Annotated in this window: 46 protein-coding genes and 2 tRNA genes (1 of these 48 running past the window's edge); 38 read left to right on the top strand and 10 right to left on the bottom strand. The window is 69.5% G+C overall.

All coding sequences use genetic code 11. The features are described from left to right. Positions 1-444, top strand: a 444-nt coding sequence (locus ABFC67_RS02310; RefSeq protein ID WP_346736415.1) for a peptidoglycan DD-metalloendopeptidase family protein, incomplete at its 5' end; no start/stop codon positions are given. Between the two features lie 62 nt (positions 445-506). Here ABFC67_RS02310 and ABFC67_RS02305 read toward each other — a convergent pair. Both ABFC67_RS02305 and yhbY read right to left on the bottom strand, forming a co-directional pair. After that, positions 507-878 (bottom strand): Mth938-like domain-containing protein, encoded by a 372-nt coding sequence (locus tag ABFC67_RS02305; protein WP_346736414.1) that lies wholly within the window; start codon positions 876-878, stop codon positions 507-509. 13 nt (positions 879-891) lie between these two features. Next, positions 892-1,188, bottom strand: coding sequence for a ribosome assembly RNA-binding protein YhbY (gene yhbY, locus ABFC67_RS02300; protein ID WP_346736413.1), 297 nt, complete (start codon positions 1,186-1,188; stop codon positions 892-894). A 91-nt stretch (positions 1,189-1,279) separates the two neighbouring features. Between yhbY and rlmE the strand changes: the two genes are divergently transcribed. The 5 genes from rlmE (at position 1,280) to ABFC67_RS02275 (ending at position 7,273) form a co-directional block, all read left to right on the top strand. Then, positions 1,280-1,900, top strand: a complete 621-nt coding sequence (gene rlmE / locus ABFC67_RS02295; RefSeq protein ID WP_346736412.1) for a 23S rRNA (uridine(2552)-2'-O)-methyltransferase RlmE — start codon at positions 1,280-1,282, stop codon at positions 1,898-1,900. 27 nt (positions 1,901-1,927) lie between these two features. Continuing rightward, a complete protein-coding gene (ftsH, locus tag ABFC67_RS02290; protein ID WP_346736411.1) occupies positions 1,928-3,859 on the top strand; it encodes an ATP-dependent zinc metalloprotease FtsH in 1,932 nt (643 codons plus the stop codon). 59 nt (positions 3,860-3,918) lie between these two features. Then, positions 3,919-4,821 (top strand): dihydropteroate synthase, encoded by a 903-nt coding sequence (folP, locus tag ABFC67_RS02285; RefSeq protein WP_346736410.1) that lies wholly within the window; start codon positions 3,919-3,921, stop codon positions 4,819-4,821. A 128-nt stretch (positions 4,822-4,949) separates the two neighbouring features. After that, complete coding sequence (gene glmM, locus ABFC67_RS02280; RefSeq protein WP_346736422.1) at positions 4,950-6,335, top strand: phosphoglucosamine mutase; 1,386 nt, start codon at positions 4,950-4,952, stop codon at positions 6,333-6,335. Next, entirely contained in the window at positions 6,332-7,273 is a 942-nt protein-coding gene (locus ABFC67_RS02275) for a 2-oxoglutarate and iron-dependent oxygenase domain-containing protein (RefSeq protein ID WP_346736409.1), read from the top strand. Before glmM ends, ABFC67_RS02275 begins: the two co-directional genes overlap by 4 nt. Before the next feature lie 102 nt (positions 7,274-7,375). On the opposite strand, the gene ABFC67_RS02270 is transcribed toward ABFC67_RS02275, so the two are convergent. Continuing rightward, complete coding sequence (locus ABFC67_RS02270) at positions 7,376-8,188, bottom strand: SDR family oxidoreductase (RefSeq protein WP_346736408.1); 813 nt, start codon at positions 8,186-8,188, stop codon at positions 7,376-7,378. A gap of 83 nt (positions 8,189-8,271) precedes the next feature. Here ABFC67_RS02270 and tpiA point away from each other — a divergent pair, with 83 nt between their 5' ends. The 30 genes from tpiA to gyrA all read left to right on the top strand — a co-directional run bounded on the left by tpiA (position 8,272) and on the right by gyrA (position 39,822). Further along, on the top strand, positions 8,272-9,021 hold the full coding sequence (tpiA, locus tag ABFC67_RS02265; protein ID WP_346736407.1) for a triose-phosphate isomerase: 750 nt from the start codon (positions 8,272-8,274) through the stop codon (positions 9,019-9,021). 22 nt (positions 9,022-9,043) lie between these two features. Further along, a complete protein-coding gene (secG, locus tag ABFC67_RS02260; RefSeq protein WP_346736406.1) occupies positions 9,044-9,457 on the top strand; it encodes a preprotein translocase subunit SecG in 414 nt (137 codons plus the stop codon). A gap of 12 nt (positions 9,458-9,469) precedes the next feature. Further along, positions 9,470-9,554, top strand: a tRNA-Leu gene (locus ABFC67_RS02255). A gap of 63 nt (positions 9,555-9,617) precedes the next feature. Beyond that, positions 9,618-9,974 (top strand): NADH-quinone oxidoreductase subunit A, encoded by a 357-nt coding sequence (locus tag ABFC67_RS02250; protein WP_346736405.1) that lies wholly within the window; start codon positions 9,618-9,620, stop codon positions 9,972-9,974. Then, a complete protein-coding gene (locus ABFC67_RS02245; RefSeq protein ID WP_346736404.1) occupies positions 9,965-10,522 on the top strand; it encodes an NADH-quinone oxidoreductase subunit B family protein in 558 nt (185 codons plus the stop codon). The genes ABFC67_RS02250 and ABFC67_RS02245 overlap by 10 nt, the downstream gene beginning before the upstream one ends. 10 nt (positions 10,523-10,532) lie before the next feature. Continuing rightward, positions 10,533-11,282, top strand: coding sequence for an NADH-quinone oxidoreductase subunit C (locus tag ABFC67_RS02240; RefSeq protein WP_346736403.1), 750 nt, complete (start codon positions 10,533-10,535; stop codon positions 11,280-11,282). Between the two features lie 2 nt (positions 11,283-11,284). Further along, complete coding sequence (locus ABFC67_RS02235) at positions 11,285-12,544, top strand: NADH-quinone oxidoreductase subunit D (RefSeq protein ID WP_346736402.1); 1,260 nt, start codon at positions 11,285-11,287, stop codon at positions 12,542-12,544. Continuing rightward, a complete protein-coding gene (gene nuoE, locus ABFC67_RS02230) occupies positions 12,541-13,068 on the top strand; it encodes an NADH-quinone oxidoreductase subunit NuoE (protein WP_346736401.1) in 528 nt (175 codons plus the stop codon). The genes ABFC67_RS02235 and nuoE overlap by 4 nt, the downstream gene beginning before the upstream one ends. Positions 13,069-13,161: 93 nt before the next feature. After that, positions 13,162-14,475 carry an NADH-quinone oxidoreductase subunit NuoF gene (gene nuoF / locus ABFC67_RS02225; RefSeq protein WP_346736400.1) on the top strand — a complete coding sequence of 438 codons (1,314 nt, stop codon included), beginning with the start codon at positions 13,162-13,164 and terminating at the stop codon, positions 14,473-14,475. After that, positions 14,472-16,808 (top strand): NADH-quinone oxidoreductase subunit NuoG, encoded by a 2,337-nt coding sequence (gene nuoG, locus ABFC67_RS02220; RefSeq protein WP_346736399.1) that lies wholly within the window; start codon positions 14,472-14,474, stop codon positions 16,806-16,808. The genes nuoF and nuoG overlap by 4 nt, the downstream gene beginning before the upstream one ends. Before the next feature lie 3 nt (positions 16,809-16,811). After that, a complete protein-coding gene (gene nuoH / locus ABFC67_RS02215) occupies positions 16,812-17,831 on the top strand; it encodes an NADH-quinone oxidoreductase subunit NuoH (protein ID WP_346736398.1) in 1,020 nt (339 codons plus the stop codon). 9 nt (positions 17,832-17,840) lie between these two features. Further along, entirely contained in the window at positions 17,841-18,332 is a 492-nt protein-coding gene (nuoI, locus tag ABFC67_RS02210; RefSeq protein ID WP_346736397.1) for an NADH-quinone oxidoreductase subunit NuoI, read from the top strand. A 19-nt stretch (positions 18,333-18,351) separates the two neighbouring features. Continuing rightward, complete coding sequence (locus ABFC67_RS02205) at positions 18,352-18,960, top strand: NADH-quinone oxidoreductase subunit J (RefSeq protein ID WP_346736396.1); 609 nt, start codon at positions 18,352-18,354, stop codon at positions 18,958-18,960. Further along, positions 18,957-19,262, top strand: coding sequence for an NADH-quinone oxidoreductase subunit NuoK (nuoK, locus tag ABFC67_RS02200; protein WP_346736395.1), 306 nt, complete (start codon positions 18,957-18,959; stop codon positions 19,260-19,262). Before ABFC67_RS02205 ends, nuoK begins: the two co-directional genes overlap by 4 nt. 13 nt (positions 19,263-19,275) lie before the next feature. Next, positions 19,276-21,297 (top strand): NADH-quinone oxidoreductase subunit L, encoded by a 2,022-nt coding sequence (nuoL, locus tag ABFC67_RS02195; RefSeq protein ID WP_346736394.1) that lies wholly within the window; start codon positions 19,276-19,278, stop codon positions 21,295-21,297. A gap of 25 nt (positions 21,298-21,322) precedes the next feature. Continuing rightward, the gene (locus tag ABFC67_RS02190) at positions 21,323-22,834 is read left to right on the top strand and encodes an NADH-quinone oxidoreductase subunit M (RefSeq protein WP_346736393.1); all 1,512 of its coding nucleotides are present in this window, start codon (positions 21,323-21,325) and stop codon (positions 22,832-22,834) included. A gap of 9 nt (positions 22,835-22,843) precedes the next feature. Then, positions 22,844-24,280: an NADH-quinone oxidoreductase subunit NuoN gene (nuoN, locus tag ABFC67_RS02185; protein ID WP_346736392.1), complete on the top strand. Its 1,437-nt coding sequence runs from the start codon at positions 22,844-22,846 to the stop codon at positions 24,278-24,280. Positions 24,281-24,328: 48 nt separating this feature from the next. Further along, a tRNA-Met gene (locus tag ABFC67_RS02180) sits at positions 24,329-24,405 on the top strand. A gap of 146 nt (positions 24,406-24,551) precedes the next feature. Beyond that, positions 24,552-25,079 (top strand): ribosome maturation factor RimP, encoded by a 528-nt coding sequence (gene rimP, locus ABFC67_RS02175; protein WP_346736391.1) that lies wholly within the window; start codon positions 24,552-24,554, stop codon positions 25,077-25,079. Between the two features lie 44 nt (positions 25,080-25,123). Next, the gene (gene nusA, locus ABFC67_RS02170; protein WP_346736390.1) at positions 25,124-26,629 is read left to right on the top strand and encodes a transcription termination factor NusA; all 1,506 of its coding nucleotides are present in this window, start codon (positions 25,124-25,126) and stop codon (positions 26,627-26,629) included. Between the two features lie 139 nt (positions 26,630-26,768). Further along, complete coding sequence (gene infB, locus ABFC67_RS02165; RefSeq protein WP_346736389.1) at positions 26,769-29,393, top strand: translation initiation factor IF-2; 2,625 nt, start codon at positions 26,769-26,771, stop codon at positions 29,391-29,393. A 19-nt stretch (positions 29,394-29,412) separates the two neighbouring features. Then, positions 29,413-29,772: a 30S ribosome-binding factor RbfA gene (rbfA, locus tag ABFC67_RS02160; RefSeq protein WP_346736388.1), complete on the top strand. Its 360-nt coding sequence runs from the start codon at positions 29,413-29,415 to the stop codon at positions 29,770-29,772. Positions 29,773-29,915: 143 nt separating this feature from the next. Then, positions 29,916-30,833 carry a tRNA pseudouridine(55) synthase TruB gene (gene truB / locus ABFC67_RS02155; RefSeq protein ID WP_346736387.1) on the top strand — a complete coding sequence of 306 codons (918 nt, stop codon included), beginning with the start codon at positions 29,916-29,918 and terminating at the stop codon, positions 30,831-30,833. Positions 30,834-30,975: 142 nt separating this feature from the next. Next, positions 30,976-31,245, top strand: coding sequence for a 30S ribosomal protein S15 (gene rpsO / locus ABFC67_RS02150; protein ID WP_346736386.1), 270 nt, complete (start codon positions 30,976-30,978; stop codon positions 31,243-31,245). A gap of 20 nt (positions 31,246-31,265) precedes the next feature. After that, positions 31,266-33,365, top strand: coding sequence for a polyribonucleotide nucleotidyltransferase (gene pnp, locus ABFC67_RS02145; RefSeq protein WP_346736385.1), 2,100 nt, complete (start codon positions 31,266-31,268; stop codon positions 33,363-33,365). Positions 33,366-33,484: 119 nt separating this feature from the next. Continuing rightward, a complete protein-coding gene (gene phaE, locus ABFC67_RS02140) occupies positions 33,485-34,480 on the top strand; it encodes a class III poly(R)-hydroxyalkanoic acid synthase subunit PhaE (RefSeq protein WP_346736384.1) in 996 nt (331 codons plus the stop codon). 11 nt (positions 34,481-34,491) lie between these two features. Continuing rightward, positions 34,492-35,562, top strand: a complete 1,071-nt coding sequence (locus tag ABFC67_RS02135) for a class III poly(R)-hydroxyalkanoic acid synthase subunit PhaC (protein WP_346736383.1) — start codon at positions 34,492-34,494, stop codon at positions 35,560-35,562. Between the two features lie 97 nt (positions 35,563-35,659). Further along, positions 35,660-36,670, top strand: a complete 1,011-nt coding sequence (gene mtnA / locus ABFC67_RS02130) for an S-methyl-5-thioribose-1-phosphate isomerase (RefSeq protein WP_346736421.1) — start codon at positions 35,660-35,662, stop codon at positions 36,668-36,670. Between the two features lie 4 nt (positions 36,671-36,674). Next, positions 36,675-37,088 carry a GtrA family protein gene (locus ABFC67_RS02125; protein WP_346736382.1) on the top strand — a complete coding sequence of 138 codons (414 nt, stop codon included), beginning with the start codon at positions 36,675-36,677 and terminating at the stop codon, positions 37,086-37,088. A 136-nt stretch (positions 37,089-37,224) separates the two neighbouring features. Continuing rightward, positions 37,225-39,822, top strand: coding sequence for a DNA gyrase subunit A (gene gyrA / locus ABFC67_RS02120; RefSeq protein ID WP_346736381.1), 2,598 nt, complete (start codon positions 37,225-37,227; stop codon positions 39,820-39,822). A 64-nt stretch (positions 39,823-39,886) separates the two neighbouring features. Here gyrA and ABFC67_RS02115 read toward each other — a convergent pair whose 3' ends face one another. Continuing rightward, the gene (locus ABFC67_RS02115) at positions 39,887-40,366 is read right to left on the bottom strand and encodes a peroxiredoxin (protein ID WP_346736380.1); all 480 of its coding nucleotides are present in this window, start codon (positions 40,364-40,366) and stop codon (positions 39,887-39,889) included. Positions 40,367-40,498: 132 nt separating this feature from the next. On the opposite strand from ABFC67_RS02115, the gene ABFC67_RS02110 reads away from it, so the two are divergent. Both ABFC67_RS02110 and ABFC67_RS02105 read left to right on the top strand, forming a co-directional pair. Further along, on the top strand, positions 40,499-40,951 hold the full coding sequence (locus ABFC67_RS02110; protein WP_346736379.1) for an Hsp20/alpha crystallin family protein: 453 nt from the start codon (positions 40,499-40,501) through the stop codon (positions 40,949-40,951). An 85-nt stretch (positions 40,952-41,036) separates the two neighbouring features. Beyond that, complete coding sequence (locus ABFC67_RS02105; RefSeq protein ID WP_346736378.1) at positions 41,037-41,936, top strand: DnaJ C-terminal domain-containing protein; 900 nt, start codon at positions 41,037-41,039, stop codon at positions 41,934-41,936. A 48-nt stretch (positions 41,937-41,984) separates the two neighbouring features. Here ABFC67_RS02105 and pilH read toward each other — a convergent pair whose 3' ends face one another. The 6 genes from pilH to ABFC67_RS02075 all read right to left on the bottom strand — a co-directional run. Further along, positions 41,985-42,350, bottom strand: a complete 366-nt coding sequence (pilH, locus tag ABFC67_RS02100) for a twitching motility response regulator PilH (protein WP_346736377.1) — start codon at positions 42,348-42,350, stop codon at positions 41,985-41,987. Positions 42,351-42,486: 136 nt separating this feature from the next. Beyond that, positions 42,487-43,494: a YhdH/YhfP family quinone oxidoreductase gene (locus ABFC67_RS02095; protein WP_346736376.1), complete on the bottom strand. Its 1,008-nt coding sequence runs from the start codon at positions 43,492-43,494 to the stop codon at positions 42,487-42,489. 23 nt (positions 43,495-43,517) lie between these two features. Then, entirely contained in the window at positions 43,518-44,375 is an 858-nt protein-coding gene (locus ABFC67_RS02090) for an SAM-dependent methyltransferase (RefSeq protein WP_346736375.1), read from the bottom strand. Between the two features lie 21 nt (positions 44,376-44,396). Further along, complete coding sequence (lpdA, locus tag ABFC67_RS02085) at positions 44,397-45,821, bottom strand: dihydrolipoyl dehydrogenase (protein WP_346736374.1); 1,425 nt, start codon at positions 45,819-45,821, stop codon at positions 44,397-44,399. A gap of 99 nt (positions 45,822-45,920) precedes the next feature. Further along, positions 45,921-47,132: a 2-oxoglutarate dehydrogenase complex dihydrolipoyllysine-residue succinyltransferase gene (gene odhB / locus ABFC67_RS02080; RefSeq protein WP_346736373.1), complete on the bottom strand. Its 1,212-nt coding sequence runs from the start codon at positions 47,130-47,132 to the stop codon at positions 45,921-45,923. Between the two features lie 42 nt (positions 47,133-47,174). Next, on the bottom strand, positions 47,175-49,709 hold the 3' portion of the coding sequence (locus tag ABFC67_RS02075) for a 2-oxoglutarate dehydrogenase E1 component (RefSeq protein WP_346736372.1). It continues 291 nt past the right edge of the window; 2,535 of the gene's 2,826 nt are visible here — the last part of the coding sequence; the start codon falls outside the window, past its right edge — the gene reads right to left on this strand; the stop codon is at positions 47,175-47,177.

Here is a 49,709-nt window from a genome sequence, read left to right as displayed (position 1 = left end):
GCTGAGCAGAGTGCGGCGGTCGCGGCGCCGACCGCGGCGGCGCCGGTGCCGGCCGGCGCGCGCAGCGTCGACGGCGTCGCCTGGCGCTGGCCCGCCGACGGTGCGCTGCTGTCCCGTTTCCAGGGCGGCGATCCGACGCGCCAGGGCATCGACATCGCCGGCAAGTCCGGCGATCCGGTGCGCTCGGCCGCCGATGGCACCGTGGTCTACAGCGGCAACGGCCTGATCGGCTACGGCGAGCTGATCATCGTCAAGCACTCGGACAGCTACCTGTCGGCCTACGGCCACAATCGGCGGCGCCTGGTCAAGGAAGGCGACCGCGTCGCCGCCGGCCAGCAGATCGCCGAGATGGGCGCCAGCGGTGCGCCGCGCGACGAGCTGCATTTCGAGGTGCGCCGCGACGGCAAGCCGGTCGATCCGCTGGATTACCTGCCGCCGCGCTGAGCGGCGCCAGGGTGGCTGAGCCGTGTTCCCCGTCCTGCGGCGCCCGCCGCGCGCCTCCCGGCCTATTCGAGGATGAACGCCGCGACCACGTGCCGCCCCTCGCTGGCGAGGACGTTGTAGGTGCGGCTGGCGGCGGCGTTGTCCATCACCTCGACGCCGACGCGGCGCTGCAGGAACGCGGCCACGATCGCCTGCGCGGGAAAGCGCTGGCGCGCGCCGGTGCCGAGCAGCACGACCTCGGGCTGCAGCGCGAAGATCGGCGCAAGCTGCGCCTCGTCGATCGCCTGCACGTCCGCCACCGGCCAGTCCTCGATCAGCGTCTCGCGTGCCAGCACGAAGCTGCGCGTGAGCACGTGGTCGACGACGGTGACGCTGTGCGCGTCGCCGCGGCGCACGAACAGGTATTCGCCGGGTCGTTCGAGGTTGAGTTCCACGGCAGCGACTCCCTCAGCGCGGCAGCGCCAGTTTCGGCTCGTCGGCGTTGCGGCGGTACAGGCAGGCGATATGGCCGATCTGCTGCACCAGCTCGGCGCCGCTGCCGTCGAGCAGCGCCTGCACCTGCGCCTGGCGCGCCGGGCGGTCTTCGCCGGCCAGCTTGACCTTGATCAGCTCGTGGTGGTCGAGCGCGAGCGAGAGTTCCTTCAGCACGGCGTCGCTGACGCCCTTGGCGCCGAGCAGGATCACCGGCTTGAGCGGATGGGCGAGGCCGCGCAGGTAGCGGCGCTGGGTCGGAGAGAGCGGCATCGTTCAGGTTCGCGATCGCGGCGGTGAAGACGAAAAGGTTATCATGCGGCCATCCTCCCCTGTGCGCGCGCCTGCGCCCGTCGATTCCATCATGCCGCGCAGCAAGAGCAGCGCCCGCTGGCTGCGGGAGCATTTCGACGACGTCTACGTCAAGCGCGCGCAGGCGCAGGGCCTGCGTTCGCGCGCGGCGTTCAAGCTCGAGGAACTGATCGAGCGCGACCGCCTGCTGAAGCCGGGCATCGCCGTGGTCGACCTCGGCGCCGCGCCGGGCGGCTGGTCGCAGGTCGTGCGCGAGCGCCTCGGCGACAGCGGCCGCGTGATCGCGCTGGACGTCCTGCCGATGCAGGGCATCGCCGGGGTCGGGTTCCTGCAGGGCGACTTCCGCGAAGAAGCCGTGCTGAAACAGTTGGAAAGCCTGCTGGGCGGGCAGAAGGTCGACCTTGTCCTGTCCGACATGGCCCCCAATATGACCGGTGTGGCCGTGGCCGATCAGGCGCGGGCGATGGAACTGGCTGAACTGGCCCTGGAGTTCGCCTGCGCCTGGCTGAAGCCGGGCGGAGCGTTCCTGGTGAAACTGTTCCAGGGAACGGGTTTCGACGAGTACCTGCGCAGGTTGCGCGCGGAGTTCGAGCGCGTGACCATGCGTAAACCGAAGGCCTCGCGCGCCCGTTCGCGCGAGGTCTACGCGCTGGCGACCGGCCGCCGCGGCTGAGCGGCGGCCCGAAGAGTGAGAGTCCGAATGAACGACATGGCCAAGAACGTGCTGCTCTGGCTGGTGATCGCGGTCGTGCTGTTGACCGTGTTCCAGAGCTTCAATCCGCGCAGCAGCTCGGCGCAGGACATGCCGTATTCGGACTTCAAGCAGCAGGTCCAGAACAACAACGTGCAGAGCATCACGCTGAGCGCCAACCTGCCGACCACGGTGACCGGCAAGCTCAAGGACGGCACGCCGTTGCGCAGCGTGATCCCGGTGTCCGGCGACGATGCGCTGCAGCCGCTGCTCGAAAAGCACAGCGTGCAGGTGCGCCAGGAACCGTCCGACAACGGCGTCTCGCTGCTGCGCATCCTGCTCGACTGGGTGCCGTTCCTGATCTTCATCGGCCTGCTGATCTGGTTCATGCGGCAGATGCAGTCCGGCGCCGGCGGCCGCGGCGCAATGGCGTTCGGACGCTCGCGCGCGCGCCTGCAGGGCGAGGACCAGGTCAAGGTCACCTTCGCCGACGTGGCCGGTTGCGAGGAGGCCAAGGAGGACGTCAAGGAGCTGGTCGACTTCCTGCGCGACCCCGGCAAGTTCCAGAAGCTCGGCGGCAAGATCCCGCGCGGCGTGCTGATGGTCGGCCCGCCGGGCACCGGCAAGACGCTGCTGGCCAAGGCCATCGCCGGCGAGGCCAAGGTGCCGTTCTTCACCATTTCCGGTTCCGATTTCGTCGAGATGTTCGTCGGCGTCGGCGCCGCGCGCGTGCGCGACATGTTCGAGCAGGCGAAGAAGCACGCGCCGTGCATCATCTTCATCGACGAGATCGACGCGGTCGGCCGCCACCGTGGCGCCGGCCTGGGCGGCGGTCACGACGAGCGCGAGCAGACGCTGAACCAGCTGCTGGTCGAGATGGACGGCTTCGAGGGCAGCGAGGGCATCATCGTGATCGCCGCCACCAACCGCCCGGACGTGCTCGACCCGGCGCTGCTGCGCCCGGGCCGCTTCGACCGCCAGGTGGTGGTCGGCCTGCCCGACGTGCGCGGCCGCGAGCAGATCCTCAAGGTGCACATGCGCAAGGTACCGGTCGCGACCGACGTCGAGCCGATGGTGATCGCGCGCGGCACGCCGGGCTTCTCCGGCGCGGACCTCGCCAACCTGGTCAACGAGGCGGCGCTGTTCGCCGCGCGCGAGAACGCGCGCGAGGTCGGCATGGCCCACTTCGAGCGCGCCAAGGACAAGATCATGATGGGCGCCGAGCGGCGCTCGCTGGCGATGAGCGAGGACGAGAAGCGCCTGACCGCCTACCACGAGGCCGGCCACGCCATCGTCGGCCTGTCGGTGCCCGACCACGATCCGGTGCACAAGGTCACGATCATCCCGCGCGGCCGCGCGCTGGGCGTGACCATGTTCCTGCCGGAGAACGACCGCTACAGCCTCAGCAAGACCGCGATCGAGAGCCAGTTGTGCTCGCTGTACGGCGGCCGCGTCGCCGAGGAGCTGATCTTCGGCGAGGAGAAGGTCACCACCGGCGCCTCCAACGACATCGAGCGCGCCACGCGCATGGCGCGCAACATGGTCACCAAGTGGGGCCTGTCCACGGTGATGGGCCCGGTGACCTACGGCGAGCAGGACGAGGAGGTGTTCCTCGGCCGCTCGGTGACCCAGCACAAGAACGTCGCCGACGAGACCGCGCGCAAGATCGACGAGGTCGTGCGCGAGATCCTCGACGGCGCCTACCAGCGCACCAAGGCCATCCTCACCCGCGACATGGACAAGCTGCACGCGATGGCGCAGGCGCTGCTGCAGTACGAGACCATCGACCGCGAGCAGATCGACGCGATCATGGCCGGCCGCGAGCCCGGCCCGCCGCGCGACTGGCGCGCGCCGAGCGGCGGCTCCGGCAACGGCGGCAGCGGCAGCGCCGCCGGCCGCGAGGCCGGCAGCACGGTCGGCGCGCCCGCCGGTCAGCACTGAGAAGACGCGGCGCCGGCCGGTCGGGCCGGCGCCGCTCTCCTGCGCGAGCGGCACGCCGCATGTTCGACACCACGCCGACCCTCGATTGCGCCGGCCGCGCGCTGGCGCTGGATCGCCCGCGCGTCTGCGGCATCCTCAACGTCACCCCCGACTCGTTCTCCGACGGCGGTCGCTATCTCGACCCTGCGCGCGCGGTCGAGCATGCGCTGCGCATGGTCGAGGAGGGCGCCGACCTGCTCGACGTCGGCGGCGAGTCCACGCGCCCCGGGGCGGAGGCGGTGGACGCCGCCGCCGAAATCGCGCGCGTGGTGCCGGTGATCGAGGCGGTCGCCGCGCGCGTGTCGGTGCCGATCGCGGTCGACACTTCCAAGCCGGAAGTGATGCGCGCGGCGGTCGCCGCCGGCGCCGGCCTGATCAACGACGTGTACGCGCTGCGCCGCGAAGGCGCGCTCGACGCCGCGGCGGAACTGAAGGTGCCGGTGTGCGTGATGCACATGCAGGGCGAGCCGCGCAGCATGCAGGAGGCGCCGCATTACGACGACGTGGCCGCCGAGGTGCACCGTTTCCTGACCGAGCGCCTGTTCGCCTGCGAGATGGCCGGCATCGAGCGCAAGCGCGTGCTGGTCGATCCCGGCTTCGGCTTCGGCAAGACCCTCGAGCACAACCTGGCGCTGCTGCGCGCGCTGGAGCGCTTCCGCGATCTCGGCGCCGGGCTGCTGGTCGGGCTGTCGCGCAAGTCGATGATCGGCGCGCTGACCGGGCGCAAGGCACCGGACGAACGCGCCACGGGTTCGGTCGCGGCGGCGCTGATCGCCGTACAGCGCGGCGCGCGCATCGTGCGCGTGCACGATGTCGCCGCCACCCGCGACGCGCTGGCGGTATGGCAGGCGGTGGCGGCGGGCGCGGGCGCGCCCGCGCGTGCGCCCGCAGCGGCGAAGCCGCGCTGGGGCGACGACGACTGAGCGCCTGGCTTCGGCTGCGGGCGGGGCTTCGGCCCCGACCGGACTTGCGCCGCCACGGCCGAGGCCGCCCCCACAAGCGGTATGCTGTCGCGCCGGCCCCAGCACCCGAGCCTCAAGTTAGCGACCCCCTGCCCGAGTCCCGAGTCCCGAGTCCCGAGTCCCGCAAATACTTCGGCACCGACGGCATCCGCGGCCGCGTCGGCGAGTGGCCGATCACCGCGGAGTTCATGCTCAAGCTGGGCCGCGCCGCCGGCGCCGTGCTGGGCGGAGCCGACGGCCGCGCCAGCGTACTGATCGGCAAGGACACGCGCGTGTCCGGCTACATGTTCGAGTCCGCGCTGGAGGCCGGCCTGGTCGCCGCCGGCGCCGACGTGCGCCTGCTCGGGCCGATGCCGACGCCGGCGGTCGCCTACCTGACCCGCTCGCTGCGCGCCAGCGCCGGCATCGTGATCAGCGCCTCGCACAATCCGCACCAGGACAACGGCGTCAAGTTCTTCTCGGCGCAGGGCGAGAAGCTGGACGACGCGGTCGAGGTGGCGATCGAACGCGAGGTCGACGCGCCGTTCCTCACCGTGCCGCCCGAGCGCCTCGGCAAGGCGCTGCGGGTGGCGGACGCCTCGGCGCGCTACGCCGAGTACTGCAAGGCCACGCTGCCGGCCGGGTTCAGCCTGCGCGGCATGAAGCTGGTGGTCGACTGCGCGCACGGCGCCACCTACCAGGTCGCGCCGCACGTGTTCGCCGAGCTGGGCGCCGAGGTCGTCACGATCGGCTGCGCGCCGGACGGCTTCAACATCAACCGCGACGTCGGCTCGACCAGGCCGGGTGCGCTGATGCGGGCGGTGCGCGAGCAGGGCGCCGACCTCGGCATCGCCTTCGACGGCGATGGCGACCGCGTGCAGATGGTCGATCACGCCGGCGCGCTCGCCGACGGCGACGACCTGCTCTACGTGCTGGCCTGCGACTGGCGCGCGCGCGGCCTGCTGCGCGGTCCGGTGGTCGGCACGCTGATGAGCAACTACGGCCTGGAGCGCGCGCTGGCGCGGATGGACGTGCCGTTCCTGCGTGCCAGGGTCGGCGACCGCTACGTGTTGCAGCAGTTGCGCGAGCACGGCGGCGTGCTGGGCGGCGAGACCTCGGGCCACATCCTGTGCCTCGACCGCGCCAGCACCGGCGACGGCCTCGTCTGCGCGCTGGCCGTGCTCGACGCGCTGATGCGCGCCGGCTGCACGCTGGCGCAGGCGCGCGAAGGCCTGCACAAGCTGCCGCAGACCACGGTCAACGTCGCCGCGGCGGGCGGCGCCGCGCTGGTTGCGGCCGCCACCGTGCAGCAGGCGCTCGGCGCGGCGCAGCGCGCGCTGGAAGGGCGCGGCCGGGTCGTGCTCCGGCCGTCCGGCACCGAGCCGGTGGTGCGCGTTACCGTCGAGGCGGCGGACGCGGACGAGGTGCGGCAATTGGTCGCACAACTCGCCGACGCGGTGCGCAGCGCGGCGCGCACGCAGGCGCAGACGGCATGAGCGTGCGGCAGGTTCCGACCCTCGACATCCGCCGCTACGACGGCGACCGCACCGCCTTCGTGGCGGAGCTCGGCGCCGCCTATCGCGAATTCGGCTTCTGCTGCATCGGCGGCCACGGCATCCCCGTGGCGTTGATCGACGGCGCCTACGACGCGTTCAGGCGTTTCTTCGCGCTGCCGACGGACGTGAAGATGAAGTATCACGTGCCGGGCGGCGGCGGCGCGCGCGGCTACACGCCGTTCGGCGTGGAGACCGCCAGGGACAGCCGCCACCCCGACCTCAAGGAGTTCTGGCACATCGGCCGCGAGATCCCGCGCGACGCGAAGCACGCCGCGGTCATGGCGCCCAACCTGTGGCCGGCGGAGGTGCCCGGCTTCCGCGAGCGCGGCTACGCGCTGTACCAGGCGCTGGACCAGCTCGGCACGCGCGTGCTGCGCGCGCTGGCCCTGCACATCGGCCTGCCGGAGCGCTGGTTCGACGACAAGACCGACTGCGGCAATTCGATCCTGCGCCCGATCCACTACCCGCCGATCGAACGGGGCGACGTCCCCAACGTGCGCTCCGGTGCGCACGAGGACATCAACCTGATCACCCTGCTGGTCGGCGCCAGCGCGGAAGGCCTGGAGGTGCTGACCCGCGAGGGCGCGTGGCTGCCGATCACCACGCAGGGCGACGCCATCGTGGTCAACATCGGCGACATGCTGCAGCGCCTGACCAACCACGCGTACCCTTCGACCACGCACCGCGTGGTCAACCCGCCCGGCGCCAACGCGCGCAGGCCACGCTACTCGGTGCCGTTCTTCCTGCACCCGAATCCGGATTTCCTGATCGACGTGCTGCCGTCCTGCGTCAGCGCCGACAACCCCAGCCGCTATCCCGAGCCGATCACCGCGCACGGCTACCTGCAGCAGCGTTTGCGCGAGATCCGCCTGATCTAGCCCGGGTGGGCTTCAGCTCCCCGTCGTTCGCAGCCGACGCACCCGAAGGGTGGGCTTGAGCCCACCCTACGGTTGCCATGCGCCTGCCGGCGGCTCGCCGCGTCAATCGAGCACGCGGAAATCGCGCGAGCGGCGCGCGATCAGTTTCAGCGCGAGGCCGTCCGGCAGCAGCCCGAACAGTGCCTTGATCGCGCGGTTGACGCGGCCGTTGACGTACACGACGTCGCCGCGCTCGACCGCATCCAGACCCTGCGCCGCCACGGTGTCGGCGTCCATCCACATGTAGCGCGGCATCTTCGACACCAGCGCGCGGGCGCCGGTGACGTCGTGGAATTCGCTGTAGGTGAAGCCGGGACACAACGCGCAGACGTGCACGCCGTGCGCGCGGTTCTCCAGCGCCAGCGACTGCGAAAACCTGATCAGGTAGGCCTTGGACGCGGCGTACAGCGTATGCCCGGTGGAGCCGGGCAGGTGGCCGGCCAGCGAGGCGACGTTGACGATGCGCCCGTGGCCGCGCGCGCGCATGCCGGGCAGCAGGCGGTGCGCCAGTTCGGTCGGCGCGGTCATCAGCACCTGGATGAAGTCGGCGTGGCGCTGCCAGGGGCTGGCTTCGAACGTGCCGGGCACGCCGTAGCCGGCGTTGTTGATCAGCGTGTCGACGTGCAGGCCGCGCAGCGCCAGCGCGTCGGCGAGATGCGCCGGCGCCTGCGGATCGGCGAGATCGGCCGGCATCGCGGCGACCTCGACGCCGTGCCGCTGGCGCAGCTCGGCGGCCAGCGCGTCGAGCCGTTCGGCGCGTCGCGCCGTCAGCACCAACGCGTGGCCGCGTGCGGCCAGCGCACGCGCGAATGCCGCGCCGATGCCGGACGATGCGCCGGTGACGAGGGCGCGGCGCGGGTGCGGTGTCGTCTGCATGGTCTCTCCGTGGACGGGTTGCGTTGCATGCTGCGGCGGCGGGCCGGTATCCTTCGCGGCCTTTGCCTAGCCGGGTGCCCCCGATGCGCAGGAAATTCGTCGCCGGTAACTGGAAGATGCACGGCTCGCGCAAGCAGGCTGCCGGATTGGTCGCGGAAATCGCGGCGAACATGCCGGCCGGTCCCGAGATCGCCGTCTTCCCGCCGTTTCCGTATCTTGCGGAGCTTGCCGCGACCTGCGCAAGCCGCGGCCTGGGCGTCGGCGGCCAGGACGTCAGCGAGCACGCGGAACAGGGCGCCTACACCGGCGAGGTCGCGGCGACGATGCTGGCCGACGTCGGCTGCCGCTACGCCCTGGCCGGGCATTCCGAGCGCCGCCAGTATCACGGCGAAAGCGATGCGCGGGTGGCGGCGAAGGTCGCGGCGGCGCTGGGCGCCGGCCTGGTGCCCGTGCTGTGCGTGGGCGAGACGCTCGCCGAACGCGAGGCGGACCGCACCGAAGCGGTGATCGGGCGCCAGCTCGGCGCCGTGCTGGAGCGCTGCGGCATCGGCGCGTTCGAGCGCATCGTCGTCGCCTACGAGCCGGTGTGGGCGATCGGTACCGGACGCACCGCGAGCCCGGCGCAGGCGCAGGACGTGCATGCCTTCGTCCGTAGCCAACTGGCGAAGGCCGATGCTAGAATTTCAATGCTGACCCGCATCCTCTACGGCGGCAGCGTCAAGCCCGCGAATGCCGCGGACCTTTTCGCGCAACCCGACGTCGATGGCGGCCTGATTGGCGGCGCCGCGCTGGCGGCGGCCGATTTTCTCGCGATCTGCCAGGCCGCGCGCTGAACACGCAGCCGGACGGAAGGACATGATCACCATCTTCAGCGTCTTCTACATCCTGATCGCCGCGGCGATGATCGTGCTGATCCTGATCCAGCGCGGCGCCGGCGCGGATGCGGGCTCGGGCTTCGGCGGCGGCGCTTCCGCCACCGTGTTCGGTGCGCGCGGCTCCAGCAACTTCCTCACCCGCACGACGTGGGTGCTCTCGGGCTTGTTCTTGCTGCTCAGCCTCGGCATGGGCATCTACGTGAGCCACGGTGGCGCCAAGAAGCCGGGTGACGATCTCGGCGTGATGGCCGGTACGGCGGTGCCTGCCGCCCCGGCGAAGTCGGGTGCGCCGGCGGCGGGCAGCGAGGTGCCGCGCGCTACCGCACCGCCGGCCGCTGCGGCCACGTCGGCGGACGGCAAGCCCGGTCCAGGCGAGCCAGCGAAGAAAGATTGATCGAGTGTCAATGCCCAGGTGGCGGAATTGGTAGACGCACTACCTTGAGGTGGTAGCGACGCAAGTCGTGGAGGTTCGAGTCCTCTCCTGGGCACCACCGTAACGATCGGCCGCGCGAGCGGCCACTGATGCGCCCCGCGGCGCGGAGGTTCGCTGAGCCGTGCTAGCCGAATACTGGCCTGTCCTGCTGTTCCTTGTGGTCGCCACCGGCATCGGCGTCGCGCTGCTGCTGCTCGGCACGCTGCTCGGGCCGAAGCGCCCGAGTGCCGAGAAGCTCGCGCCCTACGAGTGCGGTTTCGAGGCGTTCGAGGACGCGCGCATGAAGTTCGACGTGCGCTACTACCTGATCGCGATCCTGTTCATCATCTTCGATCTCGAAATCGCGTTCCTGTTCCCGTGGGCGGTCGTGTTCGCCAAGATCGGCGTGACCGCGCTGGTCGAGATGGCCCTGTTCCTCGCCCTGCTGGTGGTCGGCTTCGTGTACGTCTGGAAGAAAGGGGCGCTCGAATGGGAGTGATCTCGAAACTCGACGAGGTGATGCACAACCCCTCGCCGCTGGGGCAGGTGGACGACATCTTGCGTCCGGCGACCGACGAGAATCCGGTCGTGGATCGCGGTTTCGTGACCACCTCGCTCGACGCGCTGGTGAACTGGGCGCGTACCGGCTCGATGTGGCCGGTGACGTTCGGCCTGGCCTGCTGCGCTGTCGAGATGATGCACGCCAGCGCGGCGCGCCTCGACCTCGACCGCTACGGCGTGATCTACCGCCCTTCGCCGCGCCAGTCCGACGTGATGATCGTGGCCGGCACCCTGGTCAACAAGATGGCGCCGGCGCTGCGCAAGGTCTACGACCAGATGCCCGAGCCGAAGTGGGTGATCTCGATGGGCTCGTGCGCGAACGGCGGCGGCTACTACCACTATTCCTATTCCGTGGTGCGCGGCTGCGACCGCATCGTGCCGGTGGACGTCTATGTGCCGGGTTGTCCACCCACGGCCGAGGCGCTGATCCACGGCATCCTGCAGCTGCAGAAGAAGATCCGCCGCACCAACACCTTTGCGCGCTGAGTGAATCGCCATGAGTGAAGCCACGCCTGCCCCCGCAGCGCCGAGCACCTTGGCCGAGCGCCTTGCCGCGCGCTTCGGCGAGCGCATCGCCGGCGTCGCCACCCGCCTCGGCGAAACCACCATCGAGGTGGCCGCCGACGACCTGGTCGGCATCGCCACCGCGCTGCGCGACGATCCTGAGCTGCGCTTCGAGCAACTGATCGACCTGTGCGGCGTCGACTACCTCGGCTACGGCGAGGACGAGTGGCGTACTTCGCAGGAGACCACCGGCACCGGATTCTCGCGCGGCGTCGAGGGGCTGGGACCGGGCCGCTTCAACTGGGTCGAGCGCCCGCGCGAAACCGCCGTGCCGCGGCGCTTTGCGGTGGTCGTGCACCTGCTGTCGATCAGCCACAACCGGCGCCTGCGCGTACGCTGCTTCTGCGCGGACGACGCGCTGCCGGTGGTGCCCTCGCTGACCGGCGTGTGGACTGGCGCCAACTGGTTCGAGCGCGAGGCGTTCGACCTGTTCGGCATCGTCTTCGAGGGCCACCCGGACCTGCGCCGCATCCTCACCGACTACGGCTTCGTCGGCCATCCGTTCCGCAAGGACTTCCCGCTGATCGGCAACGTCGAGGTGCGCTACGACCCCGAGCAGAAGCGCGTCATCTACCAGCCGGTGTCGATCGAGCCGCGCGTCACCGTGGCGCGCGTGATCCGCGAGGACGCGCGCTACGCGCAGGCGGGCGCCGAGGCGGCCGACCGTTGGCAGGAGAACTAAGCATGGCCGGCGCGGAAATCCGCAACTACACGATGAACTTCGGCCCGCAGCATCCGGCCGCGCACGGCGTGCTGCGCTTGGTGCTGGAGCTGGACGGCGAGGTGGTGGTGCGCGCCGACCCGCACGTCGGCCTGCTGCACCGCGCCACCGAGAAGCTGGCCGAGTCGAAGCCGTTCAACCAGTCGATCGGCTACATGGACCGCCTCGACTACGTTTCGATGATGTGCAACGAGCACGGCTACGTGCGCGCCATCGAGAAGCTGACCCGGATCGAGGCGCCCATCCGTGCGCAGTACATCCGCACGATGTTCGACGAGATCACGCGCATCCTGAACCACCTGATGTGGATCGGCTCGAACGCGCTCGACCTCGGTGCGATGGCGGTGTTCCTGTACGCGTTCCGCGAACGCGAGGAGCTGATGGACTGCTACGAGGCGGTTTCCGGCGCGCGCATGCACGCGACCTACTACCGCCCGGGCGGCGTCTACCGCGACCTGCCGGACCGCATGCCGCAGTACCGCGAGTCGCCGTGGCACAAGGGCAAGGACCTGAAGCGGCTGAACGCCTGGCGCGAAGGCTCGATGCTCGACTTCCTCGACGCCTTCACCGACGACTTCCCGCGTCGCGTCGCCGAGTACGAGGAACTGCTCACCACCAACCGCATCTGGAAGCAGCGCACCGTCGGCATCGGCGTGGTCAGCCCGGAACAGGCGCTGGCCTGGAGCATGTCCGGGCCGATGCTGCGCGGTTCCGGCATCGAATGGGACCTGCGCAAGAAGCAGCCGTACGCGGCCTACGCCGATGTCGACTTCGACATCCCGGTCGGCGCCAACGGTGACTGCTACGACCGCTACCTGGTGCGCGTCGAGGAGATGCGCCAGTCCAACCGCATCATCAAGCAGTGCGTCGCCTGGCTGCGGCAGAACCCCGGCCCGGTGATCGTCGACAACTTCAAGGTGGCGCCGCCGGCGCGCGCCGAGATGAAGCGCGACATGGAAGCGCTGATCCACCACTTCAAGCTGTTCACCGAAGGCTACTGCGTGCCCGCCGGCGAGGCCTACGCCGCCGTCGAGGCGCCCAAGGGCGAGTTCGGCGTGTACCTGGTCTCGGACGGCGCCAACAAGCCGTTCCGCCTGAAGGTGCGCGCACCCGGCTTCCCGCACCTGTCGTCGATGGACGAGATCGTGAAGGGGCACATGCTGCCCGACGTCGTGGCGATGATCGGCACCTACGACATCGTGTTCGGAGAGATCGACCGATGAAGGCCACCGGCAATTTCGAGAAGGTGAAGGACGTCGACCCGCAGGTCGTCCTCACCGAGGCAACGCGCAAGCACATCGAGCACTGGCTGGCCAAGTTCCCGCCCGAACGGCGGCGCTCGGCGGTGATCCAGGGGCTGATGGCCGCGCAGGAACAGAACGGCGGCTCGCTGACCGACGAGCTGATCGCCGCGGTGGCGAAATACCTCGGCATCCCGCCGCTGTGGGCGTACGAGGTGGCGACGTTCTACTCGATGTTCGAGCTGGCGCCGGTCGGCCGCCACAACGTTGCCATCTGTACCAACATCTCGTGCTGGCTGAACGGCGCCGACGGCATCGTCCGCCATTGCGAGAAGAAGTACGGCATCAAGCTCGGCGAATCCACCGCCGACGGCCGCATCTACCTCAAGAAGGAGGAGGAGTGCCTGGCCGCCTGCTGCGGTGCGCCGATGATGGTGGTGGACGGGCATTACCACGAGAAGCTGACCCCCGAGCAGGTGGACCGGATTCTCGACGAACTGGAATAGGCGTCCGCCGCGGCGATCCCGCCGCGCTGGCTCTGCTCCGTTGCAACGATGCGGTCGCGGCCGAGGCCGCTCCGGCGAAGAGTGACTACGGTTATGGCATACGGCCCCGCGCCCAAGGAACACCAGGTCGTCTACACCACGCTGCACTTCGACGTGCCGTGGTCGTTCGACAACTACGTGAAGACCGGCGGCTACGCGGCGTGGAGGAAGATCCTCGCCGAGAAGCCGGATCCGGCGTCGATCATCGACGAGCTGAAGAAGAGCGCGCTGCGCGGCCGCGGCGGCGCCGGCTTCCCCACCGGCCTGAAGTGGTCGTTCATGCCGCGCAACGCGCCGGGGCAGAAGTACATCCTGTGCAATTCGGACGAGTCCGAGCCGGGCACCTGCAAGGATCGCGACATCCTGCGCTTCAATCCGCACGCGGTGGTCGAGGGCATGGCGATCGCCTGCTACGCGACCGGCTCGACGGTCGGCTACAACTACCTGCGCGGCGAGTTCCACCACGAGCCGTTCGAGCATTTCGAGCAGGCGCTGAAGGACGCCTACGCCGCCGGCCTGCTGGGCAAGAACATCCAGGGTTCGGGCATCGACGTGGACATCCACGCCGCGCTCGGCGCCGGCGCCTACATCTGCGGCGAGGAAACCGCGCTGATGGAGTCGCTGGAGGGCAAGAAGGGCTGGCCGCGCTACAAGCCGCCGTTCCCGGCCAACGTCGGCCTGTTCGGTCGCCCGACCACGATCAACAACACCGAAACCTACGCCTCCACGCCGGCGATCCTGCGCAACGGCGCCGACTGGTTCCTCAACATCGGCAAACCCAACAACGGCGGGCCGAAGGTGTTTTCCGTCTCCGGCCACGTCAACCGGCCCGGCAACTACGAGATTCCGCTCGGTACGCCGTTCACCGCGTTGCTGGAGATGGCCGGCGGCGTGCGCAGCGGGCACCAGCTGAAGGCGGTGATCCCCGGCGGCTCGTCGATGCCGGTGCTGCCGGGCGAGACGATGCTGGGCTGCACGATGGACTACGACTCCATCCAGAAGGCCGGCTCCGGCCTCGGCTCGGGCGCGGTCATCGTGATGGACGAAACCGTCTGCATGGTGCGCGCCTGCGAGCGCATCAGCCGCTTCTACCACATGGAGTCCTGCGGCCAGTGCACGCCGTGCCGCGAGGGCACCGGCTGGATGCGCCGCGTGCTGGCGCGCATCGTCGCCGGCGAGGGCGTCGTGGACGACCTGCACCGCCTGAAGGCGATCGCCGGACAGATCGAGGGCCACACCATCTGCGCCTTCGGCGAGGCCGCGTCCTGGCCGGTGCAGGGCTTCCTGCGCCATTACTGGCATGAGTTCGAGTATTACGTCGAGCACAAGCGCTCGATGGTCGAAGACAAGCTCGGAGTCGCAGCATGAGCGCGCAGCCGACCCAGAACGCCGCGCCGGACCTCGTCAACATCGAGGTCGACGGCAAGCCGATCCAGGTGCCGAAGGGCTCGATGATCATCGAGGCCACCGACAAGGCCGGCATCCCGATCCCGCGCTTCTGCTACCACCGCAAGCTGCCGGTCGCGGCGAGCTGCCGCCAGTGCCTGGTCGAAGTCGAGCGGATGCCGAAGCCGGCGCCGGCCTGCGCCACGCCGGTAATGGAGGGCATGAAGGTCTTCACGCGCTCGGAGAAGGCGCTGAAGGCGCAGCGCAACGTGATGGAGTTCCTGCTGATCAACCATCCGCTCGACTGCCCGGTCTGCGACCAGGGCGGCGAGTGCGAGCTGCAGGACCTGGCGATGGGCTACGGCCGCTCGGTCAGCCGCTTCACCGAGCGCAAGCGCGTGATCGCCGACGAGGACATCGGCCCGCTGGTCGCGACCGAGATGACGCGCTGCATCCACTGCACGCGCTGCGTCCGCTTCGTCGGCGAGATCGCCGGCACCTACGAGCTCGGCAGCATGGACCGCGGCGACCGCCACGTGATCGGCACCTACATCGGCAAGAACGTCGAGAGCGAGCTGAGCGGCAACATCATCGACGTCTGCCCGGTCGGCGCGCTGACCGACAAGGTGTTCCGCTTCAAGGCGCGTGCGTGGGAGATGATCGCGCGGCCGTCCGGCGCCTACCACGACGCGCTCGGCTCCAACCTGTGGCTGCACACGCGCCGCGGCGAGGTGCTGCGCGTGGTGCCGCGCGACAACGAGGCGGTCAACGAGTGCTGGCTGTCCGACCGCGACCGCTACAGCCACCAGGGGCTCGGCGCCGCCGATCGCGCGGCGAAGCCCGCGATCAAGCGCGACGGACGCTGGGTCGAGACCGATTGGGACGACGCGCTGGGCGCGGTCGCGCAGCGGCTGCAGGGCTTTTCCGGCGGCGATATCGGCGCGCTGGTGCAGCCGTCGACCTCCAGCGAGGAGGGCGCGCTGATCGCGCGGCTGATGCGCGCGCTGGGCAGCGCGCACGTCGACCACCGCCTGCGCACGCTGGACTTCGCCGGCGCCGCGGACGGCGCCACGTTCGAGCTGCCGGTCGCGCAGATGGAGCAGGTCGGCGCGGCACTGCTGATCGGCTCCGACCTGCGCCACGAGGTGCCGCTGCTGAACCACCGCGTGCGCCAGGCGTGGAAGCGTGGCGCCAAGGTTTACGCGGTCAACCCCGCGCGCTTCGACTTCAACTACGACCTCGCCGGCGAATTCATCGCGCCGCCGCAGCGCCTGGTCGACGAGCTGCTGGTGCTGGCCAAGGCCGCCGCCGAGCTCGGCGCCGCGCCGGCCGAGGCTGCGCTCGCCGGCGCGCTGGCCGCGGTGCAGGCCAGCGACGCCGCGCGTGCCGCGGTGAAGGCATTGCAGGAAGCCCCCGCCGCGCTGGTGCTGCTCGGCGACGCCGCCGTGCGCCATCCCGAGGCGTCCTGGCTGCGCGCGCTGGCGCGCTACATCGCCACCGCCACCGGCAGCGCGCTGAATGCGCTGCCCGACGGCGCCAACGGCATCGGCCTGGCCCGCGCCGGCGTGTTGCCGGGGCAGGGCGGGCTGGACGCACAGGCGATGCTGGCGCAGCCGCGCAAGGCTTATGTCCTGTACGGCGCCGAGCCGCCGCACGACTTCGCGGATGGCGTGGCCGCCATGCAGGCGCTGCAGCAGGCGGAATTCGTGGTGGCGTTCGCGGCGTACGCCGACGAGACGCTGCGGCGCATCGCCCACGTGATCCTGCCGATCGGGCTGACGCCCGAGATCGACGCGACGCTGGTCAACGTCGACGCCACCGCACAGGCCTTCGCTGCCGGCGCCAAGCTGCCGGGCGAGGCGCGTCCGGGCTGGAAGGCGCTGCGCGCACTGGGCGGCATGCTGAAGGCGCCGGGCTTCGAGTTCACCGAGCTGGCCGAGCTGCGCGCCGAGATCGCCGCGCCGCTGGCACAGGCGCCGCAGGCCGCGGCGTCCGCGCCGGGGCCGCGCCGCGCCGCCGCGCCGCTGGCCCGGCTCGCCACCGTGCCGATCTACCGCGGCGACGCGGTGCTGCGCCGCTGCGCGGCGCTCGGCGCGCATCCGCTGTCGCGCCCCGCCGCGGTGCGCCTGAACGCCGCCGACGCGGCCGCGCGCGGCCTGGCCGACGGCGATCGCGCACGACTCTCCGACGGCAGCGCGCTGCCGGTCGTCATCGATGCGGCGGTGCCGCCGGGCGCGGCCTGGATCGAGGCCACGCACGCCGAAACCGCCGCGCTGCCGCCGTACGGCGCCGCCATCGAACTGACCAAGGCCTAAGTCATGCACGCCGATCTGATGCTGGTCGTTTGGCCCCTTGCCAAGATCCTGGCCATCGTCCTGCCGCTGGTCGTCACGGTGGCGATGTACTCCTACTGGGAGCGCAAGGTCATCGGCTGGATGCACGTGCGCATGGGGCCGAACAAGATCGGTCCGTGGGGCCTGCTGCAGGCCTTCGCCGACGTGTTCAAGCTGCTGTTCAAGGAGATCGTCGTCCCGACCAACGCCGACAAGCCGCTGTTCTTCCTCGCGCCGCTGCTGGCGGTGGTGCCGGCGTTCGCGGCCTGGGCGGTGATCCCGTTCGACCAGGGCGTGGTGCTGGCCAACCTCAACATTGGCCTGCTGTACCTGCTGGCGATGACCTCGATGGGCGTGTACGGGATCATCCTCGCCGGCTGGGCGTCGAACTCGCGCTATGCGCTGCTCGGGGCGATGCGCTCGGCGGCGCAGGTGGTGTCCTACGAGATCGCCATGGGCATGGCGCTGGTCTGCGTGCTGGTGCTGGCCGGTACGCTCAACCTGACCGACATCGTCAACGCGCAGGCCGGCAGCAAGGGCCTGCTCGACTGGTTCTGGCTGCCGTTGCTGCCGATGTTCGTCGTCTACTTCGTGTCCGGCGTGGCCGAGACCAACCGTGCGCCGTTCGACGTCGCCGAAGGCGAGTCGGAGATCGTCGCCGGCTTCCACGTCGAGTATTCGGGGGCCGCGTTCGCGGTGTTCTTCCTCGCCGAATACGCGAACATGATCCTGATCAGCTTCCTCGCGTCGGTGATGTTCCTCGGCGGCTGGCTGTCGCCGTTCCCGGCGTCTTGGGGCGTGCTCGGCGCGGGCGGGTGGTGGTGGCTGTTCGTGAAGGCGTTCCTGTTCGCCTTCATGTACCTGTGGTTCCGCGCCACCTTCCCGCGCTACCGCTACGACCAGATCATGCGCCTGGGCTGGAAGGTGTTCATTCCGATCACGATCGTGTGGGTGCTGGTGGCCGGGTGCATGAAGTACTTCGGCTGGGTCACCGTGGGTGCCTGAGGCAAAGCCATGACTCGCGTCGTCAACTATTTCCGCAGCCTGCTGCTGGGCGAACTGCTGGAAGGCATGTGGCTGACCCTGCGCTACATGTTCCGGCCGAAGTACACCATGCGCTACCCGATGGAGCACATCCCGAAGTCGAACCGCTTCCGCGGCCTGCACGCGCTGCGCCGCTACGCCAACGGCGAGGAGCGCTGCATCGCCTGCAAGCTGTGCGAGGCGGTGTGCCCGGCACTGGCGATCACCATCGACTCGGCGCCGCGCGAGAGCGACGGCCAGCGCCGCACCACGCGCTACGACATCGACCTGTTCAAGTGCATCTACTGCGGTTTCTGCGAGGAGAGCTGCCCGGTCGACTCGATCGTGGAGACGCACATCCACGAGTATCACTTCGAGCAGCGCGGCGAGAACGTGGTGACCAAGCCGCAGTTGCTTGCGATCGGCGACCGCTTCGAGCCGGAGATCGCCGCCGCGCGCGCCCAGGACGCGCCCTACCGCTGAGCGCCGAGGACACGCCGCAATGACCTTCCAACTGCTCTGTTTCTACGTGTTTGCGACGGCGGCGACGCTGGCCGCGCTCGGCGTGATCACGTTGCGCAACCCGGTGCACGCGGTGCTGTGCCTGGTGCTGACGTTCTTCAGCACCGCCGCGATCTGGCTGCTCGCCGAGGCCGAGTTCCTCGCCGTGGCGCTGGTCGTGGTGTATGTCGGCGCGGTGATGGTGCTGTTCCTGTTCGTCGTGATGATGCTCGACATCAAGCTCGAACCGTTGCGCGAGGGCTTCATCCGCTACCTGCCGGTCGGCGTCGTGGTGGCGGCGGTGATGCTGGTCGAGATGCTGGCGCTGATCGGCGTGCGCGCGATGGCGCAGGCGCAGGCGCCGGCCAACCCCGCCGGCGACTCCAACATCGCCTGGCTGGGCGAGGCGCTGTTCACGCGCTTCCTGCTGCCGTTCGAGATCGCCGCGCTGATCCTGACCGTCGGCATCGTCGCCGCGGTGGCGCTGACCCTGCGCCGCCGGACCGGCGTGCGCCACCAGGATCCGGCGCGCCAGGTGGCGGTCGATCCGCGCACCCGCGTGCGCCTCGTCAAGATGGCCGCAGAGCGCGGCCAGGAGCAGGCACCATGATCACGCTCTCGCACTACATCGTGCTCGGCACGATCCTGTTCTGCCTGTCGGTCGCCGGCGTCTTCATCAACCGCAAGAACGTGATCGTGCTGTTGATGGCGATCGAGCTGATGCTGCTCGCCGTCAACATGAACTTCGTGGCCTTCTCGCGCTTCCTCGGCGACGCGTCGGGACAGGTGTTCGTGTTCTTCATCCTCACCGTGGCGGCCGCCGAATCCGCCATCGGCCTGGCGATCCTGACCCTGCTGTTCCGCAACCGCAGCACGATCAACGTCGCCGAAATCGACTCGATGAAAGGCTGAGGAGCGCGCCTCGATGACGCTTTCGCAAGGAATCCTGCTCGCCATCGTGCTGGCGCCGCTGGCCGGCTCGCTGCTGGCCGGGCTGCTCGGGCGCCAGATCGGCCGCGTCGGCGCGCACACCGTCACCATTCTCGGCGTGGCGCTGTCGTGCGTGCTGTCCTGCTACGTGCTGTACCAGCTGGTGTGGGGCGGGGCGCAGACCTACGACCACAACGTCTACACCTGGTTCGAGGTCGGCCGCCTCAGCGCCAGCGTCGGCTTCCTGGTCGACCGCCTGACCGCGATGATGATGGTGGTGGTCACCTTCGTCTCGCTGATGGTGCACGTCTACACGATCGGCTACATGGCCGACGACGACGGCTACCAGCGCTTCTTCAGCTACATCGCGCTGTTCACCTTCTCGATGCTCATGCTGGTCATGAGCAACAACTTCCTGCAGTTGTTCTTCGGCTGGGAGGCGGTCGGCCTGGTGTCGTACCTGTTGATCGGCTTCTGGTACAAGCGCCCGACCGCGATCTACGCCAACCTGAAGGCGTTCATGGTCAACCGCGTCGGCGACTTCGGCTTCCTGCTCGGCATCGCCGCGGTGCTGTTCTGGTTCGGCACGCTCGACTACGCGCAGGTGTTCCAGCAGGCCGGCAAGCTCGAGGACCTCTCGCTCGAGGTAATCGCCGGGCATCCCTGGCACGCGGCGACGGTGATCGGCATCCTGCTGTTCATCGGCGCGATGGGCAAGTCGGCGCAGGTGCCTCTGCACGTGTGGCTGCCCGACTCGATGGAAGGCCCGACGCCGATCTCCGCGCTGATCCACGCCGCGACCATGGTCACCGCCGGCATCTTCATGGTCGCGCGCATGTCGCCGCTGTACGAGCTCAGCGAGACCGCGCTCAGCGTGGTGCTGGTGATCGGCGCCACCACGGCGCTGTTCACCGGCCTGATCGGCATCGTGCAGAACGACATCAAGCGCGTGGTGGCGTACTCGACGCTGTCGCAGCTCGGCTACATGACCGTGGCGCTGGGCGTGTCCGCCTATTCGGGCGCGGTGTTCCACCTGATGACCCACGCCTTCTTCAAGGCGCTGCTGTTCCTCGGTGCCGGCTCGGTGATCATCGCCATGCACCACGAGCAGGACATGCGCTACATGGGCGGCCTGCGCAAGTACATGCCGGTCACCTACATCACCATGTGGATCGGCTCGCTGGCGCTGGCCGGCATGCCGGGCTTCGCCGGCTTCTTCTCCAAGGACGCGATCATCGAGGCGGTGGGCGCGTCGCACCGCTGGGGCTCCGGCTACGCGTACTTCTGCGTGCTGGCGGGCGTGTTCGTCACCGCGCTGTACAGCTTCCGCCTGCTGTACCTGACCTTCCACGGCAAGGAGCGCTTCACCGTCAAGGCCGGCCACGGCCACGATGCGCACCACGACGACCACCACCACAAGCCCGGCGAACTGGCGCATCCGCCGCACGAGTCGCCGTGGGTGGTGACGCTGCCGCTGGTGATGCTGGCGATCCCGTCGCTGCTGATCGGCTGGCCGACGATCGGGCCGATGCTGTTCGGCGACTACTTCGGCCGCTCGATCGTGGTCGGCGAGGCCAACGACGTGCTGGGCGAGCTGGGCGCCGAATTCCACGGCCCGCTGGCGATGGTGCTGCACGGCTTCACCCAGTGGCCGTTCTGGATCGCATTCGCCGGCTTCGCCACGGCGACCTACGTGTACCTGTTCAACCCGGCCGTCGCCGATCGCGTCAAGCGCGCGCTGAAGCCGCTGTACGAACTGCTCGCGCACAAGTACTGGATCGACGAGATCTACTACGCGCTGTTCGCCAAGGGCGGCGTGCGGCTGGGCCGGGCGTTCTGGCGCGGCGGCGACGCGGCGGTGATCGACGGCGCCATCGACGGCAGCGCCGCGCTGGTCGTGCGCACCGCGGCGGCGTTGCGCGGCCTGCAGTCCGGGTTCCTCTACCACTACGCCTTCGCGATGATCTTCGGCCTGGTCCTGCTGCTGGCCGGGTTCTGGCTGTTCGGCCACGTCTGAGTCCCAGGGAAGCGAGCCAACAACGATGTCGAATCTGCCCTTGCTGAGCCTGCTGATCTGGGTGCCCATCGTCGGCGCCGTGCCGGTGCTGCTGGCCGGAGCGGGAAGGCCGAACGCCGCGCGCTGGCTGGCGCTGCTGGTGTCGGTCGCGGCCTTCGTGCTGAGCCTGCTCGCGCTGCCGGCGTACGACGCCTCCAGCGCGGCGATGCAGCTGGTCGAGAACCATCCGTGGATCGAGACGCTGCGGGTGAACTACCACCTCGGCGCCGACGGCATCTCGCTGGCGCTGATCCTGCTGACCACCTTCACCACGATCCTGGTGATCGTCGGCGCGTGGGAGGTGATCCAGGACAAGGTGCACCAGTACATGGCCGCGATGCTGGTGCTGGAAGGCCTGATGATCGGCGTGTTCTGCGCGATGGACGCGCTGCTGTTCTATGTGTTCTTCGAGGGCATGCTGATCCCGATGTTCATCATCATCGGCGTGTGGGGCGGCCCGCGGCGCGTGTACGCCACCCTCAAGTTCTTCATCTACACCTTCCTCGGCTCGATCTTCATGCTGATCGGCCTGATCTACCTGTACTTCAAGGCCGGCACCTTCGACCTGGCCACGCTGGCGGCGCTGCCGTTGGGCATGCGCGAGCAGACCTGGCTGTTCTTCGCCTTCCTGATCGCGTTCGCGATCAAGGTGCCGATGGTGCCGGTGCACACCTGGCTTCCGGACGCCCACGTCGAGGCGCCGACCGGCGGCTCGGTGGTGCTGGCCGCGGTGATGCTGAAGGTCGGCGGGTACGGCTTCCTGCGCTTCTCGCTGCCGATCGTGCCGGACGCCTCGCACGCCTACGCCTGGGTGGTGATCGCGCTGTCGCTGATCGCGATCGTCTACATCGGCTACGTCGCGCTGGTGCAGGAGGACATGAAGAAGCTGATCGCGTACTCGTCGGTCGCGCACATGGGCTTCGTCACGCTCGGCACCTTCATCGCGTTCATGCTGGTGCGCGACGCCAACGACGTGCAGATGGCGCGGCTCGGCATGCAGGGCGCGATGGTGCAGATGATCTCGCACGGCTTCGTCTCCGGCGCGATGTTCACCTGCATCGGCGTGATGTACGACCGCCTGCACACGCGCATGATCAAGGACTACGGCGGACTGGTGAACGTGATGCCGTGGTTCGCCGCGTTCATGGTGCTGTTCGCGATGGCCAACTGCGGCCTGCCCGGCACTTCCGGCTTCGTCGGCGAGTTCATGGTGATCCTGGCCAGCTTCGCGGCGAGCCCGTGGATCGCGCTGTTCGCCGCGTTCACCCTGATCATCGGCGCGGGCTACACGCTGTGGCTGGTCAAGCGCGTGGTCTGGGGCGAGGTGGCCAACCCGCACGTCGCCGAGATGAAGGACATCAATGCGCGCGAGGCCTTCGTGCTGGGCGCGTTCGCGCTCGGTGTGCTGGTGCTGGGCGTGTGGCCGTGGCCGCTGACCCACCTGATGGACGCGTCCATCGGGCAGCTGGTCGAGAAGCTGGTGCTGACCAAGGTCTGAGGAACGCGCATGCTGAGCCTGAACGACATCCTGACCCTGCTGCCGGAGCTGTACCTGACCGGCGCGGTGTGCATGCTGCTGCTGATCGACGTGTTCCTGAAGCAGGATCAGCGCTGGGTCACCCACTGGCTGGCGATCCTGGTGCTGGCGGTGACCGGTTGGCTGGTGGTCAGCGGGCAGCCGGCCACCCCGGCGACCGCCTTCGGCGGCATGTTCGTGCGCGACGGCGTCGCCGAGGTGCTGAAGGTATTCGCGCTGCTCTGCAGCGGCATCGTGCTGGTGCTGTCGCGACCCTACATGCGCGACCGCGAGCTGCACATCGGCGAGTTCTACACGCTGATCCTGTTCGCCACGCTCGGCATCATGCTGCTGGTCTCGGCCGGCAGCCTGCTGATGGTCTACCTCGGGCTCGAACTGCTGACGCTGTCGTCCTACGCGCTGGTCGCGCTGAACCGCGACTCGAGCCTGTCCTCGGAGGCGGCGATCAAGTACTTCGTGCTGGGCGCGCTGGCCTCGGGCATGCTGCTGTACGGCATGTCGATGATCTATGGCGCCACCGGCACGCTCGACCTCGGTGCGATCCGCGCCGCTTCCGCAACCTCCGCGCATCCGACCCTGCTGCTGTTCGGACTGGTGTTCCTGATCGTCGGCATCGGCTTCAAGTTCGGCGCCGCGCCATTCCACATGTGGCTGCCGGACGTCTACCAGGGCGCGCCCACCGCAGTGACGACGTTCATCGGCTCGGCGCCCAAGCTGGCCGCGTTCGGCATGGCCTACCGCCTGCTCGATTCCGGCATGGGCGGGCTGGTCGTGCACTGGCAGGAGATGCTGGCGGTGCTGGCGGTGCTGTCGCTGGCGATCGGCAACATCGTCGCGATCGCGCAGAAGAACCTGAAGCGCATGCTGGCGTACTCGACCATCTCGCACATGGGCTACCTGTTCCTCGGCCTGGCCAACGGCACGCCCGAGGGCTATGCGGCGGCGATGTTCTACGCGATCTGCTACGCGCTGATGGCCACCACCTCGTTCGGCATCATCCTGGCGCTGGCGCGCGCCGGCTTCGAGGCCGAGGAGATCGCCGACCTCAAGGGCCTGAACCAACGCTCGCCCTGGTTCGCCGGACTGATGGCGCTGGCGATGTTCTCGCTGGCCGGCGTGCCGCCGCTGTTCGGCTTCTTCGCCAAGGTGCTGGTGCTGAAGGCGGCGATCGACGCCGGCATGCTGTGGCTGGCGATCGTGGCGATCGTGGCTGCCATCGTCGGCCTGTACTACTACCTGCACGTGGTCAAGGTGATGTACTTCGACAAGCCCGAAGGCGAGCCGCTGAGCGCGCAGGTCGATCCGTCGCTGCGCCTGGTGCTGTCCGCCAATGCGCTGGCGCTGCTGGCGCTGGGACTGTGGTGGGGGCCGCTGCTGGCGTGGTGCCAGCGCGCCTTCGCGGCCTGACGAGGCTTGCATAAAGCCGGCCAGATCGGTATATTTCACGGACTCTGTTGCGGGGTGGAGCAGTCTGGCAGCTCGTCGGGCTCATAACCCGAAGGTCGCAGGTTCGAATCCTGCCCCCGCTACCAGATCCTTTCTGACAAGAAAGCCTCCTCGTGAGGCTTTTTTGTTGGCCGCAGGGATGCGGGTTGGCGCCGGCGTCGGGACGCGACACAACGGCGACGATGGAATGGGCCAGCAGCGCCCATTTTTTGTTTGCAGGTACCGTATCGGCTTGGACACGCACACGCTCGCAGAACGACTCGCCCCGGCGCTGGCCGACCTCGGCCTGGAATGCCTGGGGGTGGAATGGAACCCCGGTCGCGGGGAGAGCCTGCTGCGCGTGTACATCGACGCCGCCGACCGCGCGGTGACGCTGGACGACTGCGAGGCGGCCAGCCGCGAGATCTCCGCGCTGCTGGACGTCGAGGACCCGATTCCGGGTCGCTACGTGCTCGAGGTGTCCTCGCCCGGCGTGGACCGCCCGCTGTTCAGCGCCGCGCAGTTCGCGCGGCACGTCGGCGCGGAGGCGCGCATCACGCTGAAGCTGCCGCTGGCCGGGCGCCGCCGCCTGCGCGGCAGGATCGCCGAGGTCGTGGGCAGCCGCATCGCCGTCGAACACGACGGCACGCGCAGCGAGCTGGAGTACGCCGACATCGAAAGTGCGCGCCTGGTGCCGGACTGGGAGGCGTTGGGCTATCTGCCCGCGCCGAAGCCGGGCAAGGGCAAGACGAAGCCCGGCAAGGGCAAGACGAAGCAGTGAATCGACGACCCGGGGCGGGATCGCGCCGGGAGGAGCATCAGGTCATGAGCAAAGAACTTCTGCTGGTCGTGGACGCGGTGGCGAACGAGAAGGGCGTGCCGCGCACGGTGATCTTCGAGGCGATGGAGGCGGCGCTCGCTTCCGCGGCGAAGAAGCGCTACCCGGACCAGGACGTGACGATCCGCGTCTCGATCGATCGCGACAGCGGCGACTACGAAACCTTCCGCCGCTGGGAGGTGGTGGCCGACGATGTCGAGATGGAGTCGCCGGACCGCCAGATCCGCCTGATGGACGCGGTCGACGAGCGCGCCGACGCGCAGGTCGGCGAGTACGTCGAGCAGCAGGTCGAGAACGCCGAGTTCGGCCGCATCGCCGCCCAGGCCGCCAAGCAGGTGATCGTGCAGCGCGTGCGCGAGGCCGAACGCGCGCTGGTGGTCGATGCCTTCAAGGACCGCATCGGCGAGCTGGTCACCGGCATCGTCAAGCGCGTCGAGCGCGGCAACGTCTACCTCGACCTGGGCAGCAATGCCGAGGCGTTCGTGCCGCGCGACCGCGCGATCCCGCGCGAGGCCGTGCGCGTCGGCGACCGCCTGCGCGGCTATCTCTACGACGTGCGCTCGGAAGTGCGCGGCCCACAGCTGTTCGTCTCGCGCACCGCGCCGGAATTCATGATCGAGCTGTTCAAGCTCGAGGTGCCGGAGGTCGGCCAGGGCCTGGTCGAGATCAAGGCCTGCGCGCGCGATCCGGGCGACCGCGCCAAGATCGCGGTGCTGGCGCACGATGCGCGCACCGATCCGATCGGCGCCTGCATCGGCATGCGCGGTTCGCGCGTGCAGGCGGTGTCGAACGAGCTCAACGGCGAGCGCATCGACATCGTGCTGTGGAACGACAACCCGGCGCAGTTCGTGATCAACGCGATGGCGCCGGCGGAGGTGCAGTCCATCATCATGGACGAGGAAAAGCACTCGATGGACATCGCGGTCGCCGAGGACAAGCTGTCGCAGGCGATCGGCCGCGGCGGCCAGAACGTGCGCCTGGCCAGCAAGCTGACCGGCTGGCAGCTCAACGTGATGACCCAGGACCAGGTGCAGGCGAAGAGCGAGGCCGAGCAGGAGGCCGCGCGCCAGCTGTTCATGGACCGCCTCGAGGTCGACCAGGAAATCGCCAACATCCTCGTCCAGGAAGGCTTCTCCACGGTCGAGGAAATCGCCTACGTGCCCAGCGCCGAGCTGCTCGCGGTGGAGGGCTTCGACGAGGACATCGTCGAGGAGCTGCGCGCGCGTGCCCGCGACGCGCTGCTGACCGAGGCACTGGCGGTGGAGGAGGGGATCGACGAGAACAAGCCCAGCGAGGGCCTGCTGGCGCTGGAAGGCATGGACGAGGCTACGGCCTACGTGCTGGCCGAGCGCGGCGTGACCACGGTGGACGATCTCGCCGACCTCGCCGTCGACGACTTGATCGATATCGAGGGCATGGACGAGGAACGTGCCGGCCAATTGATCATGACGGCGCGTGCGCCGCTGATCGAGCGGCTCGAGCAGGGCGGTTGATACGGTAACAGGGCGCGGCCATCGAGGCCGCGCCGGGGAAGCCGGGAGGCTTCCCGCCACGGACGGCAGGTGAGCCCGAATCGCAGCGTGACGCGCGGCGGGCGATAGCGGAGCGCAGGAACGGCGGAGTACGAGAACGATGTCGGACGTGACGATCAAACAACTTGCCAATGTCCTCGGCATGACGCCGGACAGGCTGCTCACGCAGCTGGCCGAGGCGGGGATGAAGTTTTCCAACCCCGATCAGGTGATCAGCAGCACCGAGAAGGTGAAGCTGCTGGGCTTCCTGCGCCGCACGCACGGCAAGGGCGCAGCCGCTCCCGAGTCCGAGGAGGCTGCGCCGCGCCAGGTCACGCTCAAGCGCCGCAAGGTCAGCGAGATCACCGTCGCGACGGGCGCCCGCGGCGCATCCGCCAAGACCGTCAATGTCGAGGTGCGCGCCAAGCGCACCTACGTCAAGCGCAGTGTCATCGCCGAGGAGGCCGCGGCCGACCAGGGGCGCGAGGACGCGCTGCGCAAGTTGCAGGAATCGCAGCTCAAGCGCGAGGCCGAGGAAATCGAGCGCCAGGATCAGGAGCGCCGCCGTCTCGAGGAGGAGGCGAAGCTGCGCGCGGCCGAGGAGGAGCGCAAGCGCGCCGAAGAGGAGCGCGCGCGCGCCGAGGCCGAGGCGCAGCGCCTGGCCGAGGAAGGGCGTCGCCCGCGCGCCGCCGAGGCCGCGCCGGTGGCCGCGGCGCCGGCGGAGCACGCCGCGCACAAGCCGAAGGAAGAGCGCCCGCGTCGCGAGGAACCGCCGGCCGCGGCGCCGCACGGCGCGCGCCACCCGCGCGGTTCGCACCGCATGCGCGAAGAGGGCGGTGACGAGTTCGCCGGCCGCTACGTCGGCGGCGAGCTGCACCTGACCGCGGAAGAGCGCGCGCGCCGCACCAGCCGCAAGAAGGCCAAGCCCAGGGTCGCCGAAATCTCGCGCATCTCCGAGCGCCACGGCTTCTCCCGGCCGACCGCGCCGGTCGTCCGCGAGGTCGCGATCGGCGAGAACATCAGCGTCGCCGACTTGGCGCAGAAGATGGCGGTGAAGGGCGCCGAGGTGGTCAAGGCGCTGTTCAAGATGGGCGTGATGGCGACCATCAACCAGGTGATCGACCACGACACCGCCGCGCTGGTGGTCGAGGAACTCGGCCACAAAGCCGTGCGCGCCGAGGACAAGGGCGCCGAGACCACGCTGCTGGCGCGCACCGCCGCGGCGGAGGGCGAGCAGGAGACGCGGCCGCCGGTGGTCACCATCATGGGCCACGTCGACCACGGCAAGACCTCGCTGCTCGACTACATCCGCCGCACCAAGGTGGCGGCGGGCGAGGCGGGCGGCATCACCCAGCACATCGGCGCCTATCACGTGAGCACGCCGAAGGGCGTGATCACCTTCCTCGACACCCCGGGCCATGCCGCGTTCACCTCGATGCGCGCGCGCGGTGCGCAGTCGACCGATATCGTCGTGCTGGTGGTCGCGGCCGACGACGGCGTGATGCCGCAGACCGTGGAAGCGGTGCAGCACGCGCGCGCCGCGGACGTGCCGATGATCGTCGCCGTCAACAAGATGGACAAGCCGGAGGCCAATCCGGACAACGTCAAGCAGGGCCTGGTGCAGCACGAGGTCGTGCCCGAGGAATGGGGCGGCGACGTGCAGTTCGTGCCGGTGTCGGCCAAGACCGGCGAAGGCGTCGACACGCTGCTCGAGGCGATCTCGGTGCAGGCCGAAATGATGGAGCTGACCGCCGTCAAGAGCGGCCGCGCCGCGGGCGTGGTGATCGAGTCCAGCCTGGACAAGGGCCGCGGCCCGATCGCCACCGTGCTGGTGCAGCAGGGCACGCTCAGCCGCGGCGACTTCGTCGTCTGCGGCGTCGAATACGGCCGCGTGCGCGCGATGTTCGACGAAACCGGGCAGCAGGTGCAGGACGCCGGCCCGTCGATTCCGGTGCAGGTGCTCGGCCTGTCCGGCGTGCCGGATGCCGGCGACGAGTTCGTCTCGGTGGCGGACGAGCGCCTGGCCAAGGACGTCGCCCAGGAGCGCCAGCAGAAGCGCCGCGAGAGCCGCCTGGTCAGCAAGACCAACCGGCTCGAGGACATCATGGCGCAGATGGGCCAGAGCGACGAGCAGCAGACGCTCAACCTGGTGGTCAAGGCCGACGTGCAGGGCTCGGTCGAGGCGCTGCGCGACTCGCTGGTCAATCTGTCCAACGACCTGGTCAAGGTCAACGTGGTCGCTTCCGGCGTCGGCGGCATCACCGAGTCCGACGCGACCCTGGCCGCGGCGTCGAAGGCGCTGCTGATCGGCTTCAACGTGCGTGCCGACGCCTCGGCGCGCAAGGTGGTCGATGCCAACGGCCTGGACATGCGCTACTTCTCGATCATCTACGACGTGATCGACCAGGTGAAGCAGGCCGCCTCCGGCCTGCTCGGCACCGAGGTGCGCGAGGAAATCATCGGCGTGGCCCAGGTGCGCGACGTGTTCCGCAGCTCCAAGTTCGGCGCGGTCGCCGGCTGCATGGTGGTCGAGGGCGTGGTCAAGCGCCACAAGCCGATCCGCGTGCTGCGCGACAACACGGTGATCTTCCAGGGCGAACTGGAGTCGCTGCGTCGCTTCAAGGATGCGGTCGAGGAAGTGCGCAACGGCATGGAGTGCGGCATCGCCGTCAAGCAGTACAACGACGTCAAGCCGGGCGACCAGATCGAGTGCTTCGAGCGCATCGAGGTGGCCAGGACACTGTGATTGTTGGGCGGAACCCGCCATGCCATCTTCCGAATTCAAACGCACCGACCGCATCGCCGCCGAGCTGCGTCGCCTGCTCGGCAGCATGGTGCATGCCGCGGTGCGCGACCACGCGCTGCCGTCGGTCAGCGTGTCCGACGTCGAGGTGACGCGCGACCTGGATTCCGCCACGGTGTGGGTCACCACGCTGCTGCCCGACGCGTCCCGCGACACGGTCAAGGCGCTGAACGGCATGGCGAAGGAGTTCCGCCAGCAGTTGTCGCGCACGATGCGCATCCGCCGCGTGCCCGAGCTGCGCTTCAAGTACGACGATTCCGTCGACAAGGGCGAGCGCATCGAATCGCTGCTGCGCCAGGAAAAGGACAAGGGGCGGCTGTAGCCGCGCGATGTCCTCCGGTCCGCCGCCGCTGTTCCGGCGCAGGCCGGAATCCGGCGATTGCATTGGCGCCCCCATCGCCAGGCCGGCTTGCGTCGGGATGATGCTTTCGTTGTTTCGCTTTTCCCCGAGTCCCGAGTCCCGAAATGCCCCGTCCCCCCACCCGCCAGGTGCACGGCATCCTGCTGCTCGACAAGCCGGCGGGGATGAGCTCGAACCAGGCGCTGCAGGCGGCGCGGCGGCTGTATCGCGCGGACAAGGCCGGGCATACCGGCAGCCTCGATCCGCTGGCCACCGGGTTGCTGCCGCTGTGCTTCGGCGAGGCGACCAAGATCGCCGGACTGCTGCTCGGCTCGCGCAAGGCCTACGCGGCCGAATGCCTGCTGGGTGTCGTCACGTCCACCGCGGACAGCGAGGGCGAGGTGCTCGAGCGACGCGCGGTACCCCCGTTCGATGATGCGGCGCTGCGAAGCGCGCTGGCGACGCTGCGCGGCCGCATCACGCAGGTCCCGCCCGTGCATTCGGCGATCAAGCAGGGCGGCGAGCCGCTGTATCGCCGGGCGCGCCGCGGCGAGGACGTGCAGGCGCCCCCGCGCGAGGTCGAGGTGGACCGCTTCGAGTGCGTCGGCCGGGACGGGCCGCGCCTGCGCCTGTACGTCGAGTGCGGTTCCGGCACCTACGTGCGCAGCCTGGTGCGCGATCTCGGCGAGCGTCTGGGTTGCGGCGCCCACCTGACCGCGCTGCGCCGGCTGTGGGTGGAGCCGTTCCGCGCGCCGGCCATGTTCACCCTGGACGAGTTGCGCGCCCGCCAGGCGCAGGACGGGGAGGCGGCGCTGGACGCGCTGCTGCTGCCGGTGGATGCCGGCCTGGCGGCGCTGCCGGCGGTGCGGCTGGACGTGGACGGCGCGCGTGCGCTCGGCCACGGGCGGCCCGTCGCGGTCGAGGCTGCGCCGGGGCGCTGCCGCGCGCACGCCCCGGACGGTCGCCTGTTGGCGCTGGGCGAGGTCGACGCGGCCGGCACGCTGCGCGTCGTGCGCGGCCTGAACCTGCCGCCGGTCGCCTGAAAACCCTTGTTGCGGCGCTGTCTTGGCCGCTAAAATAGCGCGCTTACCGAACGACCCGACCCAACCCGGCGGGGCTTGCGAAGCGCCATCGTGGCCGGTGCCGCTTCGCAAGTCTCGCATTCGCTTTCGAGGATTCGAAAACATGTCGCTTTCTGTCGAACAGACCAGCAAGATCATCACGGACTTCGGCCGCAAGCCGAACGACACCGGCTCGCCGGAGGTGCAGGTCGCGCTGCTTTCCGCCCGCATCGAGCACCTGACGCAGCACTTCAAGACGCACGCGCAGGACCACCACTCGCGCCGCGGCCTGCTCAAGTTGGTCAACCAGCGCCGCCGGCTGCTGGACTACCTCAAGAAGAACGACGGCGGCCGCTACCAGGCGCTGATCGAACGCCTCGGCCTGCGCCGCTGACGGGTCGGGGAGAACGCAACGTGGCGAAAGTATCCAAGTCATTCCAGTACGGTAGTCACCAGGTCACGCTGGAGACGGGCGAAATCGCCCGCCAGGCGTCCGGCGCCGTCAAGGTCGAGATGAACGGCACCGTGGTGCTGGTCACCGCGGTGGCCGCGACGAAGGCGCGCGAGGGGCAGGACTTCTTCCCGCTCACCGTCGACTACCAGGAAAAGTTCTATTCCGCCGGCCGCATCCCCGGCGGCTTCTTCAAGCGCGAAGGCCGTCCCACCGAGAAGGAGACGCTGACCTCGCGCCTGATCGACCGCCCGATCCGCCCGCTGTTCCCCGAGGAGTTCAAGAACGAGGTGCAGGTGATTGCCACCGTGCTCTCGATGAACCCCGAGGTGGACGGTGACATTCCGGCGCTGCTCGGCGCCTCCGCGGCGCTGACGCTGGCCGGCATCCCCTTCAAGGGCCCGATCGGCGCCGCCCGCGTCGGTTACGCCAACGGCAAGTACCTGCTCAACCCGACTGCGACCGAGCTGAAGACCTCCGATCTGGATCTGGTCGTCGCCGGCACGGCCAACGCGGTGCTGATGGTCGAGTCCGAGGCGAAGCTGCTCAGCGAGGACGTGATGCTGGGTGCGGTGGTGTTCGGCCACACGGAGATGCAGAAGGCGATCGCCGCGATCAACGCGTTCGTCGCCGAAGCCGGCCGCAAGACGTTCAAGTGGGAAGCGCCGGCGCGCAACGATGCGCTGTTCGCCGCGCTCGGCGGCGTGCTGGGCAACCGCCTCGCCGACGCCTTCCAGATCCGCGACAAGCTCGAGCGCCGCGACGCGATCGCCGCGCTGAAGAGCGAGGCCAAGGCGGCGATCGCCGCGCAGGCCGCGGAGCAGGGTTGGAGCGACGCCGAAATCGGCGCCGCGTTCGGCGAGATCGAATACCGCACCATGCGCGACGGCGTGCTGAAGACCAAGGTGCGCATCGACGGCCGCAAGCTCGACGACATCCGCCCGATCAGCGTGCGCGTCGGCGTGCTGCCGCGCACCCACGGCTCGGCGCTGTTCACCCGCGGCGAGACGCAGGCGCTGGTCACCGTCACGCTCGGCACCACCAAGGACGCGCAGATCATCGACGCGCCCGAGGGCGAGTCGAAGGACACCTTCCTGTTCCACTACAACTTCCCGCCGTTCTCGGTGGGCGAGACCGGCCGCATGGCCGGCCCGAAGCGCCGCGAGATCGGCCACGGCCGCCTCGCCAAGCGCGGCGTGCAGGCGGTCAAGCCGACGATGGAATCGTTCCCGTACGTGCTGCGCGTGGTCTCCGAGATCACCGAGTCGAACGGCTCCTCGTCGATGGCTTCGGTGTGCGGTTCCTCGCTGGCGATGATGGACGCCGGCGTGCCGCTGCGGGCGCCGGTGGCCGGCATCGCCATGGGCCTGGTCAAGGAAGGCGGCGACTTCGTCGTGCTCTCCGACATCCTCGGCGACGAGGACCACCTCGGCGACATGGACTTCAAGGTGGCCGGCACCGCCGACGGCGTGTCCGCGCTGCAGATGGACATCAAGATCGACGGCATCACCGAGGAGATCATGCGCACGGCGCTGGAGCAGGCCAAGCGCGGTCGCCTGCACATCCTCGGCGAGATGGGCAAGGTGATCAGCAGCGCGCGCCCGGAGATGAGCGAGTTCGCGCCGCGCCTGCTGACCATGCGCATCCACCCGGACAAGATCCGCGAAGTGATCGGCAAGGGCGGTTCGGTGATCCGCGCGATCACCGAGGAGACCGGCACCACGATCGACATCAACGACGACGGCACGATCATCATCGCCTCGGTCAACCGCGAGGCCGCCGACGCCGCGAAGGCCCGCATCGAGCAGATCGTCTCCGACGTCGAGCCGGGCCGCATCTACGAGGGCAAGGTCGCCAAGCTGATGGACTTCGGCGCGTTCGTCACCATCCTGCCCGGCAAGGACGGCCTGGTGCACGTGTCGCAGATCTCCAACGAGCGCGTCGAGAAGGTGTCCGACAAGCTCAAGGAAGGCGACATCGTCAAGGTCAAGGTGCTGGAAGTGGACAAGCAGGGCCGCATCCGCCTGTCGATGAAGGCCGTGCTGGAAGACGCCAAGGCGTAAGCCGCGGCAGCCAGCGCAGGTAGTGCACGACGCCCGGCGGCGCAAGCTGCCGGGCGTCGTCGTTTGTTGTGGCGCAACATGGCGCGCGCTAGCATGCCGCGCAGTGCGTGGAGGCGGACATGACCGGGCCCGGCGGCGATTTCTTCAAGGACTACGAGGGGCTGGCGCGACAGTCCTGGGACGCCTGGAGCGAATACCTGCGCCAGTCGGCGGGCAGCGACGGCGGCCACGGAAGCGCGACGATCGAGCAGATCCTGTCCAGCCTGAAGGGCTATTTCGCCTGGCTGGAAACCGTCGCCGCCGCCAGCAGCGCGGTGGACGGCGACTGGCGCGCCTGGTTGACGAGCGCGCTCGATACCGGCGGCGCGACGCCGTTCGCGCAGGCCTTCGCCGGCCTCGACGGCGCGGGCGCGCAGGGCTTCGAGACGATGCTGCGACAGTTGCAGGACGCCGCGGCGCCGTGGCGACAGCAACTCTCGTCCTGGCTGGGCATGCCCGCTTTCGGCTACGCGCGCGAACATCAGGAGCGCCAGCAGAAACTCGCGCAGGCCTGGCTGGACTGCCAGACGCAGCTCTGCCGCTATCAGGCGCTGATCGCACGCGTCAACCGCATCGGCATCGAGCGCCTCGAAGCGAGGCTGGCCGAGCGCGCCGAGCCTGGGCGGCAGGTCGACTCGCTGCGCGCGCTCTACGACCTGTGGGTGGATGCCGCCGAGGAGGCCTATGCCGAGGTCGCGCTGTCGCCCGAGTTCGGCGAGGTCTATGGCGCGCTGGTCGATGCGCAGATGCGCGTGCGCGCCCTGCTGCAGGACCAGGTCGAAGGTCTCGCGCGCCAGTTCGGCATGCCGACGCGCAGCGAGGTGAACGCGATCGGCCAGCGCCTGCAGGAGGTGCGCCGCGAACTGCGCGCGCGTTCCGGCGACGCGCTTGCCGCCGAGGTGGCGACGCTGCGTGCGGAGGTCGCCGAGCTGCGCGCGCTGCTCGGCGGGGCACCCGCCGCGCGCAAGCCGGCTGCCGCACGCAAGACGCACGCGGCGCAGGCCGCGCCGTCGCGCAAGCCGGCTGCCGCACGCAAGGCACGCGCGGCGAAGGCCGCGCCGTCGCGCAAGCCGTGAAGGAGACTGCCATGTATGCGCCGCTGCGCATCGACCCGCACAAGGCACTGGAGGAAATCTCCGCCTTCCAGCGCAAGCTGGCGGCGGGGCTGAAGACCCTGCGCGAGCTGCCCGAAGTCGACTTCGGCGCCACGCCCAAGGAGGCGGTCCATCGCGAGGACAAGCTGGTCCTGTACCGCTTCCGCGGCGAGCGCGCGCCGACCGCGAAGACGCCCTTGCTGATCTGCTACGCGCTGGTCAACACGCCGTACATGGTCGACCTGCAGGCCGACCGCTCGCTGGTGCGCAACCTGCTGGCGCAGGGCGAGGACGTCTATCTCATCGACTGGGGCTATCCCGACGGCGCCGACCGCTGGCTGACCCTGGACGACTACATCGAAGGCTATCTCGGCCGCTGCGTGGACGTGCTGCGCAAGCGCCACGACGTGGACGCGATCAACCTGCTTGGCATCTGCCAGGGCGGCGCGTTCTCGCTGTGCTACAGCGCGCTCAACCCGCGCAAGATCCGCAACCTGATCACCATGGTCACGCCGGTAGACTTCCACACGCCGGACAACATGCTGGCGCGCTGGACGCGGTCGATGGACGTCGACCTGTTCGTCGACACGCTCGGCAATGTGCCGGCCGACCTGATGAACTGGTGCTACCTGACGCTGAAGCCGCTGCGCCTGAACCAGCAGAAGTACGTCGGCCTGGTCGACATCCTCGATGATCCGGCCGAGGTGGAGAACTTCCTGCGCATGGAGAAATGGATCTTCGACTCTCCCGACCAGGCCGGCGAGGCGTTCCGCCAGTTCGTCAAGGAGTTCTACCAGGCCAACCGGCTGGTGCGCGGCGGGCTCAGGATCGGCGGCCGCGAAGTGAGCCTGCAGAACGTCGCCATGCCGGTGCTGAACATCTTCGCCGAGCAGGACCACTTGGTGCCGCCCTCGGCGTCGCGGCCGTTGCGCGAGCATGTCGGCACGCGCGACTACACCGAACTGAGCTTCAAGGGCGGCCATATCGGCATCTACGTGTCCGGACGCGCGCAGCGCGAGGTGCCGCCGGCGATCCACGGCTGGCTGCGCGAGCGCTCCGCCTGAGCACGACGTCAGGCCGCGGCAAGATCTTCCTGTCAGGATCGCGCCGCGTTGCGGCGCGCCGGCAGCCTCCGCAGCGAAACGGGATCCGTTGAGGGGTATCGACTACGCACGCTACGACCGCATCCGCGCCGTGCAATGGCGCGACGACCACCTGCGCCTGCTCGACCAGCGCAGGCTGCCGTTCGAGGAGGCGTGGCTCGACTGCGCCGATGCCGATGCGGTGGCGCAGGCGATCCGCGATCTCGCAGTGCGCGGGGCGCCGGCGATCGGCATCGCCGCGGCCTGGGGCGTGGTGCTGGCCGCGCGGCGCGGCGCCGACCTCGCTGCGGCGCTGGCGACGCTGCGCGCGGCGCGGCCTACCGCGGTCAACCTGATGTGGGCGCTGGATCGCATGAAGGCGCGTATCGCCGCCGGCGCGGACGCCGCGGCGCTGGCCGCGGAGGCGCAGGCGATCCAGGACGAGGATCTCGCGGCCAACCGGCGCATGGGCGCGCTCGGCGCCGCGCTGATCGCGCCGGGCAGCGGCGTGCTGACCCACTGCAACACCGGCTCGCTGGCCACCGCCGGCTTCGGCACCGCGCTGGGCGTGATCCGCGCGGGCGTTGCCGCGGGCCGCATCGCGCAGGTGTACGCGGGCGAGACGCGGCCGTGGCAGCAGGGCGCGCGCCTGACCATGTGGGAGCTGGTGCGCGACGGCATCCCGGCGCGCCTGATCGCGGACGCCGCAGCGGCGCACTTGATGAAGACCGGCGCGGTGCAGTGGGTGATCGTCGGCGCCGACCGCATCGCCGCCAACGGCGATACCGCCAACAAGATCGGCACCTACCAGCTTGCGATCGCCGCGCGCCACCACGGCGTCAAGTTCATGGTGGTGGCGCCGTCCTCGACGGTGGACATGGCGACGCCGCACGGCGGCGCCATCGAGATCGAACTGCGCGATCCGGCCGAACTGCTGGCGACCGCCGGCCGGCGAACGGTGGTGGAGGGTGCCGAAGCGTGGAATCCGGTGTTCGACGTGACGCCGGCGGGGCTGATCGACGCGCTGGTCACCGAGCGTGGCGTGATCGAGCGGCCGGATGCGGCCTCGATGCGGGCGCGGTTCGGCTGAGCGCATGCGCCGGCAGATCCTGCATTTCTTTCTCGCAGGCTGCATCGGCTTCGCGGTCGATGCCGGCGGCGTGCAGCTGCTGGTGAGCTTCCTCGACGCCAATCCCTACCTCGCGCGCCTGCTCTCGTTCGTGTGCGCGGCCAACGCGACCTGGCTGTACAACCGCAGCGTGACCTTCGCCGGCCGCGGCAGCTTCGCGCTGCTGGGCGAATGGGCGCGCTGGATGCTGGCGATGAGCGCCGGCTTCGCGCTCAACTACGCGACCTACGCCGCGCTCGTCTTCCACTTCCCGACCGTGCGCGCCTGGCCCGTGCTGGGGGTCGCGGCGGGCTCCGCGCTGGGCGCGATCGCGAACTTCCTCAGCGCCCACCGCTGGGTTTACGGCGCCCCTGCGAACGGCCTGAAATCGCGGCTGTAAATCGCGATTCCACAAGGCTTTTTCGCCCCTTTCCGGGGTCCGTTTGTGGTATCATTTGCGGGTTGTTCCTGCACCCCGCCCGGCGCCCGCATGCGCGGCCCCGGCGCCACGTCCTCCGTTCCAGGGAAGATGCTCGATGGCAGAACTCGCCAAAGAAGTCATTCGCGTCAATATCGAAGACGAAATGCGGCAGAACTACCTCGATTACGCGATGAGCGTGATCGTTGGGCGCGCGCTTCCCGATGTGCGCGACGGCCTCAAGCCGGTCCATCGCCGCGTGCTGTACGCGATGAACGAACTGGGCAACGTCTGGAACAAGCCGTACAAGAAATCGGCCCGCGTGGTCGGTGACGTGATCGGTAAATACCATCCGCATGGCGATGCGTCGGTGTACGACGCGATCGTGCGCATGGCGCAGCCGTTCTCGCTGCGCTACATGCTGGTCGACGGCCAGGGCAACTTCGGCTCGGTCGACGGCGACAATGCGGCGGCGATGCGCTACACCGAAGTGCGCATGGCGAAGCTCACCCACGAGCTGCTCGCCGACATCGACAAGGAAACGGTCGACTTCGGGCCCAACTACGACGAGAGCGAGCAGGAGCCGCTGGTCCTGCCGACGCGCGTGCCGAACCTGCTGGTCAACGGCTCCGCCGGCATCGCGGTGGGCATGGCCACCAACATCCCGCCGCACAACCTGCGCGAGGTGGTCGACGCGACGGTCGCGCTGATCGACGAGCCGACGCTCGGCATCGACGCGCTGATGCGGTACATCCCGGGACCGGATTTCCCGACCGCCGGCATCATCAACGGCGCCGCCGGCATCGTCGAGGCCTACCGCACCGGCCGCGGCCGCATCCTGGTGCGCGCCAAGGCCGAGATCGAGACCGACGGCAACGGCCACGAGACGATCGTCGTCACCGAGCTGCCGTATCAGGTGAACAAGGCGCGGCTGATCGAGAAGATCGCCGAGCTGGTCAAGGACAAGAAGATCGAGGGCATCTCCGAGCTGCGCGACGAGTCCGACAAGGACGGCATGCGCGTGGTGATCGAGATCCGCCGCGACGCGATGGCCGACGTCGTGCTGAACAACCTCTACCAGCAGACCCAGCTGCAGAGCGTGTTCGGCATGAACATGGTCGCGCTGGTCGACGGCCAGCCGAAGCTGCTCACGCTGAAGGAATTCATCGAGGCGTTCATCCGCCATCGTCGCGAGGTGGTGACGCGCAGGACCATCTTCGACCTGCGCAAGGCGCGCGCCCGCGCGCACATCCTGGAGGGCCTCACCGTCGCGCTCGCCAACATCGACGCGATGATCGAGCTGATCAGGACCTCCGAGTCGCCGCAGGTCGCGCGCGAGCGCATGCTGGCGCGCGTGTGGGAGCCCGGCCTGGTGCGCACGCTGCTGTCCGCCGCCGGCGCCGATGCTTCGCGCCCCGAGGCCCTCGACCCGGCGGTCGGCCTGAAGGCGCAGGGCTATCAGCTCTCCGAGCAGCAGGCCAGGGAAATCCTCGAGATGCGCCTGCATCGCCTGACCGGGCTGGAGCAGGAGAAGCTGACCGACGAATACCGGCAGTTGCTCGAAACCATCCGCGGCCTGATCGAGATCCTCGAGAGCCCGGAGCGCCTGCTGGCGGTGATCCGCGAGGAGCTGGTGGAAATCCGCGCGGAATACGGCGACGAGCGCCGCACCGTGATCCAGCACTCGCAGGAAGACCTCGACGTGCTCGACCTGATCGCGCCCGAGGACATGGTGGTTACGCTGTCGCACGCCGGCTACTGCAAGCGCCAGCCGGTCAGTACCTACCGTGCGCAGCGCCGCGGCGGCAAGGGCCGCTCGGCGACGTCGATGAAGGAAGAGGATTTCATCGAGCAGCTCTGGGTGGTCAACACGCACGACACGCTGCTGACCTTCACCAGTGCCGGCCGCGTGTTCTGGCTCAAGGTCTACCAGATTCCCGAGGCCGGTCCCGGCGCGCGCGGCAAGCCGATCGTCAACCTGCTGCCGCTGGAAGAAGGCGAGAGGGTGCAGGCCGTGCAGCCGGTGCGCGAGTTCGACGACCAGCACTACGTGCTGTTCGCCACCCGCGGCGGCACGGTGAAGAAGACGCCGCTGACCGAGTACGCGTATCGCCTGCAGCGCGGCAAGATCGCGATCAACCTGGACGAGGGCGACGCGCTGGTCGACGTGCAGCTCACCGACGGTCATCGCGACGTCATGCTGTTCGCCTCCAACGGCAAGGCCGTGCGTTTCGCGGAGGACGAGGTGCGCTCGATGGGCCGCACCGCGACCGGCGTGCGCGGCATGCGGCTGGCCGAGGGCGAGCACGTGGTCAGCCTGGTCGTGGTCGACGGCGAAGGCGACATCCTCACCGCCACCGCGCACGGCTACGGCAAGCGCACGCCGCTCGCCGAGTACCCGCGCAAGGGCCGCGGCACCCAGGGCGTGATCGCGATCCAGTGCTCGGAGCGCAACGGCGCGCTGGTCGCCGCGGTGCAGGCGAACGGCACGCACGAGCTGATGCTGATCTCCAACCTCGGCACGCTGGTGCGCACGCGCGTCCACGAGGTCTCGCAGCTCGGCCGCAATACCCAGGGCGTGACCCTGATCCGCCTGCCCGCCGAGGAGCACCTGGTCGGCGCGGTGCGTGTCGAGCTGATCGAGGGCGAGGAGGACGACGCCGAGGCCGAAGGCGACGCGACCCCGCCGGCCGCGGACGCGCCGCCGCCGGCCTGATCGGCCAGGCGCCCGCGAGAAGCCCCGGCCTGGCCGGGGCTTCTCGCATGCGGGGGCGGTGCGCTCAGCCGATGGCGGCCAGCATCGCCTCGGCGCTGGACACCCTGAATTCCCCCGGCGCCTCCACCTGCAGCACCTTCACCACGCCGTCCTCGGCGTACAGCGCGAAGCGTTGCGAACGCAGGCCCATGCCGAAACCGGTGGCGTCGAGTTCGAGGCCGAGCGACTTGGCGAACGCGCCGTTGCCGTCGGCGAGCATGTGCAGCCCTTCCGGCACGCCCTGCGCCTTGCCCCAGGCGGCCATCACGAAGGCGTCGTTGACCGCCACGCAGGCGACCTCGATGCCGCGCTTGCGGAAGTCCTCGTAGCGCTCGACGTAGCCCGGCAGATGCTTGGCCGAGCAGGTCGGGGTAAACGCGCCGGGCACCGAGAACAGCACCACCTTCCTGCCCTTGAACAGCTCGTCCGTGGTCACCGACTGCACGCCGTCCTCGAGCGTGTTGAGGGTGGCCCTGGGGATGCGCTCGCCGACCTTGATGCTCATGGGGGTCTCCTGCGGATTCGGACGGCCATCCTAGCCTTTCCACGATTGCGACGCAGGCTTGAAAGGCCGCCGCCGGACCCTATTTCAGCGGGCACAGGCCACGGCCGAAATCCGATCCGAGGAGCCACCATCATGAACGTTAGCCGCTATGGTCACTGGCAGCCGGCGAGCGGTTTCCAGACCGAGATGAAGCAGATCTTCGACCGCTTCTTCAACGAGGAAGCGGGCGACCAGTCCGACGTGGTCACCAGCCAGTGGGCGCCCCGCGTGGACATCAAGGAAGAGGACAAGCGCTTCGTGATCTTCGCCGACATTCCCGGCGTCGACCCGAAGGACATCGAGGTGCACATGGACAAGGGCATCCTGTCGATCAAGGGCGAGCGCAAGGGCGAGGCGAAGCAGGAGAACGGCAGGTTCACGCGCGTCGAGCGCTCGCACGGCGTGTTCTACCGGCGCTTTGCGCTGCCGGACAGCGCCAACGCCGACGGCATCACCGCCGCCGGCAGGCACGGCGTGCTGGAAATCTCGATCCCGAAGAAGCCCGAAACCACGCCGCGACGCATTACCATCGACGCGGGCAGCTGATCGTCGCGGCCCGCGATCCGTGCCCGCGGCGGCATCGACCGCCGCGGGCTTTTTCGCACGTGTCCGGCGCCGGGAAAGGGGACGCATGGAGTTCAAGGACTACTACCAGATCCTCGGCGTCGCGCCGCAGGCGACGGAGGCGGAAATCAAGGCGGCCTACCGCAAGCTCGCGCGCAAGTACCATCCCGACGTGAGCAAGGAGGCCGGCGCCGAGGACAAGTTCAAGGCGGTCAACGAGGCCTACGAGGTGCTGCGCGACGCGCAGAAGCGCCAGGCCTACGACCAGCTGCGCACGCGCGGCTACCGGCCGGGCGAGGAGTTCCGGCCGCCGCCGCATTGGGGCGACGACCACGGCTTCGATTTCGGCGATGCCGGCGGCGCGACCGGTTTCAGCGATTTCTTCGAGAGCCTGTTCGGCCGCGCCGCGGGCGGACGGGCGGGCGGGCCGCGGCGCGGCCGCGACGTGCAGGCGCGCATCGAGATCGACCTCGCCACCGCCTACGCCGGCGGGCGCACGCGCGTGGCGCTGCACGACGGCGGCGGCGAGCGCGTGCTGGAAGTGAAGATCCCTGCCGGCGTGCTGTCCGGGCAGACCATCCGCCTGGCCGGGCAGGGCAACGCCGGCCAGCACGGCGGGCGCGCCGGCGACCTGCTGCTGGAGATCGCGCTGCGCGAAGACGCGCACTACGCGCTGGATGGCCGCAACGTGCTGTCGACCCTGGCGATCACGCCGTGGGAAGCGGCGTTGGGCGCGAGCGTCTCGGTGCCGACCCTCGGCGGCGCCGTGGAGATGCGCATCCCGAAGGGCTCGCAGAGCGGGCGCAAGCTGCGCCTCAAGGGCCGCGGCATGCCCGGCCAGCCGCCGGGCGACCAATTGGTGACGCTGGCGATCCACACGCCGCCGGCGCACGACGACGCCGCGGAACGCGCCTATGCCGCGTTCCGCGAGGCTTTTCCGGGGTTCGACCCGCGCCGGCACCACTGACGCCGGTGCGCGGAGGCACGCGAATCGCGCGCCGCGGCGTACGGACGCTCAGACGCCGATCAGTTCCTTGAGGGTGCGGACCAGCTCGGCCTCGTCGACCGGCTTGGTCACGTAGGCCTTGGCGCCCTGGCGCATGCCCCAGACCTTGTCGGTTTCCTGGTCCTTGGTCGTCACCAGCACGATCGGGATGTGCGCGGTGTCGGGATCCTTGGAGATGGTGCGCGTCGCCTGGAAACCGTTGAGGTTCGGCATCACCACGTCCATCAGGATCAGGTCGGGCTTCTCGCGGCGGGCGGCCTCGACGCCGGCGGCGCCGTCCTCGGCGGTCACCGCCTGGTGCCCGAGCTTTTCCACCAGGCGCTTGATGCCGAGCAGTTGGGACGGCGAATCGTCGACGATCAGGATGCGCGCCATATGCAAACCCCAGGGGAGGACCGTTGCATTCTACGAGTCGCGGCGGGCTCTTCCAACCGCCATGCTCGCGCGCATGGCGTGCGGCCGAAAAACAGGGAAATCAGCCACATTCCGGCAACGACCAAAGTCGATTCGATCAGGCGGACGCGGCCAGGCGGACCAGCGTGCGGCCGAACGAGCCGCCGGCGAGCATGGTGTCGAACACGCCTGGCATTCCCTCGAGCGCGACCTCGCGCGTGCAGATCGCGTCCAGCCGTGCCGGCTTCCAGTCCGAGGCGAGGTGCGCCCACACCTGCTCGCGCTGGTCGCGCGCGGTGCCGGCCGAGGCGATGCCGAGCAGGCTGACGCCGCGGATGATGAACGGCATCACCGTGGTCGGCAGCTCGGCGCTGCCGGCCAGGCCGCAGGCGGCGACGTTGCCGTAGGGCTGCACCAGCGGCAGCAGGCCGGCCAGCATCGCGCCGCCGACGTTGTCCAGCGCGCCGCCGAAGCGCGCCGATTCCAGCGGGCGCTTGCCGAGATCCAGCGTGCGGCGATCCAGCACCGCGCTCGCGCCCAGCGCCTTCAGCGCGTCGGCGCGGTCGGGTTTGCCGCTGATCGCGTGCACCTCGTAGCCGGCGCGGCTGAAGATCGCGGTGGCGAGCATGCCGACGCCGCCGGTCGCGCCGGTGACGGCGATCGGACCCAGCTCCGGGCGCTGGTGGTTGTCCTGCATGCGCAGCAGGGCGAGCCCGGCGGTGAAGCCGGCGGTGCCGAGGATCATGCCCTCGCGCAGCGTCAGCCCCGACGGCAGCGGGATCGTCCAGGCGGATTCCAGCCGTGCGTACTCGGCGTAGCCGCCGTCGCGCGTCTCCGACAGGCCGCAGCCGGTGCACAGCACCGCGTCGCCTTCCCTGAAGGCCGGGTCGGTCGAGGCGACCACGTGGCCGGCGACGTCGATGCCGCCGACCAGCGGGAAGCGGCGCAGGATCTTGCCCTTGCCGGTGCCGGCCAGCGCGTCCTTGTAGTTGATCGACGAGTACGCCGCCTTGACCACGACCTCGCCGGGGCTGAGGTCGTCGAGCCGCAGCGCCTCGATGCCGGCACGATAGCCGTCGGCGTCGCTGTGGATGCGGAAGGCGCGGAAGGTCGCGGGCACGTTCATGGGGATCCGGGATCGGTGCGGGCTCAGACGGTTTCCAGCAGCACGATGCCCGACATCCTGCGGCCTTCTTCCTGGCGCTTGCGCGACTGCAGTTTCGCCAGCAGCCGCCATAGCCACGCGCCGCGCATGGTGCGCCGCAGGCGCAGGGATTCGTCCCAGGTGGAGCGGAATTCGGCTTCGCGCCAGCCGTGCGGCGCGAAGAACGCGGTGCCCTCGGCGGGGCCGAACCGGAACGGCGCGTTGCCTTCGCGCAGCTTCGGCGCCCAGCGCTTCTCGAGCATCTTCAGCAGCATCGGCGAGGCGAGATCGGTGAGCCACCAGCGTGCGCGCGCGGTGTCGTGCAGCGCGCGGGCGAGGTCGGCGACCTCGTCGGCGGCCAGGTAGACCAGCAGGCCTTCGGTAATCGCCAGCACCGGGCCGTGCGCGGCGGCGCGCGCGAACAGCGCGTGCCGGGCGGCGGCGTCGCGCAGGTCGGCGGCGACGAATTCCAGCGCGCAGCGCGGCGTTTCGCCGGCCATGTGCTCGCGGAAGTAGTCGACCATCGCCGGCATGTCGACGTGCAGCCAGCGCAGCGACGGCGGCAGCTCGAGCCGGTACGGCCGCGCGTCGAGCCCGGCGGCGAGGTTGAGCACGGTGGCTGCGCCCGCGCGGACGCAGCGCAGCACGATCTCGTCCATCACCGCGGTGCGCACGACCATCGGCCAGGCCGTGGCCGCACCGCGCGGCATCGCGCGCACGATCGCCTCGCCGCGCGCGCCGCCGAGACGGCGCGCGTACGGGTCGCGGAACAGCGCGTCCGCGCGCTCGCTTTCCATGGCGCGGTAGATCGCCACCCACAACGCGGTGTCGGAGACGTTGCGGATCGGCGTGTCCTGGCCCATGGCGCGAGCCCTCGCGGATGTTCAGCCGAAGCGGTGGATCGCCCGCTTGTCGACGGCCATCGCCGCCTCGTGCACCGCTTCCGACAGGGTCGGATGCGCGTGGACGATGCGTGCCAGGTCCTCGGCGGAGCCCTTGAACTCCATCGCCACCACCGCTTCGGCGATCAGCTCGGAGACGTTCGGGCCGACCATGTGCACGCCGAGGATGCGGTCGGTTTCGGCGTGCGCGATCACCTTCACCGTGCCGGCGGTCTCGTTCATCGCCACGGCGCGGCCGACGGCCGCGAACGGGAAGTGGCCGGTCTTGTACGGGATGTTCTCGGCCTTGCACTGCGCCTCGGTCTTGCCGACCCAGGCCACCTCGGGCTCCGTGTAGATCACCCAGGGGATGGTGTCCACGTTGACGTGGCCCGCCTTGCCGGCGATGGTCTCGGCGACGGCGATGCCTTCCTCGAAGCCCTTGTGCGCCAGCATCGGCCCGCGCACGCAGTCGCCGACGCCCCACACGCCGGGCACGCCGGTCCAGCAGTGCTCGTCGACCACCACGCGGCCGCGCTCGTCGACCTTGACGCCGGTGCCTTCGCCGAGCAGGCCCTCGCTGTAGGCGCGGCGGCCGACGGCGACCAGCAGCTTGTCGAACACGATGGTGTGCTCGCCGTCCTTGTCGGCGTAGGTGACATGCACCTCGTTCTTCTTCACCTCGGCCTTGCTGACCTTGGCGCCGAGCTTGATGTCGAGGCCCTGCTTCTTGAACTCGCGCGCGGCGATCTTGGCGATGTCGGCGTCGGCGGCGGCGAGGAAGTCGGGCAGCGCTTCCAGCACGACGACCTCGGCGCCCAGGCGCTTCCACACGCTGCCCAGCTCGAGGCCGATCACGCCGGCGCCGATCACGCCGAGGCGCTTCGGCACGGCGTCGAAGTCCAGCGCGCCGGCGTTGTCGACGATGGCCTTGCCGTCGAACTTGGCGAACGGCAGCTCGATCGGCACCGAGCCGGAGGCCAGGATCACGTTGGCCGCCTCGATGGTCTCGGTCTTGCCGTCCGGCGCGGCGATCTCGACGCGGTTGTCCTTGAGCAGCTTGCCCTTGCCGAAGTAGGAGGCGACCTTGTTCGCCTTGAACAGGGTGCCAACGCCGCCGGTGAACTGCTTCACGATCTTGTCCTTGCGGCCGACCATCGTCTTCACGTCGATGGCCGCGCCCTTGGTCGTGATGCCATGCACCTCGAAGTTGTGCGTCAGGTTGTGGAACTGCTTCGACGAATCCAGCATCGCCTTCGACGGGATGCAGCCGACGTTGAGGCAGGTGCCGCCCAGCGCCTGCTTGCCGTCCTTGCCGGCGTAGTTGTCCACGCACGCGGTCTTGAGGCCGAGCTGCGCGGCGCGGATCGCCGCGTGATAGCCGGCGGGGCCGCCGCCGATGACGATGACGTCGAATTTGTCGCTCATGATTTTCCTCGGGAGACGTGAGGCAGGAGAGGGCAGACGCGTGCAGCGGACGGAGGGCCGGGGATGCGCATCGCCCGTGGCCCTCCGCGCGTTCCGCGGTCAGAGCCCCAGCAGCATGCGGTGCGGGTTTTCGAGCTGGTTCTTGATGTCGACCAGGAACAGCACCGCGTCCTTGCCGTCGATGATGCGGTGGTCGTAGGAGATCGCGATGTACATCATCGGCGCGGCGACCACCTGGCCGTTCTCGACGATGGCGCGGTCCTTGATCGTGTGCATGCCGAGGATCGCGCTCTGCGGCGGGTTGACGATCGGCGTCGACAGCAGCGAGCCGAAGGTGCCGCCGTTGGTGATGGTGAAGGTGCCGCCCTGCAGTTCGTCCAGGGTCAGGCCGCCCTTGCGCGCGCGCTCGGCGAAGTTGCCGATCGTCTTCTCGATGTCGGCGAAGCTCATGTCCTGCGCGTCGCGCAGCACCGGCGTGACCAGGCCCTTTTCGGTCGCCACCGCGATCGAGATGTCCTGGTAGCCGTGGTAGATGATGTCGTTGCCGTCGACCGAGGCGTTGACCACCGGATGGCGCTTCAGCGCCTCGCAGGCGGCCTTGACGAAGAAGCTCATGTAGCCGAGCTTGACGCCGTGCTCCTTCTGGAACTGCTCGCCGAAGGCCTTGCGCATCTTCGCGACCTGGGCGAGGTTGATCTCGTTGAACGAGGTCAGCATCGCGATCGAGTTCTTCGATTGCATCAGGCGTTCGGCGATGCGCGCGCGGATGCGCGTCATCGGCACGCGCTCCTCGGGACGCGCGCCCGGGGTCGGCTTCGCCGCCGGCGCCGCGGGCGTGGCCGGGGCGACGCCGCCCTTGGCGTAGTTGACCAGGTCTTCCTTGGTCACGCGGCCGTCGCGGCCGGTGCCGGCGACCTTGGACGGTTCGATCCGCGCCTCGACGGCGACGCGGCGGCCGGCCGGCGACAGTTCCTCGACGCCCTTCGGCGCCGGCTGCGCTTCGGCCTTGGCGGCGGGCGCGGGCGCTTCGGCGGCGGCGGGCTTGGCCGCGGCGGCGGGCGCGGCGGCCGCGACGCCTTCCTCGATCACCGCGATCACTTCCTGGCTGGTCACGGTGTCGCCGGTGTTCTTGACGATGCTCTTCAGCACGCCGTCGACCGGCGCCGGCACTTCCAGCACCACCTTGTCGGTCTCCAGATCGACGAGGTTCTCGTCGCGCTTCACCGCCTGGCCGGCCTGCTTGTGCCAGGTGGCGATGGTGGCGTCGGAGACGGATTCGGGCAGGACCGGTACTTTGAGTTCGATGGCCATGAGGTGCGTCCTTTGGCGGCGTTCGTCGGGGCGTCGGGCAGGTTATTCGGAAGCGTGGTCGGCGCCGACCGGTGCGACCAGCGCCTGTTCGACCAGCGCCGCCTGTTCCGCGACATGGGTGCTGTAGTGGCCGCAGGCGGGCGCCGGCGAGCGCGCGCGTCCGGCGTAGGACAGGCTGTGCTTGTCGGTGATGCAGGCCTGCAGGTGGTGGCGGATCTGGAACCAGGCGCCCTGGTTCATCGGCTCCTCCTGGCACCAGACCACTTCCTTCGCGGCCGGATACTTCGCCAGCTCGGCGGCGACCTCGGTGCGCGGGAACGGATATTGCTGCTCGACGCGCACCAGCGCGACGTCCTTGACGCCGCGCTTGTCGGCGTCCTCCAGCAGGTCGTAGTAGACCTTGCCCGAGCACAGCACGACGCGCTTGACCTTCTTCGCGTTCAGTCCGCGCGCGTCGCCGATCACCAACTGGAACGTGCCGCCGGCCAGTTCGTCGAGCGTCGACACTGCCTGCTTGTGGCGCAGCAGCGACTTCGGCGTCATCACCACCAGCGGCTTGCGGATCTTGCGCAGCATCTGCCGGCGGATCATGTGGAAGGCCTGCGCCGGCGTGGTCGGCACGCACACCTGCATGTTGTTCAGCGCGCATAGCTGCAGGTAGCGCTCCAGGCGCGCCGAGGAATGCTCGGGGCCCTGGCCTTCGTAGCCGTGCGGCAGGAACAGGGCGAGGCCGCACATGCGGCCCCACTTGGCCTCGCCGGAGCTGATGAACTGGTCGATCACCACCTGCGCGCCGTTGGCGAAGTCGCCGAATTGGCCCTCCCAGATCGCCAGCGTGTCGGGCTCGGCGGTGGCGTAGCCGTACTCGAACGCCATCACCGCCTCTTCCGACAGGACCGAGTCGATGACCGCGACGGACACGTCTTCACGCACGCGGGCCAGCGGCAGCATGGTCCTGCCGGTGGCCTGGTCGTGCAGCACGGCGTGGCGGTGGAAGAAGGTGCCGCGGCCGGAGTCCTGGCCGACCAGGCGCAGGCCGTAGCCGTCCTCGATCAGCGCGGCGTAGGCGAGGTTCTCGGCGAAGCCCCAGTCCGCGGGCAGCGCCCCGGCGGCCATCTTGCGGCGGTCGTCGTAGATCTTGGCGACGCGCGGATGCAGCTTGACCGCGCCGATGTCGAGGATGGTGTCGAGCAGGGCGGCCATGCGCTTGCGGTCGATGCCGGTCGCCACCGCCTCGTCGAGGCGTCCGTGCAGGTACGGGGTCCAGTCGACCGCGACGGCGTCCTTCGCGTCCTTGTCCAGCTCGGCCACCGGCTGTCCGGCCTCCAGCTTGGCGCGGTAGGCCTCGGCCATCCGGGTCGCGTCGTCGGCGCCGATCACGCCGGCGCCGGCGAGGCGCCTGGCGTACAGCTCGCGCGCGGTGGGCCGTGCGCGGATGATCTGGTACATCAGCGGCTGCGTCGCCGCCGGCTCGTCGGCCTCGTTGTGGCCGTGGCGGCGGTAGCAGACCACGTCGATCACGACGTCCTTCTTGAACGCCTGGCGGAAGTCGTAGGCCAGCCGTGCGACCAGCAGCACCGCTTCGGGATCGTCGCCGTTGACGTGGAACACCGGCGCGCTGACCATCTTGGCGACGTCGGTGCAGTACTGCGCAGAGCGCGCGTCGTGCGGATCCGAGGTGGTGAAGCCGACCTGGTTGTTGATCACCACGTGGACGGTGCCGCCGACCGCGAAGCCGCGCGCCTGCGACATGTTGAACAGCTCCATCACCACGCCCTGGCCGGTGAACGCGGCGTCGCCGTGGATCAGCACCGGCAGCACCTGGCTGCGCGCGTCGTCCTTGCGGCGGGTCTGGCGTGCGCGCACCGAGCCGGCGACCACCGGGTCGACGATCTCCAGGTGCGAGGGGTTGAACGCCAGCGCGAGGTGCACGGTGCCGCCCGGCGTGCGCACGTCGGCGCTGAAGCCCATGTGGTACTTCACGTCGCCGGTATGCGCGGGATCGTCGGGGTGGTCGAACTTGCCCTCGAACTCGTCGAACAGCTTGTGCGGCGGCTTGCCCAGCGTGTTGACCAGCACGTTCAGGCGGCCGCGGTGGGCCATGCCGATCACCACGTCCTTGACGCCGTCGCGGCCGCCGCGGCGCACCATGTCGTCGACCAGCGGGATCAGGCTGTCGCCGCCTTCCAGCGAGAAGCGCTTCTGGCCGACGTACTTGGTGTGCAGGTAGCGCTCCAGGCCTTCGGCCGCGGTCAGGCGCTCCAGCACGCGCAGTTGCTCGTCCTTGCCCAAGCCGGCGTTGCCGTTGGCCTGTTCGAGCCGCGTGTAGATCCAGCGACGCTGGTCGGCGTCGGGGATGTGCATGAACTCGGCGCCGATGGTTGCGGTGTAGGTCGCCTTCAGGCGCGCGATCAGTTCGCGCAGCTTCATGCGCGCGCCGCCGGCGTAGGTGCCGGTGTCGAATTCGGTGTCGAGGTCGGCGTTGCCGAGGCCGTGGAAGGCGAGCTCGAGATCGGGCGCGGGCAGTTTCTGCGCCATCCCCAGCGGGTCGAGGTCGGCGGCGAGGTGGCCGCGCGA

The sequence above is a fragment of the Mizugakiibacter sp. genome, from assembly GCF_039680435.1.
Taxonomy (GTDB): Bacteria; Pseudomonadota; Gammaproteobacteria; order Xanthomonadales; family Rhodanobacteraceae; genus Mizugakiibacter.
The sequence above is the reverse complement of the archived record's forward strand: the minus strand, read 5'-3'. Positions and strand labels throughout refer to the sequence as shown.

Excerpts from the sequence above, each read along its gene's own strand:
- ABFC67_RS02115 (WP_346736380.1), bottom strand. The coding sequence starts at position 40,366 with ATGAGCATCAAGGTCGGCGAGCGCATCCCCAGGGCCACCCTCAACACG.
- ABFC67_RS02095 (WP_346736376.1), bottom strand. The coding sequence starts at position 43,494 with ATGAACGTGCCCGCGACCTTCCGCGCCTTCCGCATCCACAGCGACGCC.
- ABFC67_RS02235 (WP_346736402.1), top strand. The coding sequence starts at position 11,285 with ATGGCCGGCGCGGAAATCCGCAACTACACGATGAACTTCGGCCCGCAG.
- rlmE (WP_346736412.1), top strand. The coding sequence starts at position 1,280 with ATGCCGCGCAGCAAGAGCAGCGCCCGCTGGCTGCGGGAGCATTTCGAC.
- ABFC67_RS02190 (WP_346736393.1), top strand. The coding sequence starts at position 21,323 with ATGTCGAATCTGCCCTTGCTGAGCCTGCTGATCTGGGTGCCCATCGTC.
- gyrA (WP_346736381.1), top strand. The coding sequence starts at position 37,225 with ATGGCAGAACTCGCCAAAGAAGTCATTCGCGTCAATATCGAAGACGAA.
- ABFC67_RS02105 (WP_346736378.1), top strand. The coding sequence starts at position 41,037 with ATGGAGTTCAAGGACTACTACCAGATCCTCGGCGTCGCGCCGCAGGCG.
- rbfA (WP_346736388.1), top strand. The coding sequence starts at position 29,413 with ATGCCATCTTCCGAATTCAAACGCACCGACCGCATCGCCGCCGAGCTG.
- ABFC67_RS02205 (WP_346736396.1), top strand. The coding sequence starts at position 18,352 with ATGACCTTCCAACTGCTCTGTTTCTACGTGTTTGCGACGGCGGCGACG.
- ABFC67_RS02270 (WP_346736408.1), bottom strand. The coding sequence starts at position 8,188 with ATGCAGACGACACCGCACCCGCGCCGCGCCCTCGTCACCGGCGCATCG.
- nuoL (WP_346736394.1), top strand. The coding sequence starts at position 19,276 with ATGACGCTTTCGCAAGGAATCCTGCTCGCCATCGTGCTGGCGCCGCTG.
- nuoG (WP_346736399.1), top strand. The coding sequence starts at position 14,472 with ATGAGCGCGCAGCCGACCCAGAACGCCGCGCCGGACCTCGTCAACATC.
- nuoN (WP_346736392.1), top strand. The coding sequence starts at position 22,844 with ATGCTGAGCCTGAACGACATCCTGACCCTGCTGCCGGAGCTGTACCTG.
- lpdA (WP_346736374.1), bottom strand. The coding sequence starts at position 45,821 with ATGAGCGACAAATTCGACGTCATCGTCATCGGCGGCGGCCCCGCCGGC.
- tpiA (WP_346736407.1), top strand. The coding sequence starts at position 8,272 with ATGCGCAGGAAATTCGTCGCCGGTAACTGGAAGATGCACGGCTCGCGC.
- nuoE (WP_346736401.1), top strand. The coding sequence starts at position 12,541 with ATGAAGGCCACCGGCAATTTCGAGAAGGTGAAGGACGTCGACCCGCAG.
- ABFC67_RS02135 (WP_346736383.1), top strand. The coding sequence starts at position 34,492 with ATGTATGCGCCGCTGCGCATCGACCCGCACAAGGCACTGGAGGAAATC.
- nuoI (WP_346736397.1), top strand. The coding sequence starts at position 17,841 with ATGACTCGCGTCGTCAACTATTTCCGCAGCCTGCTGCTGGGCGAACTG.
- rpsO (WP_346736386.1), top strand. The coding sequence starts at position 30,976 with ATGTCGCTTTCTGTCGAACAGACCAGCAAGATCATCACGGACTTCGGC.
- ABFC67_RS02240 (WP_346736403.1), top strand. The coding sequence starts at position 10,533 with ATGAGTGAAGCCACGCCTGCCCCCGCAGCGCCGAGCACCTTGGCCGAG.
- truB (WP_346736387.1), top strand. The coding sequence starts at position 29,916 with ATGCCCCGTCCCCCCACCCGCCAGGTGCACGGCATCCTGCTGCTCGAC.
- yhbY (WP_346736413.1), bottom strand. The coding sequence starts at position 1,188 with ATGCCGCTCTCTCCGACCCAGCGCCGCTACCTGCGCGGCCTCGCCCAT.
- ABFC67_RS02125 (WP_346736382.1), top strand. The coding sequence starts at position 36,675 with ATGCGCCGGCAGATCCTGCATTTCTTTCTCGCAGGCTGCATCGGCTTC.
- pilH (WP_346736377.1), bottom strand. The coding sequence starts at position 42,350 with ATGGCGCGCATCCTGATCGTCGACGATTCGCCGTCCCAACTGCTCGGC.
- ABFC67_RS02090 (WP_346736375.1), bottom strand. The coding sequence starts at position 44,375 with ATGGGCCAGGACACGCCGATCCGCAACGTCTCCGACACCGCGTTGTGG.
- ABFC67_RS02245 (WP_346736404.1), top strand. The coding sequence starts at position 9,965 with ATGGGAGTGATCTCGAAACTCGACGAGGTGATGCACAACCCCTCGCCG.
- infB (WP_346736389.1), top strand. The coding sequence starts at position 26,769 with ATGTCGGACGTGACGATCAAACAACTTGCCAATGTCCTCGGCATGACG.
- ABFC67_RS02275 (WP_346736409.1), top strand. The coding sequence starts at position 6,332 with ATGAGCGTGCGGCAGGTTCCGACCCTCGACATCCGCCGCTACGACGGC.
- ABFC67_RS02110 (WP_346736379.1), top strand. The coding sequence starts at position 40,499 with ATGAACGTTAGCCGCTATGGTCACTGGCAGCCGGCGAGCGGTTTCCAG.
- nusA (WP_346736390.1), top strand. The coding sequence starts at position 25,124 with ATGAGCAAAGAACTTCTGCTGGTCGTGGACGCGGTGGCGAACGAGAAG.
- secG (WP_346736406.1), top strand. The coding sequence starts at position 9,044 with ATGATCACCATCTTCAGCGTCTTCTACATCCTGATCGCCGCGGCGATG.
- nuoH (WP_346736398.1), top strand. The coding sequence starts at position 16,812 with ATGCACGCCGATCTGATGCTGGTCGTTTGGCCCCTTGCCAAGATCCTG.
- nuoF (WP_346736400.1), top strand. The coding sequence starts at position 13,162 with ATGGCATACGGCCCCGCGCCCAAGGAACACCAGGTCGTCTACACCACG.
- phaE (WP_346736384.1), top strand. The coding sequence starts at position 33,485 with ATGACCGGGCCCGGCGGCGATTTCTTCAAGGACTACGAGGGGCTGGCG.
- nuoK (WP_346736395.1), top strand. The coding sequence starts at position 18,957 with ATGATCACGCTCTCGCACTACATCGTGCTCGGCACGATCCTGTTCTGC.
- odhB (WP_346736373.1), bottom strand. The coding sequence starts at position 47,132 with ATGGCCATCGAACTCAAAGTACCGGTCCTGCCCGAATCCGTCTCCGAC.
- folP (WP_346736410.1), top strand. The coding sequence starts at position 3,919 with ATGTTCGACACCACGCCGACCCTCGATTGCGCCGGCCGCGCGCTGGCG.
- ftsH (WP_346736411.1), top strand. The coding sequence starts at position 1,928 with ATGAACGACATGGCCAAGAACGTGCTGCTCTGGCTGGTGATCGCGGTC.